Source organism: Enterobacter sp. MEB024, assembly GCF_030209635.1.
GTDB classification, from domain to species: domain Bacteria; phylum Pseudomonadota; class Gammaproteobacteria; order Enterobacterales; family Enterobacteriaceae; genus Enterobacter; species Enterobacter ludwigii.
Genome location: NZ_JARVRQ010000016.1, coordinates 57,672 through 115,342, shown reverse-complemented (window position 1 = coordinate 115,342; position 57,671 = coordinate 57,672). Strand labels below are relative to the sequence as shown.

Annotated in this window: 50 protein-coding genes and 4 pseudogenes (2 of these 54 cut by a window edge); 34 read left to right on the top strand and 20 right to left on the bottom strand. The window is 48.9% G+C overall.

Annotation, left to right across the window (positions count from 1 at the left end):
* Together QRN24_RS22165 and QRN24_RS22160 are read left to right on the top strand one after the other, a co-directional pair.
* On the top strand, positions 1–153 hold the end of the coding sequence (locus QRN24_RS22165) for an integrase (RefSeq protein ID WP_163387522.1). 1,089 nt of this gene lie to the left of the window's left edge; 153 of the gene's 1,242 nt are visible here — the last part of the coding sequence; its start codon lies off the left edge, out of view; its stop codon occupies positions 151–153.
* A 138-nt stretch (positions 154–291) separates the two neighbouring features.
* A complete protein-coding gene (locus QRN24_RS22160) occupies positions 292–3,921 on the top strand; it encodes a DEAD/DEAH box helicase (protein WP_163387524.1) in 3,630 nt (1,209 codons plus the stop codon).
* 594 nt (positions 3,922–4,515) lie between these two features.
* On the opposite strand, the gene QRN24_RS22155 is transcribed toward QRN24_RS22160, so the two are convergent.
* Complete coding sequence (locus QRN24_RS22155; protein WP_163387526.1) at positions 4,516–5,751, bottom strand: MFS transporter; 1,236 nt, start codon at positions 5,749–5,751, stop codon at positions 4,516–4,518.
* Between the two features lie 63 nt (positions 5,752–5,814).
* Complete coding sequence (locus QRN24_RS22150; RefSeq protein WP_163387527.1) at positions 5,815–6,768, bottom strand: sugar phosphate isomerase/epimerase family protein; 954 nt, start codon at positions 6,766–6,768, stop codon at positions 5,815–5,817.
* Positions 6,769–7,084: 316 nt separating this feature from the next.
* On the opposite strand from QRN24_RS22150, the gene QRN24_RS22145 reads away from it, so the two are divergent.
* From QRN24_RS22145 to QRN24_RS22135, 3 genes and pseudogenes are all read left to right on the top strand, one after another.
* Positions 7,085–7,966, top strand: a complete 882-nt coding sequence (locus tag QRN24_RS22145; protein ID WP_163387529.1) for an SIS domain-containing protein — start codon at positions 7,085–7,087, stop codon at positions 7,964–7,966.
* An 11-nt stretch (positions 7,967–7,977) separates the two neighbouring features.
* On the top strand, positions 7,978–8,904 hold the full coding sequence (locus tag QRN24_RS22140) for a ribokinase (RefSeq protein ID WP_163387531.1): 927 nt from the start codon (positions 7,978–7,980) through the stop codon (positions 8,902–8,904).
* Positions 8,905–9,152: 248 nt separating this feature from the next.
* Positions 9,153–9,709: pseudogene (locus QRN24_RS22135) on the top strand (tyrosine-type recombinase/integrase).
* Positions 9,710–9,899: 190 nt separating this feature from the next.
* On the opposite strand, the gene QRN24_RS22130 reads toward QRN24_RS22135, so the two are convergent.
* On the bottom strand, positions 9,900–10,685 hold the full coding sequence (locus QRN24_RS22130) for an IclR family transcriptional regulator (protein WP_020688229.1): 786 nt from the start codon (positions 10,683–10,685) through the stop codon (positions 9,900–9,902).
* 165 nt (positions 10,686–10,850) lie between these two features.
* Here QRN24_RS22130 and QRN24_RS22125 point away from each other — a divergent pair, with 165 nt between their 5' ends.
* Both QRN24_RS22125 and QRN24_RS22120 read left to right on the top strand, forming a co-directional pair.
* Positions 10,851–12,434, top strand: coding sequence for an MFS transporter (locus QRN24_RS22125; RefSeq protein WP_163387551.1), 1,584 nt, complete (start codon positions 10,851–10,853; stop codon positions 12,432–12,434).
* 18 nt (positions 12,435–12,452) lie between these two features.
* Positions 12,453–13,481 (top strand): HlyD family secretion protein, encoded by a 1,029-nt coding sequence (locus QRN24_RS22120; protein ID WP_163387534.1) that lies wholly within the window; start codon positions 12,453–12,455, stop codon positions 13,479–13,481.
* Positions 13,482–13,733: 252 nt separating this feature from the next.
* Here QRN24_RS22120 and pdxR read toward each other — a convergent pair whose 3' ends face one another.
* Positions 13,734–15,113, bottom strand: a complete 1,380-nt coding sequence (pdxR, locus tag QRN24_RS22115; protein WP_047058016.1) for a MocR-like pyridoxine biosynthesis transcription factor PdxR — start codon at positions 15,111–15,113, stop codon at positions 13,734–13,736.
* A 109-nt stretch (positions 15,114–15,222) separates the two neighbouring features.
* On the opposite strand from pdxR, the gene QRN24_RS22110 reads away from it, so the two are divergent.
* From QRN24_RS22110 to QRN24_RS22100, 3 genes are read left to right on the top strand one after another with little or no spacing between them, the layout of a single operon-like run.
* Positions 15,223–15,648, top strand: a complete 426-nt coding sequence (locus QRN24_RS22110) for a GNAT family N-acetyltransferase (RefSeq protein ID WP_020688232.1) — start codon at positions 15,223–15,225, stop codon at positions 15,646–15,648.
* 7 nt (positions 15,649–15,655) lie between these two features.
* The gene (locus QRN24_RS22105) at positions 15,656–16,264 is read left to right on the top strand and encodes an FMN-dependent NADH-azoreductase (RefSeq protein WP_223239658.1); all 609 of its coding nucleotides are present in this window, start codon (positions 15,656–15,658) and stop codon (positions 16,262–16,264) included.
* A 15-nt stretch (positions 16,265–16,279) separates the two neighbouring features.
* Positions 16,280–16,759 carry a carboxymuconolactone decarboxylase family protein gene (locus QRN24_RS22100; protein WP_005131815.1) on the top strand — a complete coding sequence of 160 codons (480 nt, stop codon included), beginning with the start codon at positions 16,280–16,282 and terminating at the stop codon, positions 16,757–16,759.
* A 245-nt stretch (positions 16,760–17,004) separates the two neighbouring features.
* Here QRN24_RS22100 and QRN24_RS22095 read toward each other — a convergent pair whose 3' ends face one another.
* Positions 17,005–17,454: a carboxymuconolactone decarboxylase family protein gene (locus QRN24_RS22095; protein WP_005131814.1), complete on the bottom strand. Its 450-nt coding sequence runs from the start codon at positions 17,452–17,454 to the stop codon at positions 17,005–17,007.
* 508 nt (positions 17,455–17,962) lie between these two features.
* Between QRN24_RS22095 and QRN24_RS22090 the strand changes: the two are divergent.
* Positions 17,963–18,322, top strand: a pseudogene (locus QRN24_RS22090) (site-specific integrase); the annotation flags it as partial.
* Between the two features lie 241 nt (positions 18,323–18,563).
* On the opposite strand, the gene QRN24_RS22085 reads toward QRN24_RS22090, so the two are convergent.
* The 4 genes from QRN24_RS22085 to QRN24_RS22065 form a co-directional block, all read right to left on the bottom strand.
* On the bottom strand, positions 18,564–20,762 hold the full coding sequence (locus QRN24_RS22085) for a DEAD/DEAH box helicase (protein ID WP_163387536.1): 2,199 nt from the start codon (positions 20,760–20,762) through the stop codon (positions 18,564–18,566).
* Positions 20,759–22,075, bottom strand: coding sequence for an ATP-binding protein (locus QRN24_RS22080; RefSeq protein ID WP_163387538.1), 1,317 nt, complete (start codon positions 22,073–22,075; stop codon positions 20,759–20,761). The genes QRN24_RS22085 and QRN24_RS22080 overlap by 4 nt, the downstream gene beginning before the upstream one ends.
* 3 nt (positions 22,076–22,078) lie before the next feature.
* Positions 22,079–24,388: a tellurite resistance TerB family protein gene (locus tag QRN24_RS22075; protein ID WP_163387540.1), complete on the bottom strand. Its 2,310-nt coding sequence runs from the start codon at positions 24,386–24,388 to the stop codon at positions 22,079–22,081.
* A 926-nt stretch (positions 24,389–25,314) separates the two neighbouring features.
* A complete protein-coding gene (locus QRN24_RS22065) occupies positions 25,315–26,076 on the bottom strand; it encodes a hypothetical protein (RefSeq protein WP_163387542.1) in 762 nt (253 codons plus the stop codon).
* Positions 26,077–26,354: 278 nt separating this feature from the next.
* Here QRN24_RS22065 and QRN24_RS22060 point away from each other — a divergent pair, with 278 nt between their 5' ends.
* From QRN24_RS22060 to QRN24_RS22000, 13 genes and pseudogenes are all read left to right on the top strand, one after another.
* The gene (locus QRN24_RS22060; protein ID WP_004136909.1) at positions 26,355–26,564 is read left to right on the top strand and encodes a helix-turn-helix transcriptional regulator; all 210 of its coding nucleotides are present in this window, start codon (positions 26,355–26,357) and stop codon (positions 26,562–26,564) included.
* A gap of 226 nt (positions 26,565–26,790) precedes the next feature.
* Complete coding sequence (locus QRN24_RS22055; RefSeq protein ID WP_163387543.1) at positions 26,791–28,401, top strand: YfjI family protein; 1,611 nt, start codon at positions 26,791–26,793, stop codon at positions 28,399–28,401.
* Between the two features lie 404 nt (positions 28,402–28,805).
* Positions 28,806–29,924 (top strand): hypothetical protein, encoded by a 1,119-nt coding sequence (locus QRN24_RS22050; RefSeq protein ID WP_223239659.1) that lies wholly within the window; start codon positions 28,806–28,808, stop codon positions 29,922–29,924.
* A 277-nt stretch (positions 29,925–30,201) separates the two neighbouring features.
* Positions 30,202–30,666, top strand: a complete 465-nt coding sequence (locus QRN24_RS22045; protein ID WP_163387544.1) for a YfjT/YkfB family phage-associated protein — start codon at positions 30,202–30,204, stop codon at positions 30,664–30,666.
* Between the two features lie 54 nt (positions 30,667–30,720).
* On the top strand, positions 30,721–31,080 hold the full coding sequence (locus QRN24_RS22040) for a hypothetical protein (RefSeq protein WP_004136901.1): 360 nt from the start codon (positions 30,721–30,723) through the stop codon (positions 31,078–31,080).
* 85 nt (positions 31,081–31,165) lie between these two features.
* Positions 31,166–31,378 (top strand): hypothetical protein, encoded by a 213-nt coding sequence (locus tag QRN24_RS22035; protein WP_032755286.1) that lies wholly within the window; start codon positions 31,166–31,168, stop codon positions 31,376–31,378.
* A 106-nt stretch (positions 31,379–31,484) separates the two neighbouring features.
* On the top strand, positions 31,485–32,306 hold the full coding sequence (locus tag QRN24_RS22030; RefSeq protein ID WP_163387545.1) for a DUF932 domain-containing protein: 822 nt from the start codon (positions 31,485–31,487) through the stop codon (positions 32,304–32,306).
* A 78-nt stretch (positions 32,307–32,384) separates the two neighbouring features.
* Positions 32,385–32,864, top strand: coding sequence for an antirestriction protein (locus QRN24_RS22025; protein WP_064351562.1), 480 nt, complete (start codon positions 32,385–32,387; stop codon positions 32,862–32,864).
* A 10-nt stretch (positions 32,865–32,874) separates the two neighbouring features.
* The gene (locus QRN24_RS22020) at positions 32,875–33,108 is read left to right on the top strand and encodes a hypothetical protein (protein WP_163387546.1); all 234 of its coding nucleotides are present in this window, start codon (positions 32,875–32,877) and stop codon (positions 33,106–33,108) included.
* A complete protein-coding gene (radC, locus tag QRN24_RS22015) occupies positions 33,105–33,587 on the top strand; it encodes a RadC family protein (RefSeq protein WP_163387547.1) in 483 nt (160 codons plus the stop codon). Before QRN24_RS22020 ends, radC begins: the two co-directional genes overlap by 4 nt.
* A 13-nt stretch (positions 33,588–33,600) precedes the next feature.
* A pseudogene (locus QRN24_RS22010) lies at positions 33,601–33,823 on the top strand (DUF987 domain-containing protein).
* A gap of 22 nt (positions 33,824–33,845) precedes the next feature.
* Entirely contained in the window at positions 33,846–34,205 is a 360-nt protein-coding gene (locus QRN24_RS22005; protein WP_163387548.1) for a type IV toxin-antitoxin system YeeU family antitoxin, read from the top strand.
* A 49-nt stretch (positions 34,206–34,254) separates the two neighbouring features.
* Complete coding sequence (locus tag QRN24_RS22000; protein ID WP_163387549.1) at positions 34,255–34,629, top strand: TA system toxin CbtA family protein; 375 nt, start codon at positions 34,255–34,257, stop codon at positions 34,627–34,629.
* A gap of 79 nt (positions 34,630–34,708) precedes the next feature.
* Here the strand turns inward: QRN24_RS22000 and QRN24_RS21995 are convergent, their stop codons facing one another.
* The 5 genes from QRN24_RS21995 to QRN24_RS22750 form a co-directional block, all read right to left on the bottom strand.
* On the bottom strand, positions 34,709–35,164 hold the full coding sequence (locus QRN24_RS21995; RefSeq protein WP_224255597.1) for a hypothetical protein: 456 nt from the start codon (positions 35,162–35,164) through the stop codon (positions 34,709–34,711).
* Positions 35,165–35,167: 3 nt separating this feature from the next.
* Complete coding sequence (locus QRN24_RS21990; protein WP_163387550.1) at positions 35,168–36,157, bottom strand: glycosyltransferase; 990 nt, start codon at positions 36,155–36,157, stop codon at positions 35,168–35,170.
* A gap of 772 nt (positions 36,158–36,929) precedes the next feature.
* Entirely contained in the window at positions 36,930–37,838 is a 909-nt protein-coding gene (lpxP, locus tag QRN24_RS21985; protein ID WP_016239703.1) for a kdo(2)-lipid IV(A) palmitoleoyltransferase, read from the bottom strand.
* 202 nt (positions 37,839–38,040) lie between these two features.
* A complete protein-coding gene (locus QRN24_RS21980) occupies positions 38,041–38,313 on the bottom strand; it encodes a hypothetical protein (RefSeq protein WP_016239704.1) in 273 nt (90 codons plus the stop codon).
* 79 nt (positions 38,314–38,392) lie between these two features.
* On the bottom strand, positions 38,393–38,569 hold the full coding sequence (locus tag QRN24_RS22750) for a YnfU family zinc-binding protein (RefSeq protein ID WP_213076229.1): 177 nt from the start codon (positions 38,567–38,569) through the stop codon (positions 38,393–38,395).
* 153 nt (positions 38,570–38,722) lie between these two features.
* Here QRN24_RS22750 and QRN24_RS21975 point away from each other — a divergent pair, with 153 nt between their 5' ends.
* Positions 38,723–38,956 carry a YnaE/YdfK family cold shock protein gene (locus QRN24_RS21975; protein ID WP_032682062.1) on the top strand — a complete coding sequence of 78 codons (234 nt, stop codon included), beginning with the start codon at positions 38,723–38,725 and terminating at the stop codon, positions 38,954–38,956.
* Between the two features lie 19 nt (positions 38,957–38,975).
* Here QRN24_RS21975 and QRN24_RS21970 read toward each other — a convergent pair whose 3' ends face one another.
* From QRN24_RS21970 to cspF, 3 genes are all read right to left on the bottom strand, one after another.
* Entirely contained in the window at positions 38,976–47,558 is an 8,583-nt protein-coding gene (locus QRN24_RS21970) for a GH36-type glycosyl hydrolase domain-containing protein (RefSeq protein WP_032681779.1), read from the bottom strand.
* Between the two features lie 155 nt (positions 47,559–47,713).
* Positions 47,714–47,878: a YnfU family zinc-binding protein gene (locus QRN24_RS21965; protein ID WP_213076230.1), complete on the bottom strand. Its 165-nt coding sequence runs from the start codon at positions 47,876–47,878 to the stop codon at positions 47,714–47,716.
* A gap of 81 nt (positions 47,879–47,959) precedes the next feature.
* A complete protein-coding gene (gene cspF, locus QRN24_RS21960) occupies positions 47,960–48,172 on the bottom strand; it encodes a cold shock-like protein CspF (RefSeq protein WP_071993114.1) in 213 nt (70 codons plus the stop codon).
* Positions 48,173–48,438: 266 nt separating this feature from the next.
* Between cspF and QRN24_RS21955 the strand changes: the two genes are divergently transcribed.
* The 8 genes and pseudogenes from QRN24_RS21955 to QRN24_RS21920 all read left to right on the top strand — a co-directional run bounded on the left by QRN24_RS21955 (position 48,439) and on the right by QRN24_RS21920 (position 53,828).
* On the top strand, positions 48,439–48,657 hold the full coding sequence (locus tag QRN24_RS21955; RefSeq protein ID WP_032681777.1) for a cold shock domain-containing protein: 219 nt from the start codon (positions 48,439–48,441) through the stop codon (positions 48,655–48,657).
* A 268-nt stretch (positions 48,658–48,925) separates the two neighbouring features.
* Entirely contained in the window at positions 48,926–49,153 is a 228-nt protein-coding gene (locus QRN24_RS21950; RefSeq protein WP_032681776.1) for a hypothetical protein, read from the top strand.
* 527 nt (positions 49,154–49,680) lie between these two features.
* Complete coding sequence (locus tag QRN24_RS21945) at positions 49,681–50,085, top strand: H-NS family histone-like protein (protein WP_024195748.1); 405 nt, start codon at positions 49,681–49,683, stop codon at positions 50,083–50,085.
* A 52-nt stretch (positions 50,086–50,137) separates the two neighbouring features.
* Positions 50,138–50,299 (top strand): annotated as a pseudogene (locus QRN24_RS21940) (arsenical resistance protein ArsH); the annotation flags it as partial.
* A 730-nt stretch (positions 50,300–51,029) separates the two neighbouring features.
* Positions 51,030–51,197, top strand: coding sequence for a hypothetical protein (locus QRN24_RS21935; RefSeq protein WP_229216832.1), 168 nt, complete (start codon positions 51,030–51,032; stop codon positions 51,195–51,197).
* Between the two features lie 1,217 nt (positions 51,198–52,414).
* A complete protein-coding gene (locus tag QRN24_RS21930) occupies positions 52,415–52,771 on the top strand; it encodes a KPN_00521 family repetitive protein (protein WP_020883896.1) in 357 nt (118 codons plus the stop codon).
* Positions 52,772–52,858: 87 nt separating this feature from the next.
* A complete protein-coding gene (locus QRN24_RS21925) occupies positions 52,859–53,203 on the top strand; it encodes a cupin domain-containing protein (protein ID WP_032680443.1) in 345 nt (114 codons plus the stop codon).
* A gap of 67 nt (positions 53,204–53,270) precedes the next feature.
* Positions 53,271–53,828 carry a YceI family protein gene (locus QRN24_RS21920; RefSeq protein WP_284943068.1) on the top strand — a complete coding sequence of 186 codons (558 nt, stop codon included), beginning with the start codon at positions 53,271–53,273 and terminating at the stop codon, positions 53,826–53,828.
* Here the strand turns inward: QRN24_RS21920 and QRN24_RS21915 are convergent.
* The 3 genes from QRN24_RS21915 to QRN24_RS21905 are packed head-to-tail and all read right to left on the bottom strand — an operon-like array spanning position 53,820 to position 55,670.
* Positions 53,820–54,608: an anti-sigma factor family protein gene (locus QRN24_RS21915; RefSeq protein ID WP_063156765.1), complete on the bottom strand. Its 789-nt coding sequence runs from the start codon at positions 54,606–54,608 to the stop codon at positions 53,820–53,822. The genes QRN24_RS21920 and QRN24_RS21915 overlap by 9 nt on opposite strands.
* Positions 54,605–55,135, bottom strand: a complete 531-nt coding sequence (locus tag QRN24_RS21910) for a sigma-70 family RNA polymerase sigma factor (RefSeq protein ID WP_284943067.1) — start codon at positions 55,133–55,135, stop codon at positions 54,605–54,607. The genes QRN24_RS21915 and QRN24_RS21910 overlap by 4 nt, the downstream gene beginning before the upstream one ends.
* A gap of 7 nt (positions 55,136–55,142) precedes the next feature.
* Positions 55,143–55,670, bottom strand: a complete 528-nt coding sequence (locus tag QRN24_RS21905; protein WP_032678808.1) for a tetratricopeptide repeat protein — start codon at positions 55,668–55,670, stop codon at positions 55,143–55,145.
* A 768-nt stretch (positions 55,671–56,438) separates the two neighbouring features.
* Here QRN24_RS21905 and QRN24_RS21900 point away from each other — a divergent pair.
* Positions 56,439–57,671: the 5' portion of a BapA/Bap/LapF family large adhesin gene (locus QRN24_RS21900; RefSeq protein WP_284943066.1), read on the top strand. Its footprint extends 9,942 nt past the window's final position; 1,233 of the gene's 11,175 nt are visible here — the first part of the coding sequence; it begins with the start codon at positions 56,439–56,441; its stop codon lies off the right edge, out of view.

The window sequence follows — 57,671 nt, the reverse complement described above, 5'->3', positions numbered from 1 at the left end:
GTAGACAAAAATGAGGTACGTCGCGCTTATAACCGCAGTGATTACCTTGAGCAACGGCGACCGATGATGCAATGGTGGGCTGATTTTGTTATGGCTGCTGATCGCGGAAGTATGATTGAGGGAGGTATGAGGGGAGAGCGTTTAGCGGGATGACGGATAATTAATGACAGTTCCCACTTTAGTAGTGGGCCAGATGAGAATTTATATTTCAAGCGAAAGCTAGTAGTTTTAGAAATAAAGCTAATTAGCATAATATCTCTTAATGGAAGGGATATGGAGCCGCAGAAATAAATGAAGACACGGCAGTATGCGCAAAAATCAATCTTCGATCTGGAAGCAATCTTCGAGCAGTCCCGCAACAATGTTAGCGAACTTGAACAGTTGTTGAGCGAGCTGACCTTTCGCAACACTGCCAAGGCGCGGACGCTGACGGCTAAAATCGAGCAATCTCTATTTGCACTTAGCGGCCACAGCGTGGTCGCCATGTCGGCTTCCAGCCCATCAACACGCCATCCCGATTCGGTGTCCATTCAATCTTCTCGAGTTGTGCCCCACAATTCGCCTGCTGCGGAAGAGCAACTGCAACTGAAGGCCATCCCAGACTCTGCCATACGAGAGCAATTCGACAAAGACCAAATCGACCTTGGTCCGATCCCGTCTTTTTCTCCATCAGGTAAGGCGAATGATGCGCGAGCAATACTGGCAGCATGGACAGCCCTCGAAGCACTGTCGCCTCAAGGTTATAAACGCCCAGAGGATATGGCAACCGGCGACCGCTCTAGGGTTGCTCTATTGGAGCGAGGTGTTCCATGGGGACCAAATGCCCGCAGCAAGCCCAGTTATAAGCTTTATTTCGAGGTCGTCCTCGGCTCCATCGCTCTCGACAAGGCGACGGACGAGCTGGTCAAGGTTTTTGGCGAGGATGAGGAGCGTTCACGCCCGGACGGTAAGAAAGCGGCCATCGGCTCGATCCTGATCGACAAAGAAGGCTATGTGCTTGAGGAAAAAGGCGTTGCCGTGTCAAGTTTTGCCTGGGCACTCAAGCCGGCTCTCGATCTGAAGCTTGGGAGTTTAGGGAATTGGCCGAATGTTGAGCCGCGCATTATCAAGCATCTGGATCGAATGATTCGCCACCACAACAAAGATGGAGAACCCATACCGATCGATCTGAATGTTGTTCATAACGCTTATAAATGGCTTGTATCGCAGTTCAGTGTACCCGAGCATTTGGTTGAGCCACCCACATTCGCGATTAAGGTGTTTCATCATTTCAAGGCTAAGGCGCCGCCTGAACCTTCATTACTGAATTCCTTCTATCTTGAAGATCTCGGTGAAGCAACCAAATTGCTCGAGACGGGCAAAGCCGGAACCGGTTTGCGCCGCTACATGGGAATTGGCAGACCTGACCAGAAAATCGACGTGCTATCGCCCATTTCCGCAGTTGAGCCGTTCGTCGCACCGTCGCTCATGCCGCAGGCTCGTTGGCCTTCGAAAGGCGGCCATCCACTGGTGTTGCTTCAACAGGCTGCCGTGAATGCGGCGCGTGCTGAGCTGAATGATGCTCCAGGTATCATCGGCGTCAATGGGCCTCCGGGAACCGGTAAGACCACTCTTCTCCGGGATATCGTCGTTGGATGCATTCTCGATCGGGCCACGGCGATGTCCGGCTTCAACAAACCGCAGGATGCCTTTTCCACAACAGGCGAGAAGCTGGCATTCGGTTCCAATGCATTCCTGCACTTCTACAAGTTACATGCATCCTTGAGGGGCCATGAGATCGTCGTAGCCTCCTCCAATAACAAAGCGGTCGAAAACGTCAGTAAAGAGCTTCCTCTCAAGGAAGCCAATGGTCGCCATGAACAGATCGCCTACTTCCGGTCCATCAGCGACCTGATTGCGAATCCCAAACGCGCCGGCTATTTCGAAGCCGAGGCCGAGGGGGACATCCCCTCCGACACTGTCGAAACCTGGGGGCTGATCGCCGCTGCTCTCGGCAAGAGCAGCAACCGAGGCGCGTTTCAGCAAGGTTTCTGGTGGAATGAAGACGGTGGTTTCCTTACCTACCTGAAAGCAGCTCGCGGCATAAATGTCATGCGTGAGATCAAGGACGAGCGAACTGGCGAAACCATCGATCGTGTGATGCCCAGCGTGGTTGTCAATGAGCGGCCCAGCACCAACGAAGCGGATGCTGCTGCGGCCTGGCTGAAAGCGCGAACCGCCTTTCTTAAACTTAAGGAGACGGTAGACGCCGAAATCGCCAGCATCGAAGAGATGCGACGGGATATCCAGGCGCTCAAGGGAGCGATCACCGAACTTCAAAGGGCTGAACAGCGTCGACCGAGTCTGAATGAAGCCGTCGAAGAGGCACACAAGACTGCTGAATCCTGCCAACGAGAGCATGAGAAGGCAAAATCGCAGATCGAGCAGGACAAGATCATGCTCGACAGCCATCTTGCTTGCCGTCCAGGTTTCTTCTCCCGTTTGTTTGCGACTGCGGCCTGGAAGTCGTGGAGATCGACACTGCAGAAGCTCTCGACGACCTTGCAGCAATCAGTCATACGGGCGCAGGAGACAGACAGGGCCCTGGAGCTTGCAAGGGCTGAGTGGAGCAATACTGAGTCCCAGTTACAGCAACTCGACCAGGAAATTTCCAGCAAATGTCAGGCTGTCTCGAAATTGAAGGCAACCGAGGCACAGGCACGAAACCGTATGGGAGACAGGGTCGTTGATGAGAGGTTCTTCGAGCGCGAGCACGAGGCTATCCACCTCACTGCGCCATGGCTTCCCGATGAGGTTCATCGCCTGCGGGAGGATCTTTTCGCCGCTGCCCTGACTGTGCATAAAACGTTCATCGATGCTTCGGCCAGCCGCTTGCAACACAATCTTGGGTTATTGATGTCAGGCATGGTAGCTGGTGCCTTCCAGTCTTCCGCTCACCGTGAACTTCTCCCCGACCTTTGGTCAAGCCTTTTCGTGGTTGTGCCGACCGTGTCCACGACATTCGCCTCTGTTCGGACGATGTTCGGGGATCTGCCACCAGAGAGCATTGGTTGGCTTCTGGTAGATGAAGCGGGCCAAGCCGTTCCTCAGGCAGCAGTTGGAGCTATCATGCGGGCAAAGCGCTCCATTGTGGTAGGTGACCCGTTGCAAATCCCACCTGTAGTTTCACTTCCTGAAAAGCTGAACGCCGAAATCTGCAAGTTCTTTGACATTGACCAAGTCGAATGGTCTGCCCCCGCAGCATCTACGCAGACCCTTGCTGATCAGGCATCGCGCTTCAAATCCACCTTCGTCATGGACGTAGGTGATCGAGAAGTCGGGCTGCCATTGCTCGTTCACAGGCGTTGCCAGAACCCAATGTTTGATGTTTCTAACTCCATCGCCTATGCCGGGCAGATGGTCCATGCTGTCGGGCCTAAAAAACCCGGATCTATAGGCTCGGCTTTGGGGAGATCTCACTGGGTGGATATCAATGGCGATGCTGAGACGAAGTGGTGTCCCGACGAGGGCGAAGCGGTTGTGCGAATGCTCAAAGAGCTGGCAGCATCGGGCATTACAAATCCGGACGTATTTATCATCACACCATTCAAGATCGTAGAGCAGAACATGCGTCGGCGTCTCGACAGTGAAACTGATCTGCTGCGAACGTTCGGCGTAAAGCTGGATGAATGGTGCCGTGATCGTGTAGGCACAATCCACACGTTCCAGGGCCGAGAGGCGGACACGGTAATCCTGTTGCTGGGTGCGCCGAAAGCGAGTCAGCAAAGAGCACGTCAGTGGGCGGCAAGCCCACCAAACATAATCAATGTAGCCGTCTCACGCGCCAAGCAAAACCTGTATGTGGTCGGCTCGGCTGCTGCATGGACAGGGGCGGGAACTAGCCTTCAGGTCCTGCATCGGCAATTGGCGAAATCAGCCTAACAATCTCCGAGGTGGCCCTCATTATTGAGGGCTCATCGCGACTCATTTTTGGCTAACTTCAGTAATGGGCTGGCCGCTATGTGTTAAAATCTGACATTGCTCACATAATAATCAAGTAGTCACTTTTCACCGCCCATACAAGCTTGATAATTCTTACCGCTCCCCTTATATCCACACTGAGGAATAACCTCTGACATGGCTAAGGAGTATGATTATGGGGCTTAAACCTGGTCCAAAACCAATCGCAAAATCAACAGGAAAACCCGATCAACGCAGACGTGATAATAAGGATAAACCCGGCAATACCCCAGGACTGAAACCAAGCAAATCAACTGGGAAGTAATCGTTCAAGGGTATGGAGAATTCATCTATACCCTTATCTCATCAAATCAGTCTGCTTTAGCCCGTTTAGTGCCAGGAGCGGACCTTCCGTCTAATCTAATAACTTTAAATTTAGAGTGCCTGGTCAACTTAAAATTATTAATAATCTTAAAGAAGTAATAACGGCTCAAAGGCTGGCTGGATGTCGGTTAAACACGTGGTGATTCACTAAGGCCCGGGATTACCCGGACCTGGTAGTAAAGTTACACCCGATTATGCGACCTTATCTTTCAGTTCAGCGTGCCGATTAAGCTCCTCAGGTGTTTTGAGGAAAGGTGTAAGCACGCCACTGAGGATATATAAACCGGCATAGATGCCTAGAACACCACCTGCGCCAAGTGATGAATAGAACAATGCCGTAATGGCGGGAGCGATAAAGGCTCCTAGTCCTGCACCAAGGTTCAGTACTGACATTGCAGCACCTTTACTGTCCGGGGCAAGCATCGGGAACAATGCAGACAGGGGAACATAACCTGCCATGGTCACACCGCACAGGCAAAGAACGAATGCCATCACATAGAAATTATGACCCAGTACCTGAGGGACCGCCCACACCAGAATGAGAACAGCGGCATAACCAAATCCTCCTACCCACATGATGGTTCTCCGCCAGCCAAATTTGTCACCAAAGAATCCGAAGAATAGATTGGCAAAGATGGCCACCAGGAAGACCGCAGACCACATATGAAGCCACTCTGTTTTACTGTATCCATAGCTTATCAGGTACAGAGGCAGGAAGGTGGCCAGCCCGTACTGCGCGATACCGTTTACAGATTTCACCACCAGGCCCAACGCGATGACCGGCCGCTGCAGTATGGTGATCCCTTTCAGTAATTCACCCGCGCTGAATGGGTGAATTTCTGACGCAGGAACAACATCACGGTTGACCCAGATCCCGAGAACAGACCCGATCAGGACAAACAGTAAGCCGACCCAGAGTACGTGGATCTCACCCAGCACCGGTAACGCCATCGAAGAGAAGAAAGGCCCAAGCACACTCAGCCCTAATGAGAACGTAAACCAGAACCAGCCAACTGCAGTCGCCCTGCGCGCAACTGGTGTGCTGTAGTTAATCCATATCAGGAATGAGTATGCGAACAGAGGATATCCAATCCCGCGTAAAGCGTAGAAAGGAAGCATCCACACCATTTCCATATGTTTAAGGCCAACACTGATAAAACCGATACTGCCAATGATAAAGGTTACCAGACCGTAAAACATGACTTTACGCGGGCCAAGCGTCTGAACCAGAACGCCAGTAACCCAGGCTGCCAGCGTAACAGTGACACCATACGCGGTGATAAGGTAGGAGGCCTGTGCAACAGACAGCCCCTTCTCTACAAGCCAGATTGAGATCCACGCCTGCTCAACACCATCGCCGATCATAAAGATGGTCAGGCCAATATATCCCCATAATAAATTCCTGGGTAAACCTATCTTTTCAAACATATTTCCCTCCAGTGTCAGACACTGACTGGTCGCGGATACGAGGTAAGGTGCTGCTTGTTTTAATTATTCAGCGATCATTTTCAGTAACATACCCTGTACTTTCAGGGCGTCCTGGCTTTGAATCATTTGTTCAATTTCAGGAATGCTGAGACGGTCAATAAAGTCAGACAGTGCTTTGTACATACGGATATTCTGAGCGCACTCCGCTACCGGATCTTCGCGGCTCGGGAAGGTATCGAAATAAATCAGACCACTGAAACCAACGCGTTTTGCGTAGTAGATATATTCCAGGGTCTGTAACAGATGTACGGAGCCCAGCATCAGGCCATCATCGAAATGACCGTAGCCGTCATTAAGATGGAAACCGACGAGGCGGTTTTTACGAGCTGACTGGAACAGGGAGAAGGCCGGGTTTTCCTTTTTCATGATCATATGGCAGAAATCGAGGGTGATACCCAGATTGTCACTGCCAACATCATCAATCAGCATTAAGGTTGAGGAAACATCACCAATATAGGAGAAAGTACGCGGTTCATAAGGTTTGTATTCAAAGCTGAACTGCATATCCCCATGTGCCTGGGTCACGATACGTAAGGCATCAACGAGCAGCTCATACGCGCGGAAGTAATCTTGCTGGAACGGGTAATCATAGCCGTCATATCCAAACCATAAGGTGACGGTATTTCCCCCGAGGAATTTACATATCTCAGCGGCTTCAAGCGTCGTATCAATAGCTTTACGGCGAAGCGCAGAATTCGGATTGGTAAACTCGCCATCAATAAAGTCTTTGTTGTAGCGCAGCGCAATACCACCTACCTGCAGACCATTATCAGCAATACATTTTTTAATCAGTTCTTTGTCCTGGCCAATAAAATGCTCAGGATAGTTAAGTTCGATGTGTGTTAATCCTTCCACACTACCCATACGGGTAATGAGATCACAGGTATCCATTTTGTTCTTCGCGTCGAAAAGCTCAGGTCGTGAACGGAAAGAATTAATACGGGAGGAAAATTTCATTGCAGTCACCTTGTTTGTTTATTTCAGCTGTTTTTATAAGAGTGATTTTTTTCTGAGTAAATAGCCACAAGAAAATATTACTGCAAATAAATAAAAACACACTGCCCAAGCATTAAAATTTTACTTGCAATAAAATAATTCAAAATCAATGATTTAAAAAAAATTTTACTAGGTGTGAAATTTAAAATTGAATAATGAGTTAAGTATTTTACTCACAGTAAAATTAATTAGTAAAACACTTTACAGTCTGTGATCCAGATAACATTTCATATCGTTTTGTCGTGATAATTTCGTTTTCATACTTACAGGAGGAATTATGCACAGCAGGCTGAAGGGTAATGATGTATTTTTACTTGCTAGAACGCTGGCTCCTGAGCTAGGTAAAAAAGAGAGAGCTATCGCCCGCTTCATAGATGATAACCCGCAGTCTCTGGCACGCATGTCAATTACAGAAATTGCTAATTATCTGAAGGTTAGCGTATCGAGCATAACCAAAGTCTCCAAAAAACTGGGATTTACCGGATTTCATGATTTGAAGTTAAGTGTCTCTGGTAACATGAATGTCGTTGAAAATATTGTTGACATTCCGGTTATACACGATTCGGAAAAATACGTTGAAAGTATTCTTGAAAGCACCTTTCTTAATTCGGTTCTTGCCCTGCAAGATTCGTTAAACGTCATTGACTGTGCCGTCATAAAATCGGTTGCATATCTCTTCATTAATAAACCTGAAGAAGCAAGGATTTTTATTGCTGGTTGTGGAGGTTCGGGTACAATCTGTGATGATTTCAATCATAAGCTACTAAAAATTGGTATTTTCTCATCGGTATTCAGTGACAGTCATAAACAACTGATGACAGCATCGCTAATGCGGCGGGGTGATATTCTTCTGGCCGTGTCACACTCTGGGCAAACGTCGGATATTATCCAGATGGTAAATATTGCTAATGAGAACGGCGCAGAAACGATTTGTTTAACCAATTATCCGAACAGCCCGCTTAGCCTTATTGCCCGTCATTCAATCATTTCGGCAGTAAAAAATAATCCGATCACGGGCGAAAATGCTACGACCCGAATAGTACATCTGAATATTCTTGACGCTATCTTTACCATTATCGCCAGTAAAACCAGTGACAAAAGTAAAAATAGCTTACTCAGCACCAGAAATGCGGTGGCGTCCAAGCGTACCGCCAGTTAAAGGTTGAAAAGATGAAAAGTGATGTAGTCGTTATTGGTAGTCTCAACTATGACATTCTTGTCCAGCAGGACCGGCTTCCGGAACTAGGCGAAACATTTACTGGAAATGAGTTGATGCTCATGCCTGGTGGGAAGGGGGCTAATCAGGCGGTGCAGTGTTCCAGACTTGGACTGAACGTCAGCATGGTCGGCTGTGTTGGAAATGACATTTATGGAGACGAGTTAATCAACTCTTTACGTGAAAATAATGTATCGGTAGAGAATGTGAACAAGCGGGGTACCGCCACTGGTATCGGAATCGTCCAGATACTTGAATCAGGTGACTACTGCAGCACCATTATTAAAGGCGCTAATTACCTTATCAGTGAAGATGACATCACTGAGTCACTTTTCAAAGGACAGCCACTGGTTATTCTTCAGTCAGAAATTCCTGCCCCGATTGTTGAGTATATCATCGACGTTGCCAGCGCCCACCGTTGCCGCATTATCCTTAATAACGCCCCGGCACGGGATGTCTCCGCCCACGCTCTGAGCTTGGTAGACTACCTGGTTATTAATGAGACAGAGGCAACCTTCATGAGCGGTGCCAATGTTTCTTCGGTTGATGACGCCCATTCCTGTGCAACCGGACTACATAGACGAGTTAAAGGACAGGTGATAATTACTCTCGGGGAAAAGGGCGCCGTATTGTCCCAAGATAACGCCACTCGACATTTCCCAGCAGTATTCTGTCCTGACGTGGTTGATACTACCGGCGCGGGTGACTCCTTCATCGGGGGCATTGCCTACTGCATTGTTAATGGTTTTTCACTGACGGAAGCGATTCCCTTTGCTGCTGAAATTAGTAGTTGCTCAATACAGAAATATGGCGGGCAAAACTCGTTTCCCATGCTGCCGGACGTTTCTCATGCCCTTAAAAACTCAAGCTTATTAGATTAAGTAAATCCATCCACCGTTATCAATGAAGGGCAATGATATTGCTCACCTGATAAATATTTTCGAATCAATAAGCCATGACCACAGAGATATTTTATCCTTGTGGTCTTTTTCATATCAGCTGATAACCTGCTCCTTTTTGAATAAGATACCTCAATATTCGTCATATAGTTATTGGAATTGCGAACTACTGCTCCTCGCTCATAAGGGAAAACCATACTCAAATCTCCCACATTACAGGAGATTTGAGTATGAGCACGTCACGGTGGAACGAAGACCGTATCATCGGCCAAAAAAGACCATTTCAGATATCTCATATCTGGGGGATACGAATCCGGCTTGAACTGGAAGGTAAAGCGCGCGAATTAGATCTGTTCAATATGGCCCTGAACAGTAAGCTACGGGGCTGTGATCTGGTCAAACTAAAAGTATCTGATATTGCATATGGTATCTCTGTTTCAAGCAAAGTAACGGTGTTGCAACTGAAAACCGGTAACCCGGTGCAATTTGAGTTAACCAAGGGAACAAGAGAAGCTGTTGCTGCATTGATAAAGCTTGGCAATTTGCACAGTAAAGACTTCTTGTTTCGTTCTCGGATCGGAACTAACCAGCACATATCAACCCGGCAATATAACCGAATCTTTCATGGGTGGGTGGTCTCGAAGATACGCTTTACAGCACACACTTCATGAGAAGAACAAAACCTTACCTGATTTATAAGAAAACCAAAAATCTCCGGGTAATTCAACTTCTGTTAGGCCATAAGAAACTGGAAAGCACAGTCCGTTATCTGGGCATTGAAGTCTAAGGTTGTCGGGGCTACAACAGCAGCCCTGTGCCAAAAGCGGAAGTAGCTAACAGTGCTTAGTGTTGAACAACGGGAAGCTGGTCAACTCTTATTACTAACTGATCGTTGTATCTAATGCTGGGGGCAGGTCAGGCCGGATCGTGCAAGCGGCCTAACAAATTTCGTTGAGAACAATTATTGATGTTGTTAGTTATTCTCCTACCGAAATTATTCTTCCAATTTCATTAACTATTGCCTCCTTGCATTGCATGAGTTCTTGCCGATAAAAGGTTTCATGTTTATGGAAACGTGGCGCTGGAACTAATAATGAGATAGAAAAACGACCAAAAAGTGTGTCCAGCGCTACCGCTATCGTGCAGACACCCTCAAGAGTTTCACCCAGATCTATAGCCAGCCCTTTGGCACGAACATCAGCGATCAGCTCCAGAAGCTGTGGAAGAGTTTTAACTGTCATTCCGGTGAGATCTTCATAGGCTTCGCCTACCAGTATGCGGACATCTTCATCACTTTCCATAGCCAGTAACACACGTCCGCCGGAAGTGCTGTAGAGCGGCAAATTAAGTCCAATACGAGGTACAACACGTAATTCCCGTGTTGCTACGACGTAGTGGATGATTGCCAGCTGTGTACCGCTGGCACGTGCCAGGGTCACTGTTTCATTAATATTGGCCGAAAGTTGCTCCAGGAAGGGACGTACAAGATCCACGACATCGCTGTGCACACTGGAAATAAGTTTGAGTAGTGCAGGTCCCAGACGCAGGCCACCGGCCCCGCTGCTACGCACAAGTTGAGCGCTATCTAAAGCCGCGACAATACGCTGCACCGTTGAACGAGGGAGAGCAACCTCCTGCGCAATTTCTCCCAGACTCATGCCGCCAGGGTGTTTTCCCAGCACATTCAAAATTGCAGCTGCGCGGGCGATAACCTGAATCCCGCCGGTTTTTTCATCCTCAAAGCTTGAAACATTTACGGCCATATAGAGCTCCTTATTGTCCGGTCACGGACAGCCTGTTACCTCAGTTCATGTATTAATTATCACATTGCAATGGACGCTATCGCAATGTAAGATGTCACATGTGTATCATAATGTGGTACATCGTATCGATATAATGCATGAGAACTTTGTATGAATGCACAGCGTATGAATGCACAGCGTTCTACTCCACCTTCGCCCCCCTTTACCTGGCGCCTTGCAATGGGATTTGTGGGGATACTCATCGCAGCCTTAACTTCCGGACTTAATGGTCGGGTTATAGATATAGCGCTTGCGGATGTGCGTGCCGGAATTGGCGTGACTTATGATCAAGCCAGTTGGTTCACCTCTGCCTACCAGGCCGCAGAAGTAGTGGCGATGATGATCGCACCATGGTTTGCTGTGACTTTTTCGCTGCGTAAATTCGCGCTTACTTGCGCTGGCGGTTTTATGGTTTGCGGCATACTTTTACCCTTGCTCCCGAATGCGCCGCTGTTTATTCTCTTGCGAACGATACAGGGCCTGTTTAGCGGTGCCCTACCTCCCTTACTCATGACTGTGGCGCTACGTTTTCTGCCACCATCGATAAAACTTTATGGACTTGGCGCTTATGCTCTGACTGCGACTTTTGGTCCAAATGTGGCCCCTTCACTGGCGGCATTCTGGACAGATGATGTGAGCTGGATGTTCATGTTCTGGCAAGTGGTCCCCGCCATTTTGATTTCGATGCTCTTTATTGGCTGGGGTTTGCCGCAGGACCCGATTCACCTCGACCGATTTAAACAGATCGACCTGTTCGGTATGATTACCGGCTGTTCTGGAATGGCGTTTTTGATAATCGCCATCACTCAGGGTGGACGTCTGGACTGGTTTGAATCGCCCTTATTTAATGGCCTGTTATCCAGCGCCTTCGTGTGCCTGACGATTTTCCTGATTAATGAATGGTTTCATCCCCTCCCTTTGTTCAAATTACAGATGCTGGAGAGAAGTAACTTTTCATATGGCCTGATGGCGCTCGCTGTAGTGTTGGTACTGGCACTGGCTGGCTCTGCTTTGCCGTCCAATTTCTTTGGTAAAGTAGAGGGCTTTCGAACAGTGCAGTTTGCCCCGCTGGCTTTGATAATTGGGCTCCCGCAGTTAATTATCACCCCGCTTGTTGCCGCATTGCTTAGTCTGCGCTGGGTTGATTGTCGCTGGCTGATAGCTTTCGGGATTGTTCTGATGATTTCTGCCAGCCTGATGGGTATGCAGATAACCAGCGACTGGGCACGCCAGAATTTCTGGGCAATACAGCTTCTGCAGGCGATTGGATTACCGTCAATTATTTTACCGTTGCTTATGAGCGCAACCAGCGTTGTGGCTCCCCCTGAAGGACATTATGCCTCTGCTATGTTCAATTCCGTACGGGGTTTTTCAAGCATCGCAGCTGGCGTTTTAGTGGAATGGTTTATAAATGACAGAGAGCAATTTCATTCTAATGTTCTGGTCAATAACGTAGCCAACCGCCCATGGTTGATATCGACACCGGTCAGCGAGCAGGCCAGCAGCAGCATTCCTTTATTACACGACGGCAGCATCAGCAACACCGAGAACATCGCTGGATTTATCACCTTATTAAAACATCAGGCAATTGTTCTGAGTCTGGCCGATAGCTATCTCCTGATGACTGGCTTTGCCGTCCTTCTGTTATTACTCACTGTCTGGTTGCCAAAACGTGTCTGGCCGCCCCAGACACTTTTCAACCTGCAATGACAAAATAGAGGTGGTTAAATGAAATTTTCGGTATCGAGAAGAACGACTCTGCTCAGCGCATTATTAATCCTGATGATGACGATGATATTTTTCGTCTGGTCGACAATGCTGAACAATGATACCCGTACCAATGATGCCTATGTGAATGCGGATTACACACTGGTAGCACCAAAAGTATCGGGTTATATCAAAAATATCTATGTTGCGGATAACCAACGTGTTAAAGCAGGGCAAACACTGGCAACGCTGGATGACCGTGACTACAAAATAGCGCTTGAAATGGCGCAAGCTAATTTGCAGCTTAGTGATGCAAAACGCCTGAGCAGCCTTGCACAACTGGAGCAGCAACAATCCATTATTGCTCAGACAAAAGCGACCCTTTTAGCCAGTCAGGCATCGGCGCAGTATGCCAGTCAGAATGCTGAACGTTTTAATAAACTTTATCAAAGAGGTACCGTCGCTGCGGACGATCAACAAAAAGCCCATTCAACACAGCGTTCTGCATCCGCAGTCGTTCGTCAGAACGAAGCTGCTCTGACCTCAGCAGAGAAACAGGTAGGCGTGTTGAGGGCTGCATTACGTCAGGCGGAAGCCGATGTTGCAGTCGCGCAGGCAAAAGTCAGTCAGGCGAGGCTTAACCTTTCTTATACGCATATTGTTGCACCAGTCGATGGGATGGTAGGCCAGCGTTCGGTGCGCCTCGGAGCGTACGTTAACGCAGGGACACGTCTGCTGGCCGTGGTTCCGCTACATCAAACTTACATCACTGCCAATTATCTTGAAACACAGTTGGCAAATGTTCAGCAGGGGCAGAAGGTCTTAATTAAAATTGATGCCATGCCTGGCAAAAAGTTTACTGGACATGTCGATAGTATCGCTCCTGCAACCGGCGCAACGTTTTCAGCCATCCAGCCAGACAATGCAACGGGTAACTTTACTAAAGTCGTCCAGCGTTTACCAGTGAAAATAGTGCTGGATGGTAATCAACCCGATGCAAAATTATTGCGCGTCGGGATGTCAGCCGTTCCTGAAATTGAAATCCGCTAATATTCCAGATATACTCAAAAAACGCTCTATTTTTTAATGTCTGGCTTAGAAACGGCGTTCCAGTTATCTATACATAATTTCCTGTTGGAAATAAAGGGCACTGACACCAGGCTAACTTCATGTTACAAAACGCATGAGCGATCACGATCATATTTAGTCGACCCTCATTTACAGAGAGTGATCGACTAAATTTTTTCAGTCAACAATACTGGTAAATAATAGGTTATTCTTCACGCCTGGCTATCAAAATACTTAATGCTGCATAAGTGCCAGTGTTTTTTCCTTAACACGCTGCAAAATTTTCTGCGCCTCCTCGGTTGAACGAATATTGGTGTATCCAATGACTAATCCATAACGTTTTCGTGTCTGCGCATACCAGCTCGAGAGTGGCCGGACGTAAAGCTCGTGCTGTGTCCATAATGCAGCTAATGCAGTATCTTCAATGCCACGTTGCAGGAAGGCAACAATATGCATACCGCCATCTGTAAGCTCAAATTCAAAAAAACCTGGAAAGGTCGTTTCAATTGCGTCAAGCATCATGCGACGCCGCTGCTGGTAGAGTAAACGCATCTTTTTTATATGCCGGTAGAAGTGCCCTTCACTAAGGAACTGTGCAAGGATTTTTTGCGGTAGTAATGGCAGACCCGTTTCAAGGATTTCACCCAGTTCACTGAAACGGGCTACCGTCTCCTGTGGCACTACCATATATCCGATACGCATAGCTGGCATTATCGTTTTACTAAATGTACCGGTATAAATAACCCGGTCATGCGTATCGAGGCTTTTCAACGCCGGGATTACTTTGCGTGTGTAGTGAAACTCTCCGTCGTAATCATCTTCAATTATCCAGCTATTGTTTTGCTGTGCCCAGGACAGTAACTGATGCTTACGCGGTAATGAAAGGCTAACTGCGAGCGGACTTTGGTGAGTGGGTGTAACGATAGCGAAGCGTGCATCGTTGTGATAGCGCTGAAGATAATCAACATCCATGCCCTGTCTATCAACAGGTATATAGTGCAGTTTGGATGCCATTCGCTTCAATAATTGCTGACCATAAAAGTAGCCAGGATCTTCAAACAGCACTTTATCATCAGGTTGTGCAAGTACCGACAGAATAAACCGTAAATTGGCCCGATAGCCGCTGGTAACGAAGATTTGCTCTGGTCGGCAATTCAGTCCTCTTGAAATAGTGAGATAACTTGCAATGGCCTCACGTAGTGGCTTAAAGCCCACTACCGGGGGCATGAGCATTTCTTCCGGACGCAGACTTCGCGCCGCTTTTCCCGATATCAACAGCCATTTTTTATGGGGGAATTCATCCAGTGCAGGAATGCCGAGTCGGAGATCACCCTTCCTTTCAGTAACCGGCGTGTCAAGTGAACGAGACGATACATAATTGTCTTCTCTGACCGTTGAGGTCAGCCGGAGCTCCGGATTTATATAGGTCCCCTTCGCCCCCAGACTTACGAAATAGCCTTCTCCAGTAAGAATTTCATACGCGGTTTCCACCGTTTTTCGCGCGACCTGCAACTCGCTCGCCAGCGAACGAATTGAGGGAACGCGCTCCCCCGGTTTCAAAAGGCCGTCCTGAATTTGCTGACGATAGCGGGCATAAATCTCTTTGTACCCCATCAAATGCACCTTTAAATGTCCTATCAATTAATTCGAATAATGACCCTTTTTAACAAGACATACAAGATTAAGATATGGCTATTAACTAAGCCACTCACTATGAGGCGTCATGAAGATTGTACATTACGACACCGTCATTGACCTTGCCCGTTGCTTTGCGCTGATGCAGGAGCTACGCAGCAAACTAACGAATGAGAAACAATTTATCGCCCAGGTACAGCGCCAGCAGGCGCAAGGCTATCGGCTTGCAGGACTGGAGCAGGATGGCAAAACAATGGCGCTGGCCGGTTATCGACTGCTCGAAAATTTCATTCACGGGCAATTCTGTTACGTCGACGATCTGGTAACAGTGAACGAGGCTCGCGGTCAGGGGATGGGTGCAACGCTGTTGAATCACTTAGCGGTCATCGCACGTGAATACGGTTGTGGTCAGATGGTCCTTGATACCGCCATTAGTAATTCAGGAGCCCAGGCATTTTATCAGCGTGTCGGATATACCGCCCTCGGCCTGCATTATTATCGCGATCTCACTTGAGGAAAAAATGATGAAACTGCTTCACATTAAAGTCAGCCCGGATTTATCAGGATCGACATCCCGTGTGGCGTCTGAGCGCCTGGTAGAAAAATTACGCGCGCATCATGCCGGGCTTCAAGAATCAGTGCTGGACCTGGCTAAAAGGCCGCTACCACATCTTGATGCATTTACCATTGCTGGTTTTTTTACCCCACCAGACCTACGCAGTGAAGCTCAGCTCACCGCTATTCAGACTTCGGAACAACTGGTAGATCAGCTTTTAGATTGTGACACGCTGGTTATCTCATCACCGATGTGGAACCTCGGCCTGCCTTCTGTGTTAAAGGCCTGGTTCGATCATATAACCCGCGCCGGACGAACTTTCGCCTTTACGCCAGAGGGCAAAAAAATAGGGCTCGTCAGCGGCAAAAAGGTGTATTGCGTTGTCGCCAGCGGCAGTGTATTTGCACACGGTCCATTTGTAGCGGATGACCAGTTTACGCCATATATTCGCGTAGCGCTTGAATATATTGGCATTACCGACGTGCAATTTATTCGGGTAGACGGTACGCATGATCCCGTCGCTCGTACTACAGCGTTACCTCATGCACTGCAAACCATTGATCGTTTATTTTAAAAAGAGGATTACAATATGTCGTCACGTGTGAATCATTTTAAAACCATTCCCGCACTGGCTAAAACACTAGCCGATGCCTCTATGGCATTAGGAAAAGTCTCGCTGGATAAAAAACTTAAGCACTTAGTGGATATCCGAGCCTCACAGATGAATCATTGTGCGTTTTGTCTGGATATGCACGTTAAAGAAGCAAAAATGCATGGGGAGCGTGAACTGCGTCTTTATCACGTTGCAATCTGGCGGGAATCGCCACTGTTCAGCGCCAAAGAGAAAGCTGCTCTGGCACTGACTGAAGCGTTGACACGCATTGGTGATAATGGTGTAAGCGAAGCGCTTTACAGTGAATTGCGCGAACATTTCTCTGAAGTGGAAGTATCAGAGTTAACTTTCACCATTGCTGTAATCAACGCCTGGAATCGTCTCCAGATTTTATCACAGATGTCACCAGGATCGATGGATAGCGCTTACGGTCTGGATCGTGCTGAATTACATTAATAAATGTCCGCCAACAACACTTCTTGTTGGCGGCTTTATTTTTTATTATTAGCTTACATATGCTGTAATAATCACCCACAAATAGTATTCATAGTGTATTTTTAACCTAATATTATATATGCTTATAAGAATATTAAGATCGATTATATTTATCGCTAGCTGTTAAAAAAGTAAAAACCGCCTTTCGGCGGTTTTTACTTTGGAGGAAATGAGTAACCAATCGCGAGAAGAAAACGAATGGTAATTTATGCCTTGGCCAGCGGCTTCATTCGAAAGCTGACGCCCATACGATTAAGTGCATTCATTGTTGCAATAACGATGGTCAGATCGACCAAATCTTTTTCACCAAATACTGAAAGCGCTGCAGAATACGCTTCATCCGAGGCATGTGTCTCACTTACTCGGGTAACTTCTTCAGCCCATGCCAGTGCCGCTTGCTCCAGATCCGAGAATAAATATGTAGCTTCCTCCCATACGGGAATCAGAACTATTTTCTCTACTGACATGCCACACTTCATAAGATCGCGGGTGTGAATATCAATACAATGCGCGCAGCCATTAATCTGAGATACTCTTAAAAAAACCAAATGTATTAACTCTTCCGGGAGATTTGTTCCTGTTGTGGCAAAATGATGCAGCGTTCCCAGTGCTTTTGAACCTTCTGCAGATACCTGGAACCAATTTGGACGTTTCATGTGTTTTCCTTTAGAAAGTGATAGTTGATTGATTTATCTACGGAAATATACCTAACCTTCTTCAGAAGGGTTACTGATGGATACTTCAGTGTTAAGTCATCATAATCAAAATTGACATGTAAAAAAGACACAAAGGAGAGGAAAACGGGTAGGACATGATAAAAATGAAATGCCATGAAATTAGTATGGGTTTAACTTTGATTCAACAATGATGATTGTTTGAATGGCCAGTTTTAGTCTTTATGCAGAAATGGCATCTGAGAATGTGACTTGGTGAAGGCCTTCATCATAATGATAAAAAAGGTGCAGGATACATTGTCGGAACACTCTTTCTTCTGGCTGAACTGACGATTACCAGCAGGCTAAAGCCTGGCCATCCCAAACGACAATCGACGTTCCCCGGGAAGAAATGTTTAATTCATATGTAATGAAATTCGTTCTGTACGTCCACCTCTCGCTCATAAGGGACAATCATACTCGAATCTCCCATATTACAGTAGATTTGAGTGTGAACACTTCATCGTGGAACATAGGCAGTATCGTAGGCCAAAAAAGACCAGTTCAGATATCTCATATCTGGAGGAACCGAATCCGGCTTGAATTGGAAGGTAAAAGGCGCGATCTAGCTCTGTTCAATATGACCTTGGACAGTAAGCTTCGAGATTCTGATCTGGTCAAACGCAAAGTATCTGATGTGGCAGATGGTAGCTTGGTTTCAAGCAGAGCAACGGTATTGCAACAGAAAACCTGTAGTCCTGCGCAATTTGAGACCACCAAAGGAACAAGAGAAATAGTTGCTGCATTGATAAAGCTTGGCAATTTGCACAGTAAAGACTTCTTGTTCCGGTCTCGGGCCAGAACTAATCAGTAAATATCAACTCGAAAATACAACCGAATCTTTAATAGGTGGGTAGAAAAGCTTGGTTGACCTGCTCCCTGTTTATTAACACGCGTCAACAGATGTGGAATAAATTACGAACTTCCGCTGTTCGCTCAAAGCAGACCTTATGACCTCGATTTCTGGCAGATCCGAGCCAAGAGCAAAAATTGATATCATCAATCGGCCTCAAGCTTAAGGGGGAACATCTCCCCCTTTTTATGTAACCAGTTTACTGAAGATGTTCTTTCAGCCAGGTACACGCGCCTTCAATGTCATACGCTTTTTCCCCAAAACCTTTCGCAAGCAGAAACTCTGGTAAATATTCATCATATTTATCTAAGTACTTTTCTGGAACATTTACAGCGAGATCAAACGCTGAGGGCAAGCCTGACAGCAGCAGGTCTTTAAGGGCCTGTTGAACAGAAGTGATACTTGAGCCGTCAATTTCTATAACTCCAGCCAATGAATTAGCTTTAAAGCCACAACGTATGAGCAAGGCTGTAATCGTATTGACAACCTTATCTCCCATCCATGGGAGGATGTAACAGTATTGGCCGCTCGTAAGAAAATACTCATTTTGCAGGTTATAACTCTGGAAGTTACGACTGCCTTCCGCAAATAGGCTTCTGGCGGCAGAATCGGCATAATCTACTCTCTTGCTACCTATTGCTATGCGGTAATCACCTTCCCTATAGATAGCGAGCATTTCCTGACGAACGGCATCATGAACAGACATTCCCCCCCCACTAAATTGTGGTGGCTGACCGCCTTTGGTCGCCTCTACATAGATAACTTTTTTCTCTGTCTCGATCTCTGTCACTTTCCAGCGCCGCCCACCGAAGATGATGTGTTGGTCTGGTAGCAGTGGGGAGTCCACAGGCACTGTTCCAAGGGTTCTGTTTCCGGTGACAATGCGGAACTCTTCTGGAGTATTGAACACAGCATAAAAAGTGTAATGGTTAGTCAGTTTCTCCCCCTCTGCCCCAACAACCATTTCGCCGCTAGCAAGTTGAGTGAGCAGGCCACAGGTTCCCATATGTTTAAGCAGACTTTTGAAATCGTTTAAATCTACATTTCTAAACGGCCCTGTCTGGCATAGTTGTGACCAGAGCTGGTCGGCACGAACTCCGCCCCATTGTGCCGTAATAGCAAGAATCTGGTGCAACAGCGTGGAATAATGCATCTGTCGAGCATCTGCTGGTTCAAACCATTGTTTAGAGATCATCAATCTGATCATTGCCATCGACTGGACCAACTGCAGCCGTAGGTGGTCAACGATACTGCTAGTTACAGTAAGCTCATTTTCTGTAATTAGCATTCTTAGAACTGATGGGGAGTCGCGTCGCCCAGAACGTCCCATACGCTGACGTAGACTGGCAACAGAATGCGGAGGCGTAACTTGGATAACCGACTTAACCTTACCGATATCAATTCCCAACTCAAGCGTCATTGTACAAACAGCAGTTGTGGGCAAATTACCTTTCTGAAGACGAGATTCAAGCGCCTCACGTAATTCCTTGGCAAGGGAACCATGGTGGGGGAAAAATTCATTCGGAACAATTTGTTCCTCACACATGTCGCTCAGCGTTGCCGCAATACTTTCAGTGCGCTTTCGGCTGTTTGCAAAGACCAAATGAGAATCGCCACGGCAAAGTCTAAAAATGTCAGCGCAAACGTCATGTTCAGCTGAACTCTGAAGTTCTTCCTCTTTTTGGATCACTCGCTCCAGGTACCCTTTGACCTGTACCTGAAGAGTGGCCGTGCTATTACTATCTGTAACAGTTACGCAGGGGAGTCGTTTGTCCGGGCGCAACATTTCGGGCACTTTCCCCAGTTCCCCTAGCGTGGCACTCAACGCAACGCGGGGAATTGGATTTACCTGGCGTCCTAGCACATGGTCAATTCTATTGAGTAGAGAAAGCAGCTGTACACCACGCTCTGAGCCAATAAAAGCATGAAACTCATCAATAACGATGTATGCGACTGACGAAAACGCCTGTTTGAGCCAGCCCATTGAGTTTATGAGCAAAGACTCAAGTGACTCAGGTGTAATCAGTAAAATGCCAGCAGGGTTTGTCCGAGCCTTCTTCTTTTTGCTTTGTGGCACATCCCCGTGCCAGGGAGTCACTGGCATTTCCAATGCATCTCCAAGGCTCTCAAGACGACGGTACTGATCGTTAATCAATGCCTTCAACGGACTGATATAGACGATGCCAAATCCATTCGTGAGATCTGCAACTGCCGAACAGGCAGGAAGAAAGAAAGCCTCTGTTTTACCCGCTGCTGTGCCTGCACTGATTAGCACGTCTCGATCACGGGCTAAAATTGCCGGGATAGAACTCTCCTGCAAGGGCCTTAATGTAGACCACCCCTGCTTGTAAACCCACTTACGGACGCGGGGATCGAGACTATCATAGGCACTGCTCATAGTTTGAAGTTCGCCAGTCCGTCATCGTCATCGCTTTCCTCTACAATGGCGTCATCCATATCGCTGGGCCTGTCCTCTTCAATCGCCACACCCTCGATTAGTGTTTGCCAATTCATCGTTCTGTTTTGTTCCAGCACGGCCAGCATGTCCAGGAAACCTTTTATGGTATTACGGGGGGTACGGAAGTAAGCATCTCCAATGGTTTTACTACAGTGATGCAGAAATCCAGTCAGTGCCTCATCTGGAATCAGATAATTCTCTGGATCTCCGCCTGCATAAACATGGCGAAGATTTCTCAGTAAAATATACAGTTCCTCAGGAGTGAGGCTGGCAAGATGCAAAGTAGGAGACGAGTAGTCAATCACTCCTGCTTTTTGCGCGAACCGATTTTCCGCCAGACGTGATTGGAGCGCCTCATAGCTGTAAAGACCTTTGCGCGGATCGAAAAGGAACTCTGGCGTCCCCCCGAGGATAAAACCAATGTTCTCGGCTGAGCCTTGCAGGCAGTCATTCAGGATCCGCAAAATCTGTTCGTAGTTCGCTGTTCTTGCTTGCGTATTATTCAGTTTAAAGAGGTTCACCATTTCGTCGAGGCTGACCAAAAGACCGGCATAGCCAGCCTGGCGGACAAAAAGGCTCATCAGCTTCAAAGAGTCATAGAATGAAGCGTCTGAGATAATAGTCCGAACGTCGAGATCGTTACGGGCATCAGTTTTAGTCGTGTACTCTCCACGCAACCAGCGAATGGCATTGGATTTTAGCGTTTCGTTATCCTGCTCATGCCCCCGCCAGAATGCATCAATGACCTTCGCAAAGTCATATCCACCGACCATATCTGATAGTGCTGCCAGGCGTTTATGAATAACTGATGAAACCTCGGAGCCGTCCGTGTCAGCTTCCTTCCTTGCCTCCGTAACGAACCTTTCAACAACGCTAAGTAACGCATTACCATCCGGCTTGTTTCTGGTGGACATGTTTTTCATGAGCTCAGAATAAAGATTACGAGCCTGACCTCCCGATGAGTGAATACGTCTGTCAGGAGAAAGGTCAGCACTGACTGACACCAACTTCTTCTCCAGCGCAATAGAGCGCACAACACTCATAAAGAACGTTTTACCAGAACCATATTCACCGATGATAAGTCTGAAGCTTGCACCACCGTCAGCAATCCTCTCAATATCCTGATGGAGAGCGGAGATCTCATTCACGCGGCCAACCTGGATATGCTGAATGCCTATCCTTGGCGTTACACCTGACTTAAGTGACTGAATAATAGCGTCGCGTTCTTTCACTCTTATACGTGTTACAGACATTCACTATCCCTCTAATTCTTTGGCAATTTCCAGGTCAACCCAGATATCATCATCGGTATCGTCCAGTACCGGAGCATCAACCACCGCATAGGACCAGTCATTGATCACCTCAAGCGCACCGCCGAGCATCAAGTTCAAATTTCCGCACAATTCTGTCGCCTCTTTCCGGGACCACTGTTCTTTCTCCAGCAAACTGCGATAAAGCTGGCTATGTGCGGAATCAAGGCCCCCCGCCTCCGTTAATGAGGCAGGTGCGCTTTCTGGCTCTTCCGGTTCTTCTTCGGTGAAAATTGTGTTCAGTAATTTACGAACATCATCCGTGGCAGATTCGTGTCGGGCAAGTACATTAGCATCCAGTGTGAACCCTGCCGTTGGCTGATCAGTTGGTACAGACGAGACGAGATCATGTTCAGTTGCAGAATGCTGATGGATATTGCTCGAGACAGATGAGGGATCCAGACCCAAACTTGAATAAATCTTCTCAAGCTGTTTAATTTCGGCAGGCGCTATTGTTCCATCTGAGCAGGCAACACTAACGATAACTTTACCCACAGCAGCCTTTTCCGCAGCCCCCATCAACTCAACCCTGCTTTTCATTCCCGTCATATTGGCTGGGGTATGAAGCTGCCACGTTAAGTACGCATGTAGAGAGCGCTTTTCATCATCGGTGAAGACAGGATTGTTGTTGATGGCATTCTCAAGCACTTTCTGTTCAGCTTGATCAAGGGAATCGTCAATCAAGGCGACCATCGCCCCTAATCTGAGCGTCATTACTGCTGAGATAAATTCAGGAGAAGGTGAGAAGCGTCCACCTTCGGCGGCAGGGAATAGAACAAGTGTCCCATCAACATCCGCCTTCACATGGTGATAATACGGGTCAGGTGCCAGACCGTAACCCATCTTCAGAGCAAAGGCCTGCATCAAGTCGGCCTCTTTTTTATTGATTTTAGTTGGACAGCTGGCATTCATATGTGCCCAAAAGTCAGCAACTGATACTCGCCCCTCTTTTTCGAGGATCGCCTCATCAGCCCAGCGTTTGAATGAGCTTAATATTTTTTCTGCGCTTTCATTAACGATCTCTGAAGGGAGCAACATAATTGCAGCCGTATCATTGACTGACGTACCTTTCCGGCCAAGGTAGCGACTGTAAGCATCAAGTTCATCTGTACATATGTCAGCAAGGGCCATGATTTTTTGGACAGGTCCCTTCAATGCACTTGGATCAGGCAGGTCAGTAACAGGAAGTCGGACACCTCGCAAACTAGGACTTGCTGGTGTGTAATCTAACCTTAGGCGCGTTTTATTCGCCTTAACGACCATCCCTTCACCATATTTGAGGGTGTAACGCCGTTTGAAAAGCGCAGCAAACTCTTTAGCACAGCGGCGAGCCGGGGTACGCAGCGAATACTCTGTATGGTTTATTACCCAGTTCAATGCCAGTTCAGCTGATACAGGAACGCCTTCATGTACAGTTTTTGCCAGAGCCAGCTTAAATTGCATGCCGTTGCTGAAACCAGAATCGCTATCGAGCACAGTGGTTAAACCCAAGTCCGGACGCAGAATAGACATGGCTTCGAGCAATTGGGTCGAATATACACGGAAGGAGCGGTTCTCAATGAATACCGATCTTAACCGAGCGACTTCATTGAACAGGCTGCTGAACTCAGCATCAGGGAATTTTTGGTAAGTAGAATCTACAAGCGCTTTTCTTTCCAGACCGTAGAGGTATATAAAAACATAGCCTATAGGACACGATGGGTCGGACCTATCGCTGGCAAGCCAACTAACATACGCACCGCGTGCTTCAGGGGAAAGAGAGGAAAAACTGGGCCAGTATCCTAATGAACTGTCTTCGTAAAGATACGAATTGGGTTGTATCTTACATGTATCATCAATTAATGATGCCTCACTTCCATCGTCATAATAGCCGCCTGACTCCTGACTAGAGGGCTTCATACGTTGTCCCACGTAAATATGGCCACCGCTAATTGTTACACCAGCTACAGTTATCATTTCACCCGGAAGTACCCAGCGAGCTAATGCACCTGCTGACTTTGAGGTGCTCTGGTAACGATTGGTTGTCACCCGAAGTTCAACACCCCGGCCACCGCTCAATGTAAAAGTTGCAAGGTTATCGTCTTCACTATCATCGTTTCGCACAACCGCCTCTTTTTTCTTGATGTCAGCGAGCCATTCTTTTGGCGGTGCTTTCACGGGGCTTGAAGCATAAGACTTTGGAGATTTACGTTTTTTCTTTCTAAAAAACAACAAGTAAATTACTAAAATCGCCGCCAGAAACTTCAATAACTCCATGATATATAACCTTAAAATCATTCTCCATTCACATTTGAAATGTGGCAGGGAATGCATGGCAAGTGGATTAATCTCAAAATAATACGTCTAAATCGCTAGGGTTAAAAGCAAATCGCAATTAAAATTAACCAATTGATTTAAATAACAAAAATCATTGAATAATTTACTCAACCAGAAGTGAATTTTTAAGGAGTAAAAAGCCTGCTGGGCCATTCGCCTAAGAATGATGTTGTACTAATGCTAGGTTAACATACGAGCAAATATACTGCGGATGCAGAACTGACCGCTGTATGATGACATTTACCTAGTCGTTGAGAATTTCGGTAACTATTGGAAAGCCGTTAGAGACTGTACATTCTCGGATTTTAAGAGTAGTTGGTTTAGTTTTGTGTAATAGCTGCGTCAGGTCAAACCTGATCTATGAGCAGATATAACGAGGGGCCCCACGCTGATTTTTATCAACTAATTAAGCTATGAGCTGAGTTGTGCCGAAGTTAAGATATCCTCATCACCTACGTTGATGAGCTGAAGAGCATCTCTGACGCCATTAATGCAGTTTATCCGGAGAGCGGATTAAGTTCTGTATCATTCACATGGTGCGTAATAGCCTGCGGCTCGTATCTTAGAAGGACTACAAAGCATTAACCCATGACCTGGGGTACCAGCGGCAGAGGCGGTTTTACACGACGAATACCATTGCCAGATTGGACAGTGTGATCCGGCATACCATTAAAAAGTGCAAGGTACTCCCGACAGATTACTCATTAAAAAGTTGTATCGCTATCAACCCTGTCAGTATCGCTAAAAAGACGATGATGTTCAGGGGAGCTCGTATCGTCTTATTATCAGTTCTATGCTCTTCTGCACAGCCACATCTGAGAAAAAGCAGTCACATTGAATCACGTACGCGCTCTCAAGGTACCGGGCTATCGATTTTGCGACACCCCGATACGTTTTTGTACTGCCTTCGCGAACGCCGCCTTCACTCTTTTGTCTTTGACTGACCATTCAGCCAACAACTTGCTCTGGCTTGCCTCCACCATTGCCGCGTCCCGTGAGTCGTTTTTATCCTGTGCGGAAGGCCATCCATGCTCCTCAATATAGGGCCTTAACGCTTTAATAATTGCGTTGATGGCATCGGTTTTAGTTTCCCAGCCCTCAGGTTGCGCTTCCAGGTGTTTTATCACTTCGTCTTTAACGCCATCAAAACGTGTCGCTTTGACCTTTCCGCCATAAGCAGAATTGAGTTTATGCCGTTCCTTGATTCTTTTACCTGCTGCGGATTCACTGCGTTTCAGACCGCGATCCAACAACGCGATAGCCTTCAGCATTAATTGCACCGCATGATCTGGATCAGATTCGAGAGCCGATGTTCCCTGCTCCCAGTATTGTTCAGCCTCAGACATATCGTTCCTGATCCTCTTTATCATCCATTCTGAAAGACTGAAAATTTTCAGATAACGCCGCCATTTTTTCTCTCCGTGCTCATCAGCAAGTCGCCGCGCTAAATCTTCATCCTTCGTTTGTCTCCCTGTTTGTAGCACGATAACAATTTCAGTATCTTTATTCAGCCATTGCCTGGCGATATGTTTCTGTCTGACCCCGAGATGAAAACGTAACGCTTTCCTCTTTTTACGAAATACGATGAGTAACTCATCAGGGGTAAAATCCCTGTCTAAATCAGCCATGAAGTCCCTCTTTTCGAATGACAATTTCTATACTCCAGTAAATTTCCTTGCCTGACACCAGGAACGACTCATTCTTGCCCTTAGCCAGACGCTTCCGACACCATTCTCGAAAAAAAACATTCTTTCACCAACAAAAAACGGGAAAAAAACCTAAAAAAAATCTCCTATCTCATTGTTATAAAATGCCTTTTTTGCCACAGCCACCAGGCGGGTGCCATTACCTGTTCCGGCACCATACAATTGCGTCCATATCGAAAGAACAGGGGGAATTAACAGATATGTCTGTACAAGGTATCAGGATACTGCGCATACGCGCCGTTGTTAACAAAACGGGCATCGCCCGCTCAACCATCTATGACTGGATCAACCCGAAGTCACCGCGTTACGACCCGACCTTCCCGAAACAGCGCAGGCTGGGTATGCAGTCCGTCGGCTGGCTTGAGTCAGAGCTGGATGCATGGCTGCTGGAACGCCAGCAGGCATCATAAGCGATGAGATAGTATTGGTAAAAATTAAAGGAGGATTCGCAGGTTATATAACAACGTCTCTGATTTAAATATGTGCTCGCTGCGACATATTTTTGCCAGTTGCAAGGAAACTGAATACGATTATTTATTGGGTAAGATTATTACTTTAAATAAATTTTGACGCTTGGCTATTTTATTATATTCACAACTACCCGTTACTGAAAACAGTAACCAAGGAGAATATTACATGCAGAATATACTGCCACACACTGTCATTCCGAAAATGCCGGAGCCTTATATTCCCGTACAAAACAGAACCCCGGAGGGTTACCCTGTCTGCGCGTTCCCGCCGGTGATGCGGGATGTCATTGATGCTCTTTATAACGAGACGGGTATCCCGGCGGAACTGATAGCGGGGGCCGTACTGGCAGCCTCTTCCCTCGCCTGTCAGGCTCATATTGAGGTGGTACCACCACACTCATCGGATCCGATGCACTGTGCACTGTATTTACTGACGTTGGCGGTCTCCGGTGAAGGTAAGACCAGTATCAGCAAAAAAGTGATGAAGCCTTTTTACCGGTTCGCTGAGCAAATGAAGCAGCAGCACGACGGTCTGATGAAGGCACACCTGCGTGCTGACAATATCTGGAAAATACACCAGAAAGCATTGACCAGTAATCTGTACACTGCCATCAAAAGCGGTTCTGAGGGGACGGAGGAAGAACGGCTGTTAAATGAACATGCAGAAACCCGGCAGCAGCCTCCGACCCGCCTGGCGATGCTTTATGACGACACCACCGCAAAGGCGCTCCTGGAAGGTTTGAGCCGGTATTCTGAAGCCGGGGTGCTCTCAGATGAGGCAATTACCTTTTTTAAAGGGTATCTGAAAAACAACCTCGGTTTACTGAATAAAGCCTGGGACGGGGAGACCTATGAATACCACCGCCCGGGCGGTGAGGAGTACGATATCAACGCCTGCCTGACCCTGGCATTAATGGTTCAGCCCCCGGTCTTTGAAAATTACCGCCGTAACCACGGTGAACTCAGCAAGGGAAGTGGTTTTCTGTCGCGGTTTCTTTATATCAATACCATCAGCACGCTGGGACGTCGCCGCACAAATACGGACCATGCTCATTCTGATGAAGCATTAAATGTGTTCCACAGTAAAATTAACCAGTTACTTGATAAGCAAAAGGCGCGTTTTTATAGTCACGATACGCAGAAACAAACGCTCAGATTATCTGATGATGCGACCACTTACTGGGCAGATAAACAGTCAGAGCTCAGCCGTAAAACAGCCCCCGGACAGCAGATGGAGCATATCAGTGAAATTGCAGCCAAAGCGGGGGCGAATGCCCTCAGGGTTGCGGCCATTCTGACATATATGTATTCACCTGAGAGTTTATGTATTTCGCGGGGGGTCATCCAGGCCGCCTTCAAAATTGTGGAATGGCATCTTGAAGAAGCGGAAAGGCTGTTTTTCCCTTCTTCTGAACGGAATGCATTTATGGAGGACGTTTACGAGATGTTCAGGTGGCTTAAGGAGAAATTTCTCGATAATGAGGGATATCCACTCAGGAAAAATGAGGTAAACCGGAACGGCCCGAACCGGCTGCGTGACGCCAGTAAATCACAATCTGTTCTTGAGCAGTTAATCGCACTAGGTCTGATTTGTTTTATTCGTCCCGGCCGTCATTCTGCGGTGTATATTGCCATGCCCTCCCTGGAATGTCGCCACTCATGGTGTATTCCACCGGCATTCCTGGAGAACGGACATAATCCGATTATTGCATCGCCAGAGAATGTCACTGGCAGGTATGGTTTTGAATACTTTGACTTTAACAGGCTGGAATATTAATCGGGACACCTCACTACAGAGACCCGAATGGCCAGAGCGTAAACCGGTTAAATGTCTTCGAAAAACAGCCACAGAGGCAAAAACCCCGCGCCAGTCGCGACTGGTCGCAATCCGCGCGGGGTTTTCTCAGAATACAGTGCTAAAAAACAGATAATGACGACTGGTGGAAAGCTCTGGGGATATGAACCATTAACAGCCATCAAAACATGTAATTTAACACAATGTGTTTTGCTAGTGTATTTCTTACTCATTTGAGACAAATACATTAACATTTAATTGATGTTGATTAATAAATATATTTAATGGCGTATAAAAATAGCATCATTACTATTAACAATAAAAGCAAAGATATTATCATATTAAATAAGAGTTTAATTATGGCCATATGTAAAAGAAATAACTGCATGGCACAGATCGGCCATTCACCCGCCGAACGGATATTACGGCTATGCCCGGCACATTATCAGGGCAGACAGTTAAATGCAGCCAGACGAACGGAAAGAGCAGCATTAATATGCCGGTATCCCGCCTGTGGTATCAGTATATCTGAAACCCGCAATCAGTTTTATTGTTGTAAGGAACATCGGGATAAAGCCCGGAGGTTAATCGATGACGATGCTATTATAAGACTGGTTAAGCACTCTTACTGGCTCAATGTGGAAGCTATGCTAAAAAATAATTCCCTTGGACTGGGGAGTATCACCGGTCCGACGGATATTGCAGACCTCATTCGGTTATATCAGCGCAAAGCTGTCCACCAAAAAACGTATAATATGCTGAACGGGCACAGAGTTGCTGATACGACAAAAAGGTTAATCCCCTGGCTGGATCTTGAGCTATGCCACATTTACCCTAACTCTAAGGGCGGTGCAAATATCGCCAGAAACATTATCATCGCACCTGCTGCTATAAACCGGATGATGAAGGATTTTATCCCCTGCTGTCAGTCAGGAGTGCTGAGTGGCATAAAAGCAATGGAAACACCTCAACCGGTTAAATCGACCTTACTGAAAGCGTTAACGGATAAATACGGTTCAGATGCTGTACAGGAAGCATTATACGGAGTTAAGCATCTTGCCTTTGCTGATTTAAGTCTGTCACGCAGGCTATTTGACACTGATATTTACGCATTCCCTCCACTAACCCGTCTGTTAAAAGAGGAAGCCTTACGCCTGAATTTGATGTCACTATGGGAAACGCTGGTTTGTACCGAAGTCAGCGTCTGGCTTAATGCCGGGCCTGCGAATGAATTATTTGCCGTTGCCGCGTTTCATGCGTTGCTGAACGGCGACGGCGACCGCCTGCTGGAGCAATGTTATCGTTTAGTCGATGAAATCAGGGTGAAGCACAAGCGCGGGTCTCAACAAATCTACGACGAATTTCAGCATATACTCAGCCAGTACATGGCAAAATATTTTCACATTGACACCAGCGACCACAGAGCCTGTAATCTCTTCTATAACCGCTTTTTTAGTGTTCCTCCTGTCACAGAGGACGGTGTCTGCGCCATACCGCCTCAGTGATGCATTTCCTCAGCCTGTGTTCAATAAAATCTCAGATATATATCACCCTTCTGAAGTGAAACCGGACCATCGATAAACTCGGGCGAGGTTTACGGTAAATATATTTACTGAACCACGATCAATTTTGTCGATCGGTTCGATCGAATTTCATCGTTATCCCCTTCTTTTTTGCAGCTATAAAATCCCAACGGGATGCTTATGACTGTCTGTCTTCTACTAAAAAACATGCAGATACCCTTTCCGGGTAGCGTTTTACGAAAACCAGAGGTGCACAAAAATGAACAGAAAAATGATTCACCCTTTACTACTGACCTGTGCGCTGGTACCGGCAGTGGCAATGGCCTTCGGTAATCAAACCACCTGGACCCAGGGCTGGGGCCAGGGAGTATCAGAGTTTGTTATCAATGGGGAAAGTCAATCGCAACTGTCTCTGACCTGTGAGGATTACGGCTCGCAACCGGCCACGGTCATATTCACTGACGCCAGCGGGCATCAGGTCAGTATGGATGAAGATAAAAACCTTCAGGTCAGTATCGACGGTGGAGCCCCCATCGACATCAGCGAATCTGGCAGTCGAGTGGGCGGTAATAACCTGGCGCTGGCCTGGGCTCAGCTACGTAATGGCAAACAGGTCTCAGTAACCGGAGACGGTGTTAAGGATGCCACATTCACGCTGGCTGGGGCAGCAAGGGTATTGCCAGTATTCGGGACCCACGGCTGCGTGGGTAAAGATGCACTCTAGCCTGCATCTGAATTTAATACCTGTTGATTACGTTATTTTTAAAAGGAACAGTTTATGAAATTTAAACACATGCTGGTGCCCGCACTGTTTGCACTGTCAGCCCTGGCGCTGGCAGAGCCAACGCCATCCATCAAAGTGGAGACCAGTAATCAGGTTCACCCTGCCGGAACACGCTACGTCACGGTCGTGGTCACTGCACTGGATAACACCGTGAAAGTCGAAAATATTGACGTGAACCGGGGAAACTGTCGCATTGCCAACCAGAAATATCTGTACTCCAGCAATAAAGAAACTATTTTGCCTGCTACCCTGCGTTACGGGCAGTCCGTCAGCGTGAGTTTTTATAATAACTGCGTGGCTTCAGAAGTCGTCGTCACTACTGATAAGGGGGGATGGCGTTACACTTACCACTGAGTCCCCCGCCCCTGATTAACGTTTCCCAACCTAAAAAATGCCACATGACCAACGGGCTGCCGCTGCGCAGTCCAGAGTAAATCCTATGACCTTTCTGAAAATGCTGGTGACCGCCCTGAGCCAGGCGCTGACCTGGTGCGGCGGACATCATGCCCGGCAGTATATTGAAATCCGCTTTCGTCAGGCCGGTTACGATGACGACTGCATTGATACAGCCCGGGAAGCGGTCACGTTGCTGGTCACTGCACTTATCACCGCCCTGATGGCGCAGATACTGAAGATTCTGGATACGCTGTAATCCCGCCCTATCCGTTCATTGAGAACAACACATCCATCCCCTGCCTCCTCACGGAGCAGGGGCTTTTGCTTTTATGCCTTCAGATTAATCAGATGAGGAATCAACCATGCGATTAGCCAGCCGTTTTGGTCGGGTGAACCAGATTCGCCGCGACCGTCCCTTAACCCGCGAAGAACTGATGCAGCATGTCCCCAGCGTCTTCGGGGAAGACAAGCACGACTCCAGAAGCGAAAAGTACACCTACATACCCACAATCACCCTGCTGGAGAACCTTAAACGCGAAGGGTTCCAGCCATTCTTTGCCTGTCAGTCACGAGTGCGAGACCAGAGCCGACGGGAACATACAAAGCATATGCTGCGCCTGCGTCGTACCGGTCAGATAAACGGTCAGCAGGTGCCGGAAATTATCATTCTGAATTCTCACGATGGCGCATCGAGTTTTCAGTTGCTGCCAGGGATATTCAGAAGCGTCTGCACCAATTCGCTCGTCTGCGGACAGTCGTTTGGCGAGATCCGCGTGCCGCACAGGGGCGATGTTGTCGGGAAGGTGATTGAGGGGGCCTATGAGGTTCTCAGCGTCTTTGACCGGGTGGAAGAGAAACGCGACGCCATGCAGTCCCTGCAACTCCCGTCACCCGCGCAGCATGCACTGGCTAAAGCGGCGCTGACATACCGTTTTGGGGAAGAGTATCAGCCTGTGACTGAATCGCAAATTCTTGCACCCCGCCGCTGGCAGGACAAGAGAGATGACCTGTGGACCACCTACCAGCGCATTCAGGAAAACCTGCTGAAAGGCGGACTAAGTGGCCGTACCGCTCAGGGTAAACACACCCATACACGCGCAGTAAACGGGATTGATGGCGACGTTAAATTAAACCGCGCGCTCTGGGTGATGGCGGAGAACATGCTGAACCTGTTGGACCGGTAATCACCCGCGCCCCGCCACAGAAATCAATCCCCGGCCCAAGACCTTCATTCGACATCTCCATGCATAAGGAAAATTAACATGACCGACATAATTAATATTAACGATAACAATCAGCGACCTCTGCAGGCTGGCGATGACGGTTCTGCACCGGCACTGACAGCCATGTCCGTAGCGGACGAACAGCGTGTGGAATTCTGGCCGCAGCACTTTGGCAACATCCCGCAGTGGATAACCCTTGAACCGCAGGTCTTTGCGTGGATGGACCGGTTCTGCGCTGACTACAGCGGCGGTATCTGGAGTTTTTATTCTCTCAGCAACGGCGGAGCCTTCATGGCTCCGGAAACGGACAGCGATGCCTTCTGGTCGCTGTTTAACGCCATGAATGGCAATGCCGCAGACATGAGCGCCGAAGCTGCAGGGATTGCGGTCTGTCTTATCGCTTACAGTCATCACGCATGCCGCACAGAATGCGATGCCATGACGGAACATTACTGGCGTCTGCGTGACTATGCGCTCAATCACCCGGAATGCAACGCCATCATGTGCATTACCGACTGAGCGTCCCGCTATGCCGTATGAACTGTCTCATCTTAATGCCCTGAGGGATGCGCTGGGGAAAACAACGGTCAGGGATGAGGACGGAGAGGTTGTGACCGACGAACCCTTCCTGCATTTCCCGGCAGGTACCCCTCTCTTCCATATCTGGGCATGGTTCGAATCCCTGCACAACGAGTTCGTCGTTGCCGTGAAACTGTACAACACATCCGTCCCGGATACGTCAACAGACAGGAAAAGCAAATGAATACCACCACGTGTCCCCCTGACCGCGGGGGAATATCTCCCGTCGCACAGCGCACTATCAGACGCGCACTGACCCTGCTGGAACGCCAGTTACGCGAACCCGGCGAGGCATTCACCTCCAGTCAGGCGGTCCGCGACTGGCTCCGTCTGCAGCTCACCACGCTTGAGCGTGAAGTCTTCATGGCACGCTTCCTCGATAACCAGCATCGTCTTATTGCCCATGAAACGCTCTTCACCGGCACCATCAACCATACGCAGGTACATCCCCGTGAAGTGATAAAGGCCGCACTGAAATACAACGCGGCTGCCATCGTGCTTTCACATAATCATCCGTCAGGTTATGCGGAACCTGGCCATGCCGACCGGCTGCTCACTGACCATCTGAAACAGGCACTTAAACTCGTGGATATCTGCCTGCTGGACCACCTGGTCGTGGGAGGCATGGACATCGTCTCGTTTGCCGAGCGTGGCTGGCTTTAGGGAGAGAATAATGATGAGAATCATCAGTAAACGTCAGGCAATGGCGATATACCGCCAGCATTCTGAGTCCCGGCTGTTTCGCTTCTGTACCGGGAAATATAAGTGGTTCGGAAGTATCTGCCATTACTACGGCAGGGAAGTGCAGGATATCCGGGGGGGTATTGGCCGTGTTTGCTGAACGCCGACAGGACCGCAACGGTCCGTATGTGATCCTGCGCAGCGTTACCCTGAATTAACTCACCGTTAAGGAGTACTTACATGCAGAAAGCAACCTGCGTAATCAACCATAACATCGCGGAACATTGGTGGGGCCTCAGACGCAACGTCACGCCATGTTTTGGTGCCCGGCTGGTACAGGAGGGTAACCGCCTGCATTACCTTGCTGACCGCGCCAGCATCACTGGGACATTTAATGACGCAGATTTACGCCATCTGGACCAGGCATTTCCGTTACTGATGAAGCAGATGGAGCTCATGCTGACCAGCAACGAACTCACGCCCCACATTCAGCGCTGCATCACGCTCCACGCAAAAGGGCTGATATGTGAGGCCGATACGCTCGGCTCCTGTGGCTATCTGTACATCGTAATTTATCCGACATCTGCAACAACCGCATAAACCCCGGACGCTTTTCCTTCGTCAAACCAGCCAACAAAGAGCGCAAACCATGCAAATACAATCCCTGCCCCCTCAAAGGGCGGCATCATCACGTCTGTCAACAGTCGAAATCTGGCAAGAATTACTGAAGTATCTGCTGGAGCAACATTACGGACTCACGCTTAACGACACACCGTTTGGCAACGACAGAGTGATCCAGAAGCACATTGATGCGGGCATCTCACTGTGTGACGCGGTGAGTTTTATCGTGGAAAAGTACGACCTAGTACGTACTGACCGTCACGGTTTCAGCGTGAAAGAACAGTCTCCGTTCATCGGCAGCATCGATATGCTCCGCGCCCGGAAGGGTACCGGGCTGATGACCCGTAAGGGATATAAAACCGTTACTGACATCACAGGTGGCAGATTCAGCGGAGGGAAATAATGACGTTAGCCCTGATCGTTGACGCCAACACCGTCAGCGTTCAGCCCCTCAGGTACCAGTACAAAGACTGGCGCTTTTATCAGATCTCCATCAACTGATACAGATGTTCGCTCAGACAGCGCGTATGGCGGTAACACCTTAACGGAGATATCCGTCTGAGGTAGAAGAGGGTGTGGCAGGACGCCGCCAGAACATCAGGGGCCGTATCGTCTGTCAGGATGGGGCTTAATTCCGGGGCGTTCAGTAAAATGAAACATTTCTCCGGTAGCATGCCGTCGGCATTTCCTTTCGGAAAATAACCGCCCAGATACAGTAACACGGTCAGCAGGCGAAACTGTCGGGTGAGTACCGTTTCAGTGTCCCGGTAATGTGCGGCTATCCACAGGCATTCCCGCAGCATAAACCGTCGGGTCCGTCGGGTGAGGTCACCGCCTTTATCATACCAGTGTTCGACGATATCCCTTGCGGAGCTAATGGAGTCATCACCCGTTGTCGCAGTTTGCCACGACCGAGCCAGAAGCGTTGCGATATCCATGGATTAACGCCGCACCTGCGAAACGGCTGCGGGAGTATTGCGGACACCAGGCAGATAAATATTGCGGACCAGCTTCAGGAGGAAAAAGACATCGCTCAGGTTGCTCACGCCGGGTACCAGATGGCGAAAGGCTATCCGCGCACGAAAACGCGCCCGGACCGCCAACCGGTCATTCACCCTGCGCCGGTACAGGCCCAGAAAATGGCGGCTTTCCACCAGCGCATGCCTGACCAGCGCTCGTCTGACAGATCGGTACTGCGTCTGTGTACTGAGTGTCAGAATATCTGCAATCACGTCGCAATAGCTGAACGCGCGGATATCATAATAATCCGGGCGGTGGGTAATTGACGCCGGGTTATTCACCCACAGGTAATCCTGTCTGTCAGAGAAATAAAATCGGCCATCTGCGGCGGCAAGCTGTATCGTCCAGAGAATGTCCTTGTGGCTTTTCCCTTCCTGGAATCGCAGGTCATGCTCGCGAATATACGCTGAACGGATTATCTGCAGCCACAGATAATGCGGCCATTCCCTCTGACTGACGCAATGGCGTATCCACTGCTGACCCGTCAGCGTATGACCGTAAGGCTGTCTGCAGTGAACGGTATGCCGCAGATGTCCGGCGCTGTCTGTATGCCGGGCATTGAAAAGGACGACATCGGCCTGCGCTTCGCGGGCTGTGCGCAGCCGCTCCTGCAGAAAATCTGCCGCAACCCGGTCATCCGCATCCAGGAACACCACCCATTCACCACGGTGAATCGCCAGTGCAGCATTACGGGCAGCATACACGCCCTGATTTTCCTGACGAATGAGAATAAGCCGTTCATCTGTAATGGCGCTGAGTAGCGTCCATGTTTCGTCGGTTGAACCGTCATCCACTACAATGATTTCAGTGCTGAGCGTTGTTTCGCCAAGCAGTGTCTGGACCAGAACCCCGATACTGTCAGCCGCATTGAAGGCAGGAATGATGACGCTGATATCGATGTTGATTTTCATTGCACTAAGGGAATGTAAACAGAGGGAAGGTTCAGAGTTGTCACCCCATCATGGGCAATAACCTGCCGGGTACGAAACATTATCAGGAAGAGCATCCCGGTGATTTTCGTGCTGGTGTTGATGCCACTCGTTTTTCTCTGATTTCCTGGTTAACCACCATCAGACAGTCATCGCAGAATTCTTTATCCAGCCCGAAAATCCGGTCCAGAACGCCTCTTTTCTTGTTACATCTGGCACATCTTTTCATTCCATCACCTGCTGTCGCATTCCCATGCCGTGTCCGCAGGACAAAAGAAGGGCGCCCACCAGAAGACAGGAAATAAATTAATAAACAATACGTTAAATGAATTGTTGGGAATTTAGCACAGGCACTAGCGGGCAGGATAATTCATTTTGCAGATCAATTTTATAAAATCGATCGGTTTAATCGATCATCTTTTTCACTCTGCTTTACACGCCATCCGTGTTCCTGCTCTCTTTATCGGTACGACCAGTTTGTTGAACTGGAAAGAATGCACTACCTGTTGGATAGTCAAGCCATTCCCGATAACCGACATTATGTGGAATAGAAAATCTACAAAAATTATTAACGCTTTGAATGGCTGCTATGAGCGAAAAACGGACCTTCAAATCCGAACCGGTTCAATTGATTAACCTTGGTTGTCAGTTAAGCCATCGTTAACATGAATCCGATCGGAAATTCCTTATCGAATTTTTTACAAATACGCAGTGGCAAGAAAGATAGATTCTGGCTCATGACAAGCAGAGTGGTTCATTTGTATAAAGAGACTTCGCCTTCAGGACGCGTTTTGAACCTGCGATGCATCCACAGGTATTGCTCAGGGGCACGGAGAATTTCACGCTCGATGATCTTGTTCATATAAGCTGCTGCGGCGACCTTGTCTTCCCCTGGATAGCCTGACAACGGATTGCTGATATACATGTGATAACCTTTTTTATCGCTACGTCGAATCATGCTAAGTGTGATCAAGTGTGCACCAGCTAGTTTTGACAGAGCATACGTTCCGTTCGTCGTGGCTGCTTTTTTTACCGAGAAAAAAGGTGCAAAAACGCTTCCTTTAGACCCATAATCCTGGTCTGGTGCAAACCAAACGGCTTCACCTGCTTTTAGCGCATGAACAAAACCTGATAAATTACGTCGATTAATCATAGCCTTATTTGAACGCATACGCCCTTTTGTCTGTACCCATTCCATTAATGGATCATTGTGTGGGCGATACGTTGCCATCATAGGATGGCATAACCCCATTACTCTTCCACACAACTCAAGGGACATAAAATGAATCCCGACAACCATTACTCCTCTTGTCGCACCGGTCAGGTTTTCAAGCCCTTCGACATCAAACCATTTTTTGACTCTCGCATCGCTCCAGAACCAAGCCATTCCTGTTTCCATCAGTCCCAGCCCGAGAGAAACAAAGTTTTTATTGACCATCTGACTCCGGGCAAACGGTGTCATCTCGGGAAAGCACAGTTCGATATTTCTAATCGTAATTCCTTCCCGACGTTTCAGAAAGGGTCTGGATATTTTTCCAAGGCCAGAACCCAGAATATGTAAAACCGGGTAAGGAAGTTGAACGAGAAGCCACAGCAGACCCAAACCAGACCAGGTAAGCCAGTGGCGAGGATGAAGTAAATTATGAGTAAAAGTCTGTGCCATAAATTTCCTTAATGCTAATGAAGGTTATAACGCAAAAGGAAAACAATGAGGCAATTCGTCTTTGGCGATACATTTTGTTTGAGGCAATTTAAATTCATCTAAATTCAGAAAAAATAATTTTGCAATGACTGGTAAAGAATTTAAAGAGTCAGGAATGAATTGTAAGCCAGCAAAGTTATTCTATTATAAATCCATGATTTTATCATTGATACTCAAGAAATTGTCTTCTTGATTCATCATCATCAAGGTACTCAAAAGAAAGAAGGCGAATTTTGGTAAGTTTATAAAACCACTCACAATCGTTTCGTTGAATAATTTCGCCTGGTTTGAAACATATCCCGGATGCCACCCGGATAATCGCATATTTACCATTACTAAACCTGACCCGGTGAATACAGAAAGGTTGACCGGCCTGCCCGTGACAGCTGTTTGACAGGATATGTCCTTCAATAAAAACAGATTTTTTAGATTTCATTATCATACCCTCGACAACTGCAGTACAGGAGGAACGTTGTCATTTTCCGACATCACTGACGTTAAGTGGCAGAAGCTGATCAGCCGCCGATACACCAGCATTCTGAAGGTCTGAACAACAGTCCGCAGGCAGGGCACTCAAGAACCGCATCTTTTCTTAGTTTACCTGCTTTCTGATCGGCTCTGTGCGCGCATACCGGGCAGGCAACATGAACCGGTCTTTCTTTAAAATACCTGAGCCCATTTGTATAAGACATAAATAATTCTCTGAGGAATATAGTAGTTATTATACGCTTTAATATAAAAATAGCTGGCATGAGTTATGTTAAGTTGTGTCTGAATCAGGATATCAGATATTGAAAATTGAACGTCTCATTTATGGTATACTACCCTTCCGTGAGAAATTTAAGATGAAATCAGAAGACACCCTTGACTGGTATCCGGCACAACTACCGCCTGTGAAAATTATTCTTGGCGAAGCCGTGCTGGCTGTGGGTAAACAGGGCCGACCGATTAATACCCGCACCTTGCTGGAATACCTTCAGGTCATGCAGGACAAACAAAAAAGGCGGGATGACAAAATCGCCATGCAGACTGCGATTAATGTTCTCAGGGATAATCAGCGCATTAACGGCAGACGTTAACGCACCTCCGGGATCAGTGTCAGTTCTGAATGATCTCAACCGTGTGGTTTTGTCCATCATCCTTCAGCGGTATTCTGTCATCAGGGAGGAGAACACCATCCAGCGTCACGCAATATTCTGCATCGCCGCGTGAAACACTAATCTGATAATGGCTTTCACCATATTGATATGCCATAGAAAAAGACGACCACTCATCCGGTAACCTGGCATGAACACTAAAGTCAGTGCCGGAACGTTTTATCCCCAGTAATTCCTCGGTAAGTAAACGCCAGGCCCAGCCTGCGGAACCGGTATACCAGCTCCACCCTGCACGTCCGATATGGGGAGCGACGCTGTAGACATCAGCACTCATGACATAAGGCTCAGCTTTATAAATCCCGACAGAGTCCGCATTCAGGGTATGATTTATAGGGCTGAGCATTGACCAGAGTTGCCAGGCGCGTTCGGCATTCCCCATTCGGGCAAAGGCCATCACTGCCCAGATGGCGCCATGCGTATACTGCCCTCCGTTTTCCCGCACGCCGGGCAGGTACCCCTGTATGTAGCCCGGATTTGGACCGTGTCCGTCGAAAGGAGGCGTTAACAGTTTGATCAGCCCTCCTTCGTTATCCACAAGGTGCTTATCCAGCGCCTGCATGGCCTTTGCGCACCGTCCCGGGCTCGCGGCGCCGGACAATACAGACCAGCTCTGCGCAATCGCATCAATCCGGCAGTCCTGTGAGGTTTTCGATCCCAGGGGAGTACCATCGTCAAAATACCCGCGGCGGTACCATTCCCCATCCCAGGCGTGGGCTTCGAGATTACTTTGCAGGCGCAGAGCCTGTGAACGGCACATCGCGGCGACGCTTTCATCCAGCCTGCGCTCCGCCAGCGCTGCAAACCGCTGCAAAATGTCGTACAGGAAGAAGCCCAGCCAGACGCTTTCACCTTTGCCTTCGATACCCACCCGGTTCATCCCGTCATTCCAGTCACCAGCCCCCATCAGCGGCAGGCCATGCTCCCCGAAGCGAAGTCCATAGTGAATAGCTTTGACGCAGTGTAACCAGAGTGTCTCTTCGGTGCCGCTGATGACCGGCGTGTCATAGACAGACTCTTCACCAGGCTGAAGCGAGCGTCCCTCCAGATAAGGAATGCGTATTTCCAGTGCATCCATATCCCCCGTCGTTTCAACATAGTGGCAAACAGCAAGCGGCAGCCAAAGATAGTCATCGGAACAGCGGGTACGCACACCGTTGCCGTGTGGCGGGTGCCACCAGTGCTGCACATCTCCCTCGATAAACTGCCGTGATGCACAGAGTATTATCTGTTCACGCATCCGGTTCGGAGCAGCGTGGCTCAGAGCCAGCGTATCCTGCAGCTGATCGCGAAAACCAAATGCACCGCCAGACTGATAGTAGCCACTCCGGGCCATAAGACGGCAGGCGACCGTCTGATACAACAGCCAGCCATTAACCAGTAAATTTACGGACGTGTCGGGGGTGTTAACTACGATTTTATCGAGCACATTGTGCCAGTGATTATGAATCCGGTTCAGCTCCTGGCGGACCGTATCCTCGTTCATGTAGCGGGCCAGCGTCTCCTGAGCACAAACATCATTCTCCTCTGCGCCGAGGATAAAAATAAACGTCCTCTGGTCCCCGTCAATTAATGTAACCGCCGATTGCACCGCTCCGCAGGGATCCAGACCGGCCCCCGTCTTACCAGAAAGCTTTTGCAGTTTCATGGCCGAAGGGGCGTGAAGGGAACCATTACGGCCAATAAACTCCCGGCGGTCCCCTGTCAGAGAACAGTCATTACCGCTGACGGCAAAAAATGCAGTTCGGCCGCCACCATTATCACCATAAAAGTTATTCGCAAGCACCCCGCAGCCGGCGGGCGTTCTGGCCACATGTGTCACAATGTGAGGGGCTGAGCGCGTTCGTGTTTCTCCGAGCGTCCACTCTACATAGCCTGTGACGGAAAGTTGACGTGTCCGTCCCGAAGAGTTACTGAGCGTCAGGAGCACCAGTTTAACCGGATCTTCTTCAGCAACCAGGACCGTCAACTCGCTGTCTATACCACTCTCACGATGGGCAAAAACGCTGTAGCCAAAACCATGGCGGGTCAGGTAATCACCGTGTCCGCGAACAGGTAAAGCCGTCGGCGACCAGCACTCCCCGCTCTCTTCATCGCGCAGGTAAAATGCCTCGCCGCTGCGATCGCTCACCGGATCGTTCTCCCACGGCGTCAACCGGTATTCATGGGCATTCTCATACCAGGTATAGGCCTGCCCTGCCTCTGAGATCACGCTGCCAAAACGGGAATTTGCCAGTATGTTCGACCAGGGAGCCGGTGTAAGCGCATTTTCCCGAAGGACGATCTGATACTCCCGCCCATCCTGAGAAAATCCACCGTACCCATTGAAATGGCATAACTGACTGGTATCAGGGCTCCAGTCCGTATGTTGATTACGCTCGCGCACAGCACGCGGAATGAATGCCCTTGCCGGCGATTTCAGGGTATGAATACGCTGGTTAAGCTGCTCAATAATACCCCCTGCGCGGTCATCAAGATAAAGACAGGCCACGCTCATCAAAAGCAACTTATCCTCAGCGGAGAGATGCTCACCGTTGCGGACAAAAAGCCCGCCCTTTTTATCCAGCAGACTGGCTTCAGACCCGGCATAAATTAACTCCATAATCTGATTTTGTAATCCCTGCTGGTAGCCGCCGGGGCTGTTATTCAGGATAACCAAATCAACATTCAACCCTTTCTGTCTCCAGTAACGATGTGCCTGAATCAGTGTGGTCACTGAGGTGATACTTTCCTCGCTGGTTATACTCAGCAGCACTATCGGCAGATCCCCTGAAATTGCCCAGCCCCACAGTCCGGACTGGCCACGCCGGTTGCGGCCGATCGCCTGTCCTTCGGCGCGCAGCTCCTGGACAGGGTAAAGCACAGCGCTGGCGAGACAATTGAACAACGTGGCATCATCTTCACTGGCGTTCATCTGGCGCAATACCACCAGACTGTGAGACCAGGCCAGTTCAAAGACGCGATCGGCGATAGGGTAATCGCGATATTTCTCCAGCAACGCCAGGCTCTGCTGACGGGTCTCGCTGATGCCATAAATGATATCAATCGTAACCGGCTGCCCCGGCTGCAGAATGATGGCGTTGCGAATTGCCAGTATCGGATCCAGCACCGAGCCCGACGTGTTGCTTAGCATCCCTCCCGTCTCTATTGCCTGGGCATTCTCAGGGTTTCTGCCACGTCCAATAAACCTTGCCCTGTCCGTTTCAAACGACACGTTATGTCGGTTATCGCCATGCACCACCATCATGTGAAACAGGCAAGGGCCCGGTTCATCCGGTGAGCGCGGGCGCCGGTGGCAAAGAATAGCGTCACGCTCAGGAGCCAGCTCAGTCTGAATAAACAAATTGCTGAATGCCGGGTGTGCCAGATCGCTGGCATCAGGTGCCAGTACCACTTCAGCATAGGTTGTCAGCTCCAGAGAGCGAGGCTTGCGACCACGATGAATCAGTGTGAGCCGTCGCAATTCAACATCATCCTCCGGAGAGATCACCACCTGAGTTTTGACGCTGAGTCCCCCGAAGCTGCATCTGAATTCTGCCCCCGCATCGGTGAACAACACTTCCTCGTCTTGTCCGCTGGTGTAGCCTGTCGGTTGCCAGGTATTGCTCCACACATCTCCCGTCTGGGTATCGCGGATGTAGCAGAATGCTCCCCAGTTATCACGGGTGGTATCACTGCGCCAGCGCGTTAGTGCAATATCCTTCCAGCGACTGTAACCACCGCCCCCCGCAGTCAACATCAGATGATAATGGCCGTTGGACAGCAGTTGAATATCCGGGGCGGGAGTATCCACGCTATAGAAAATACGGGGTTCATAGCGGACGGGTTTGACCCTGCCCTCATGAGATTCAAAATGACGGCGCGGACTGTACAGATCGACCGCATCCGGCACGCGCTCCTGTAACAGCAGACTCGCTGACCGGAATACCGTGCTGGACATAAAGCGTTCAGTCATGGGGGCGTCAAGCAGCACATGAGCCAGCGCCTGAAATGCCATACCCTGGTGATGCGCCATCCAGGACTGTACCACCGCATAGAGCTGACCGGTTGCAAGACGTGAGGGGGTATAGTCCAGCGCTTCATAAAAACCGTATTCTCCGCGTGCACCATTTTTTTGCAGCCTGAACAGGTTCTCACAGGCTCTCTGTGGGGAAACCATCAGGGCCAGCAGCGTGGCGTAAGGAGCAACAACCATGTCATCGGCAAGTCCCCTGCGCAGACCGAGCCCCGGTACGCCAAATGCCTGATACTGATAATTATGCTGAACATCAAAAGCATGATAGCCAGACTCTGAAACACCCCATGGTACCCCGCGTTCTTTCCCCCAGTGAATCTGGCGCATAACCGCCGACTGACTCATTTCATCGAGCAAGCTGCCGGGCCAGGTGGGCATCACTAGATTCGGCATCAGATATTCAAACATGGATCCGCTCCATGACATCAGGGCAGTTTCATTATCAATCGTGGTAAACAATCGACCCAGCGCGTACCAGCTTTTAAGAGGCAGCTGATTAGTCGCAATGGCAAGAAAACTGGTCAGGCGGATTTCAGACGGCAGGAGATCGTAGTGGCTCTTGTCAGGCATATTGGTGTCACAGTTATAACCGACGCTGAGCAGACTGGTTGCTTCACTGTACAGAAAGGCGAAATCCATCCGGGCATGCTCATCCAGCCGCTGTTCCAGCTCGGTGATAATATTGAGTCGCATTCGGGCCTGCTCCGCCACTGACGCCGGAGCCATTCCTGTACCGGTTAATGTCGGACGGGCAAGCTCGCTCAGCGTCGGCAGCGTCTGTTCATTCCAGGATGCAGGCAACCAGCCAAGCAACAGAGACCACTCATGGCAAAGCTGAACCAGTTGATGCTCCAGATGTCCAGCCCAGCGCATCTGAAGAGGAGATCCCTGATGACATGCGCTGGTCAGATGGTTGCACTGGGTGCGCATGCTTTTCAGTTCGCTGAAAAGCGCCTGCGGAGAGAGCGACACCGCGTTCAGGCAATGCTTGCGCAGCAGTCTCAGGCTGTCAGGTGGGTTCTTACCCCACTGTTTTTCCAGAATATCCAGCGTATCGTTCAGTCCTGCCAGTATCTGTTGGTTGCTTAAAACAGGCTGATGACGCATGGCGGACAGACCTGCACGCAGGGTCAATAAATGCCCGGCCATATTGCCGCTGTCGACGCTGGAGATATAGCGTGGACTTAGGGGGACCAGCGTACGGGTGTCATACCAGTTGTAGAGATGGCCCCGGTAGTGCTCCATTTTATCCATCGTGTCGAGCGTGAGCGACACGCGCCGGAGCACCTCTCCGCCAGGCAGGTAGCCAAAGTCCCATGCCGTCAGGTTAGCCATAAGTGAAAGACCAATATTGGTAGGAGAAGTTCGGTGTGCCACCGTCGGTTGTGGTATTTCCTGATAATTATCAGGCGGAAGCCAGTTCTCTTTTGCTGTGGCAAATGTTTCAAAAAAAGCCCAGATTTCACGGCTTGTCTGGCGTAACAGCTGTTTTTGTTCCTGGTTAGGCGAAAAAACCTTACGCACGGGCTGGCGACTCAGCCAGCTCATCAGCAGTGGTGCCACACACCATACCAAACCGATCGGTAACGCAATCCCCAGCAGCTGTGGGGCAAATTGTCCGGTCAGTATTGTCAGCGCCACGCCACCGGCAACGTTCAGCCACATCGCCTGATAAAAACGTGCAACAGTGGGTCTGGCCTGACTGCTGTCCTGGCTGTGGCTGACCCACTGGCTGAGGTGACGCCTGTTTATCCCCAGTCGCCATAGCGTCACGGCGATCGCTTTCAGCGAATATCCGGCTTCGTGCGGCAGTATCGCAAAATTAAGGCTGATACCTGACAGACGCTTTAGCGCGCCCGCCCCCACCAGTAACAGATGCGGCTTCACGCGGCGACGCAGAGGTTTATGCAGAAGGTCGTGGCTAATGCAGAGGATGGTTGGCAACAGCCATATCAGCAACAGTATGCCCAGCCAGTAAACCGGATTGGGTACCCAAAGCAGAGTGAAGAACAGCAATACCAGTAAGGAGGGGGCGACCAGACTGCGACGTAGATTATCGAGTAATTTCCAGTAAGAAAGCGCGGTCAGCGGATTCCTGCCCCGGGTTCCATCGGCTTTTCTGACGCGTGGTTTCAGCCAGTTAAGTAGTTGCCAGTCACCCCGGATCCAGCGTGAACGTCGTGCAACATCCGACAGATAATTATTAGGATACTGTTCGTACAGTAATACCTCGCTCAGCAGACCCGAACGTGCATAGCATCCTTCAAGCAGATCGTGGCTGAGTACCAGATTTTCTGGGCAGATGTTGGTAGTGGCCTGCATAAAAATATCAACATCGTAAATCCCTTTGCCCACAAACGAGCCTTCCCCAAAGAGATCCTGATAGATATCCGAAGACATCATCGAATAAGGGTTATTGCCCGGTACGCTGCTGCGCAGGGCTGCGTAACGCCCCTGACCGTTGCGTGGTATCTCCTCCGCAAGACCGGGCTGTAAAATACCGAATCCTTTGACAACCCTCTGGCGTACCGGATCATACTCAGGCGTATTCAGCGGATGCGCCATCGTCGCGACGAGTTTGTGTGCCGTATCGCGCGGGAGCACCGTATCGCTGTCCAGGGTAATGACGTATTTTATGTGACCCGGTAAAAGGTGGGCAGGCATCTCTGCAACGCTGACGAATTGCGTTCCGGGATGGCGCAACCAGCTGTTCAGTAACGCCAGTTTTCCCCGCTTGCGTTCATAGCCCATCCACGCTCCTTCCGAGGGGTTCCATTCAGGCTGGCGATGTAACAGATAAAAACGTGGTCGGCCGGAGGGGTAGCGGCGATTAAGCGCCTGCGTATCGGCGATAGCCTGTCTGAGCAGCGCGTGACTTTCCGGCGAGGGTTCATTTTCAGAATCAGCAAAATCAGTGAGCAGCGCGAACCTGAGATTTTCGTTTTCATTCCCTAACCAGCAGACTTCAAGACTGGTGAGGAGCTGGCTGAAACTTTCGTGGCTGGTCAACATGCAGGGAATGACTAACATGGTGGCACTGTCAGCGGGAATCCCGGCTGAAAAATCCATCCCCGGCAAGGGTCGAGGAACGCGAAAACGGGTGGTTGCATCACTGAGTAAATCGCTCATTAACTGAGTCAAAGCGATAATCAGAGGCAATATCACCGCGATCAACAGCCAGTCTGTGCCCTGCATGGCGGTTTCGTGCAATATTGCTGCGGTCGCTGCGGTTGTCAGCAGCGTCAGGCTTCCAATCCATGACAGCAGGGTTATTCTGTTGAAACTGTGCCGCAAGCGTAGGAGCCTTGAGGCGTCTGCCAGGAGATGAATATCCAGCGCCTGTCGACCTTCGCCCGCAAGATAATAACCAACATGATGTTCCGGTGTATCGGGCGCTTTTTCCTCTGAAAACGCCAGCACTTTCTCTGCAACCTCAGGCTCGCTGAGACCGCTGTCTCTGGCCAGAACCTCCACTACGTGCCGGTAATGATCCCGGGTATTGAAGTGCATCCGGGGATAGATGCCGGCAGGATCATTGCGTAATGTCTGTTCGACAACGCTTATCGTTTCGGCGAAATCAGCCCAGTCCGTTTCACTCAATAATCGCAGGCCCGCAATGCTGTTACTTACGGACAGCTGGCTGGCGGCAAGCTGCTGATTGAAACTATGTATGAGAACGTCAGTGGTGATCCCCTGTTCCCGAAGGCACTGATCAACCCAGGTCAGAGGTAACGACAGCGCGTTGCCATGCCCCTGCAGGCGCCGCACCAGCTCTGCGACAAACGCACTGGTTAACGGAGGCCGGGAGCGCGCCATATCGGCAACCACCATGATTAAATCACCAGGCGCACTCTCTGCGCATTCGACAATCCTTGTTATCCACGTATCGGCAAGGTTTCTGTCTTGCTGCGCTTTTATCACTTCCATACTGATACGACGAAGATTTTCAATCAGCGCCAGGCGCAGCATTCCCGGTAACGCCCAGACTTCACCCAGCGTCAGCGGCGTCACCTGTTGATAGGCAGTGAGATAGCTGGTCAGGCTGGCGGCATCCCAGCGGCCATCGCCGTGAGCAATAGCCTCTGATGCAATATGATAAATTCGTGGGCAATTCAGCGGCGATACCAGCGACGGAAGACCTTTGCCAAAGCTTTTCGGCAGATGCTGGCGGACAGTGCGGATTTGTTCCTCAATCAGATAATAATTGTCCAGCAGCCATTCACCAGCGGGCATGATACTAGTCTTTTTACCCGCGTTAAGCTCATAGCAGTTTTGGGTAATGACGGCCTCATTGTCGCCAAGCCGTTTCAGAAGATAATAAGGATGCTTATCCGGTGATACTTTATGAGTCCGCGCCAGCTTCTGGCCGTAGCGTTCCATCTGGACGGTCGAAAAGAGTTCTGACCGCGGCGAGCTTTCACCGGCAGGATCGTTCGCCGAAAACGTTATGTTTTCGGCAGCATTCATCAGTATACGGGAGCGGTTAAACCACGCTCTGGGGATCATTTTCATAGCATTGCTCTGATGCGACGTTAGCGCGCAGGAGCAGTTGCGAAATCAGTTCAGAAACGTTCTCTCAGGATGGGCGTCAGGCATCAGGGATTTAACAGCTGCCGGAATCTAACATAAGTATAGGACATGAGCTCTGTTCTGCGGTTTTGGTCGAGCTAGCGTCGGGAGATAAACAGAGCCTTACATCCGGGGCAAAGCATGGTCTGGTTGAGCCGGATTTTTGACAACGGTTGTACTGATTTTAAGCCACAAACAGGACAGGCAGCTGTGGCAGTAGACGCACTGCTGAAGAATTTCATTGCGTAATTGATAACAGACATAACCATTAACCTTTCAATGAATGAGCTTCACCGTACCACATGTGGTTAAGTTTTAATCTATCTATTTTGACACACTGAAAATCAGGAAAGATAAATGTTCGCAGCCACAGGCCCCCTGAGACCGTTTATCCGGCAAAATTCTATGCGCCTTCCACGGATGAGTAATTCTGATTCGCGGGAGTTAACGGATGAAATGTGAAGCAGAACGTCTTTTCTTCCATCAGATGGGATGATGAGGCCTTTACCACTAAGAATGTCAAAGCTTTTGACAATTCCTGTCATTTTATGGGACAAGTCAATTCCTTATTAAAAACTCGTAAAGACTATACATTGAAAATGGCATTCAGCCATTTTTATTTTCCCAACAGGACCTCTGGACGGCTAAAATATAATTTTCTTATAACGATTCCTTGTGCCTTAATGAATCCCATCAGTTCGATGCACTAATGAAAGTTAGATATTTTCCGGGCAGTTCTCATTACCAGGCGCTATCGTTGATATCCCCTCTTTTTGAGTCCATACGTTTACTATCAATACAATGATGCATAACTGGAGTCAGTATGACCTATAGAATTACAGGCCTGGTAAAATGGTTTAACGAAGACAAAGGTTTTGGCTTCATCTCTCCTCTTGATGGCAGCAAAGATATCGTTGTCCATTTTCCTAAGCTTAATGTCGACAACTTTAAAACTTTATTTGAAGGACAGAAAGTTGAATTCGCCATTCAGATCGGAGACAAAGGTCCTGCTGCTGCAAACGTAATACTTTGCGATAAATAAATCAATGTGGGTTTGCGATAACGATGAAGGATTATCCCTGAGTAGACAGACCCATAACTTAAATCAGTGGAAAATCGTTTATTCTTAATATCTGATCAGCATACTTTTCACAATTATGAGTGCGCTGACCGATGTTATGAAGTGCAGGACTAATGCATAAAAATTTTAAAAGCACAAGCTAACCGCAAGTTAAATAAGAAGTGCGTAATGGCTTTGACCTTAATGGCATCTGCCAGTTAACACCCACAAGAGAACAGGGTAATAGAATATGATTAAAGTCCTTGTTTTCTTTAATGCTGAATCCTGTAAAGTCATGACCGTTCTGGAAGGTATATCCTCTATCAGGCAGGAATATCCAAACGGTGAAGATACACATCTTCGGATTATGTCTGCAGGTTTTCCTTCCTTAACTGGCGATCATGGCATTGTTTACGTGGCTACTGACAGGGAGTTAACGTCACAGGAGATATTTGATGCGGCCAGGAAATATTTATAGCATTTTTGTTATGCTCTCTGATTCACGTTTAATTGCATGCTTACCCTATTTATCAGAATCGAACAAAAAATGAGTTAAAAAAATTTATGGCCTGCTAACAGCAGGCTTTTTTTTTACATTTGAAAAAAATACAGGTGTCTATCCCCTGTGTGCCATCTTGCCATTTGTGAAAAAACTTACTAAGCGGCGGCGCTAATTCACTAAATGTCTCTCCTGATTTAAAACTCATCAGGTATGACTGAAGCAATAAGTTATGAGGGTATAAAAAGGCTCTTCGGATGACTCCTGGCATCATCGTTTTAAGTACCTTTAAAAATGCATGGACATTTCGTAGGGGTTAGAATTTAGTTCTTGCACATTCTTCTTGATTTTGTCTTGCGATAAGAGATTTATATCAGTAGTCTAAACCTCGTTAATAACAATATGTACCAATCGGATTAAAATGCTCAGTAAGAGAAATCGGGTTGATGAGCAACCGTCGATATTGGTATTTGCTGAACAACGAAAAAATTTTTAAAGGTCTCTTTATGTCAGATGCTCTTACACAGTTAAACAATATCCGTACCTTACGCTCTCAGACTCGTGAAATGTCATTAGATGTGCTGGAAGATATTCTGGAAAAGTTTAAAATTATTCTTATAGAACGACGAGAAGAAGAGACATTACGTCTTGCAAATGAAAGTCAGCGCCGCGATAAACTGGAAACACTTCGTCAGATGATGCTTGATGAGGGTATCGACCCCTCCGAACTTATGGCTGCTATTGGCTCTCCGGGTAAGTCTAAAAGGACGCGCTCCCCCCGCCCGGCGAAGTATCGATATACTGACGAAACTGGAGAGTCAAAAACATGGTCAGGTCAGGGGCGAATGCCGAAGCGGATCTCAAATCTGATTGCTGAAGGTGGGGAATTAAAAGATTTTGAAATCAGCTAAAAAAAGCCGGGTATAACCCGGCTCTTTTTTGTATAGGCCGCAAGTTGCCTTAGAGAATAGTCGAGAAACATTTAGTTCCGTCGATGTAGCCGAGGCGCTGTTTAAAATCACAGTGCTGCTTAAGGGACAAACCGGTTATCTTGCAGATCGTTACAGCGAGCGAAAAGAGAGCCATCAGGAGCTTTCATTCCGAGTCAATCAGGACAAAAAATAACGTATGTTCTTCGTGAATCCATACTGCATGAGCTTAACAACGTCCGTTATTGGCACATAGCGGCCAGAGTTGAGGTGGGTTGGTCCGCTCTAAGCGAGGAGAAGAAATCACAGTCGTTGTCACAACAGTTGAGGGTCAACTTAAGTTGTTCTCTGTTACTCAACGGTGAGCAGGTCAAGTCTGTTTTTCAGTGTGACGACCCAACTAGATATCATCACGCACAGTCACTATCTCGTCTCATTTTTCTCATCAAAGGGAGAAAAAACTTTTAGGCACCCAAATAGGCACCAGCAAAAAGTTGAACTAGTAGTTACCAAAGTAAATTCAATGGATTAAAAAACCAATTCAGACTCCGCCAGCCCACCAAAATTCTCCATCGGTGATTACCAGAGTCATCCGATGAAGTCCTGAGAGCCCGCACGGCGCAAGCCCTGCGGGCTTTTTTGTGTCTGTCGTTGTCCGAGGGCAACCAGCTTAATCCAGAAAAATTGATGTAGCTCTCGCGTTTAGGAAAAGGGCTCGTCGTGCCCTCGATTGCAATTTCTGTTTACGAAATTTATACCGCTGAGAATAAGGTCTCAGAATCGGGGCGGCAAATAGCGATTAACGCCGCAGACTGCGTAATGGCGGGATTGATGTGTGGGCCAGATGCACCTGTTTGTGTACTTATTGGTGGTTTTGTCAGCGGTGCTCTTGCAGTATGGGAGATGGGTAGTGTGTGGAATTGATTATGCAACAGGTTAATTCAATATCTCTGGTAAAGGGTCAGGAAGCGACAGATTTATCCCAGGCGCAGCCTAACGTAGTGATCAATGGCAATAGCACAGACATTATTGCACCAGGGCAAATACTGGTAGCAGCTGTTCAGGTTAATGATCATCGCTATATCTTTTTTTAACGGATGACATTATTTTCGAGGAGTCACTGACAATTGCTCTTATCGATGTTAAGGATGGCGTTAAAGAAATCGTCCGTTTGGGTAATGAGTATTCTACGGGAAGTTTTGAGGTATTATCCGTTACAGTAGATAGTATCAATTTCAGATTCATTGGTAATTTTCTCTGGACAGTCAATACCGTCGACTCCCCGTGCTTAAGGCTTCCTTTTAGTTCAGACCCCAAGGGGGTAAAACGAGAGGCTTGCCTAAAAATACATAATGATTTCAGCCACTCCTGCGCCAGAGAAAGTTCGTTGATGCGACTTTCTGCAAAGCGCAACGTCTGTACGTTAACATTGTAAAGGCACCGACAAGACCTCTTATTATGTAGCTCGTAAAGCTACATTCTCCTGGAGGTGCCAGTGTCTATTCACACGCTCAATTTATCCAGGCATAAGTCTGGAAAAACTCAGTAAATCAACATCCTTAACAGAATCTATAGTTCCGGAATTACACCACCCGCGTATACTGCATTCACGCCACCGAAAAACACCTCAACGCAAAAGGATTCGCACCCATGACAGCGTCCTCAAACCGCATCGCAAGCCAGGCTATCGTGGCTCTCACGTTATTGCTCAGCGGCTGCGTTTACCATGATTATCCCTCCCCTCGTATTGAGGGCACATTGAATAACGCAGGAAAACCGCTGCCCCGGGTAACCGTTTCGTTAGTGGAATTCGACCGACACATTGCCACGACACAAACGGATAATAACGGGTATTTTTCTTTCGTACCGCAGGGAGACTGGCATGTTTTTATACCCATCGGACCGCAAGATCGCCTGAGTAGCTGGACACTGACAACAATCGACCCTCAGGGACAAAAACGCGATATTTACACCTCCCGACGCTTTGGCGGGCCTTTTTCAGGCTATTCCAGGAACGACAGCGTGAAACTGTTCTGCGAACTCTCCCCAACAAGCGGGGAGAGTCAAAATATATTTTGCGAAGCTCAGTGAGTTAATTAACTTTACTCATGGCCAAAAGCCACCAGTAATAGGGATATGCATGCCCCTGGTACACGGCATTGAACCTGAAAATAATTAATTCCTCTGCGTAACTAAATACGCTTCACGGTATAACGCCAAAATAACATTACAGTTTTTTCCTAAAGCCACGCCGCTTCGTCTGTGCCATGCTGAATCACGCTCATAACCGATAACGTTAAATGAGGATATTATGAAAAAAACAATTATCGCATTATCTGCCGTTCTGCTGGCTTCCCCAGTATTTGCTGCGACCACACATGCAACTGACGATACCGTCGCTGCGGCGAAGGCAAACGCCAACGACGCGAAGCAAAAACTGCACGAAGAGCAGAATAAAGGCGAAGAGCTGAAGCTGAAACAGAAGCATGCTGCAGAGGGTAAAACCGAAAACTTAAGCAGCAAGGTCAGCGAAGATTCCCAGAAAGCCTGGCATAAAACCAAAGAAGGTACCGAGAAAGGGTGGGATGCCACCAAAGAAGGTGCTGAGAAAGGCTGGAATAAAACCAAAGAAGGTGCCAGCGAGCTGGAAAAGAAAGTCACTGAGTAATCCCTTCGAGAGGCCGCAGACGCGGCCTTTTTTATTCCCTCCTGCCCTGCTCCCTGCAGACTAAACTTGACTCAGGGGGACTCCATCATGAACAGCGAACACACCGCACCTGAAACCCAGGGCGTTACCGTTGAATTACTCTCCGTCGTCGATCTGGGTCCGGAAATAGCGGGCATGGCCGGGCGCCAGCTTCGCATGCGCAGAGTCACTCTCGCTCCCGGCGCGGTCTTTGGTCCGGTGCATAATCATATCGACAGACCCGGCACCGTATTTATCCTTGAAGGAACCATCACCGATCATCGTCACGGTATTGCGACTGATTACGGTCCCGGTGTCGGCTGGCCGGAAGATCACAACACGGTCCATTGGCTGGAAAACCGGGGTCCGGTAACCGCCGTCGAGATCTCGGTGGATATTATTAAGACGTCCTGACGCCTAAAGCCGAATAGATCCCCGGGGTTGCGCGTTAACGCCTTGCCACCCCTAAAGAGATCCTGAGATGTTGCGACGCCTGGTTATTCTGTTCGTGTTGCTCTGTCCGCTGGCGCAGACCGCCCCGCAGAGCTATACCATTGATACTGAAAACACCGCCATACGGTTATCCTGGCACGCCTTCGGGGGGATCCTCTCCTGGGCCAGATTCAGTGGCGTCACGGGTTCCGTAACGCTTAACCCGGAGAAGGATATCGATGACCATATTCATGTCACCCTTCCCGTGGCCACCCTGGTTGCCTCAAACAGCCTGCTCACCTGGCAACTGAAAAGCGACATGTTTTTTGAATCTGAACGTTATCCTGTTATCGAATTTATCAGCTCACGCGTGGTCGCTCAGGGTTCAGGAACGTTCAGGGTGTTCGGAACATTGACCGTACGCGACATTGCCCGCCCGGTCATTCTGGACGCCGTCGTGAAAGATCCGCACGCGCCGGTCCTCACGCTGGATGCGACAACGACCATTTCGCGCGCGGCCTACGGCATGGATAAATTTGCGCTGGTCGTTGATGACAGGATTGCCATCACCATTGCGATTCAGGCTAACGGTATCCCGTCATCCTGAAATCAGGCTTTGCAGCTGCTCTGCACTGCCCCGCAACTGTGGGAGCGGGTTGCGGCCGATCAGCACAAACTGATATCCCGCTTTCTGCCACCACACCAGGTTCATGTCGTGCCGCTGTTCCTGTTGAGCGGCTGTCGTTGTCTGCTCTGTCGGGGAGATGCACAGCGCCATCGGGCCATAGTCGGCATTTATCCAGGCTATTTGCGCGATAGAGGTGGTTTCATAGCGCAGTATGCGGACCATTTTAAGTTCTGCTCCATGCAGGATAAGCTGTGACGCCTGAAGTTGCAGGCCGATATCCTGCGCTGCCCGTTCCAGCCCACGCTGCAGAACATGCGGCGCGCTGTCCATATCCAGCAATGTCTCTACGCTGTAAAGCGACATGTATTGCGCCTCGAGGTCACGAATATGGGCGTTTTCATCAGTAGGTGCGAAAGCGGGTCGCAACCCATATCCCACGCCGGAACCGACCACCAGGAAACTGACCGACGCGGCAATGAGTGCGCGCCGGCTTACGCCAGCCGGGGTAGCGGGCTTCGGATCGGGCAGTTCCGCCAGCCGGGCCTGCATTTTCTCCAGAGGAGCATCATCCAGCATAGCGGCAAACGCGCCGGGGTAATCCGCATTGCTTTTCATTAACTCGGCGGTCCGCCCGGAGAGGCGCTCGTCACGTCTCAACTGTTCTTCAAATTTTTGCGCGTCGGCATGACACATCTCGCCATCTATCCATGCCACGATAGCCTCATCGTTATAGGGCGCTGTAAAACGGTGCGCGTTCAAGAGCGTTTCTCCTTAACCGGGGGCAAGGCATCGGCAGACGCTGCCAGCGTTGCCCGTGCCGTCGCCAGTCGGCTCATTACGGTACCGATCGGCACCGCCAGGGTGTTCGCGGCTTCCTGATAGGTAAAACCTTCGACATACACCAAAAAAACCGTGTTGCGCTGGGCTTCCGGAAGTATGTTGACACGCTGCATCACCTTCAGGTAATGCAGGTGCGTCTCATCCTGTTCACGGGTATCCGGCGCCAGAAGCTCGTCGCTGGCGACAAACCCCTGCCCCTGACGAACATGGCGTGCCCGAAGCTCAGAGATCCAGATGGAGTGCAATATCGCAAACAGCCACCTGTCGATACGCGTACCGGGCATGTACTGACTGCTTTTTTCAAGCGCGCGGACGCAGGTGGACTGAACCAGCTCTTCGGCGACATCCCTGTTTCGCGACAACACCAGCCCATAACGCCAGAGACGTGAGAGGTGTGCGGCTAACTGTTGGCGAACCTCACGGGTAGCGATGTGTTTTCCCTCCACGAGAAAATCAGGATTCCGGATGTCCGTTAATGGCAGCCTGCAGGTCACGGTACTCTTCACAGGACTGGCCGCAAATACCGGCAATCACTTTCAGTTGCTCTTTGGCCAGATCCGGACGTCCCTTGACCATCCACGCCTCGCCCAGGTATTCACGGGCTTTGGCATAATCCGGGGCGATAGCCAGCGCACGCTGGTAGTAACCGATACCTTCATCCGTACGACCCAGTTTGCGGGTGGCATACCCGCGATAGTTCCATGCTTCAGCCGTGTTGTTATTTTTTAGCGAATCAAGAAGGTTCAGCGCCGCCTGGTACTCGCCTTTTTTAGCAAGGTGATAGGCATAGTTGGTTTTGTCCTGATCGCTAAGGCTGCTGCTCTTATCGGGCACACATTTCTGAGTTGCACTGTCATACACCTGTCCGGACGGACAGTCGGGAGTTTTACTCTCGGTACTATTATCGCCCATCGCCAGCGCGAGAGGAGACAACAGGGAAAAAATCAGCACCGGGATCAAACGCACAGAGGTCGTGTTCATAAAAGGCTCCAGGGTGAATGGGAATGACGTCAGTAAACGCGTGAGCGATGCATTTTATTCATTCCCGGGCCCCTCTTTTTATCTCAGAATCATGTTGACGTCGTATCCCCATTAAATGTTGAGCGGGATATTTTATCTTTACTCCCTGTTAGTTATTATTTTTCTCTCAGTAGCAGAATCCCGGCACCGCACAAGAATATATTTTTAATTAATTACCAACATAATATATGTTATATCAAAAACGTTACCCTAACTTAAACGCACATTAAGCCGGCATAAACAATAGCGTTTAACGCCATCCTATAAAAAGTCCCCTGCTAAATATTTATTCATGGCAAATGATAAAACACCGCAATTTACAAACAACTAAAAATACAATAAATACAACAAGTTATATTTTTTTAAATTATAATAACCAGCTATGAATTAATGCCCCCTTCAACGCTTCACACAGTGTTTACAGATGCTTAATTTGCACATTCAGACTTTTCTGGCTATATCATTTTTATATCGTCAAAACCAATACCTCTATTAATTACAGGGTTTTATACAACACAAAAATACAAATAAACGACATTCTCTCTCATGAGTAATTAGATTCGCTCTGATGTTGCCACTCTGGATTATGGCGGGCATCGTTCGCTCTAAAAAAAATAACGGTGAGTGCTGCGTAAATAACAGCAACTCCGCCGGGGGCGTGCTTTACCTTCCGCAGAGATGGCGCATCTTGCACGCCGTTCACGACAACTCTGCTGGAGTAATACCTAAATGAGCCAAATCTCTGTTATATCGAAACTTACTGGCGTGGAAACTACCACGGAAGGCACACAGGTTACGCTGAGCCATTCCTCTATCGTTGAGCTTCATGTAGAGCGAGCCGATGTCTCCCACTTCGCCCGCAGTGGTAACGATCTGGTGGTCACGCTGCACTCTGGCGAGGTCATTACCCTGAAGAATTTCTACGTCACCGACGCGGAGGGGGTGAGTCAGCTGGTCCTGGAAGAGAGTGACGGTGCGCTGTGGTGGATTGAAGATCCTACCGGGGCTGCCACCTACGAATCTATCGCCTCCACGGACGTATTACTGGCGGCCTCAGGCGGTGATACCGGTGGCGCAGCCATCTGGCCATGGGTACTCGGTGGTCTTGCTGTCGCAGGCGGGATCGCTGTCGCGGCAAGCAGCGGCGGCGGAGGGGGTGGCGACGATGATGATGACAATACGAACCCCGGCACGCCGGGCAATCCTTCCGATCCGGATACCACACCGCCAAATGCACCTTCCAACCTTCAATTCTCCTCAGATGGTAAAACTGTCACAGGTACTGCTGAACCCGGCAGTACGATTACGCTGAAAGACGCGGACGGCAATCTGGTCGGCACGGGTAAAACCGGTAGCGACGGCAAATTCACCATTGTTCTGGGCACACCGCTGACGAATGGCGAGCAACTTACCGCCACAGCAACCGACTCATCAGGCAATACCAGCCAGGCCGGCCATGTTACAGCACCGGATACCACCGCACCCGATGCGCCCGATATAGCAATAGTGAATGACGACGTTGGCGGAGAAACCGGACCGCTGACTAACGGTCAGCGTACCGATGATGCCCGCCCCACCTTCAGCGGCATCGGCGAAGCAGGCAGTACCATCACCCTGTACGATAATGGTCAGCCGATTGGCACGACCAAGGTTGATGCCAGCGGAAACTGGACCTTTACCCCGGGTACAAATCTCGCTAACGGAAGCCATTCCATTACCACCACCGCGACCGACGCGGCAGGTAACACCAGCCCAGCCTCCGGCGCCGTGACCTTTGTGGTGGATACCGTCGCCCCCACAGCGCCGGCCATCACGCTCGTGTCAGACGATACCAATCCGGTCACCGGCTCGGTCAGTAACGGTGGTAGCACCAACGATCAGCGACCACAGCTTACCGGCACCGCGGAAGCCGGATCTACGGTCACCATTTATGATGGCGGGATCGCGATTGGCACCGCTGTC

Excerpts from the sequence above, each read along its gene's own strand:
- QRN24_RS22160 (WP_163387524.1), top strand. The coding sequence starts at position 292 with ATGAAGACACGGCAGTATGCGCAAAAATCAATCTTCGATCTGGAAGCA.
- QRN24_RS22155 (WP_163387526.1), bottom strand. The coding sequence starts at position 5,751 with ATGTTTGAAAAGATAGGTTTACCCAGGAATTTATTATGGGGATATATT.
- QRN24_RS22150 (WP_163387527.1), bottom strand. The coding sequence starts at position 6,768 with ATGAAATTTTCCTCCCGTATTAATTCTTTCCGTTCACGACCTGAGCTT.
- QRN24_RS22145 (WP_163387529.1), top strand. The coding sequence starts at position 7,085 with ATGCACAGCAGGCTGAAGGGTAATGATGTATTTTTACTTGCTAGAACG.
- QRN24_RS22140 (WP_163387531.1), top strand. The coding sequence starts at position 7,978 with ATGAAAAGTGATGTAGTCGTTATTGGTAGTCTCAACTATGACATTCTT.
- QRN24_RS22130 (WP_020688229.1), bottom strand. The coding sequence starts at position 10,685 with ATGGCCGTAAATGTTTCAAGCTTTGAGGATGAAAAAACCGGCGGGATT.
- QRN24_RS22125 (WP_163387551.1), top strand. The coding sequence starts at position 10,851 with ATGAATGCACAGCGTTCTACTCCACCTTCGCCCCCCTTTACCTGGCGC.
- QRN24_RS22120 (WP_163387534.1), top strand. The coding sequence starts at position 12,453 with ATGAAATTTTCGGTATCGAGAAGAACGACTCTGCTCAGCGCATTATTA.
- pdxR (WP_047058016.1), bottom strand. The coding sequence starts at position 15,113 with ATGGGGTACAAAGAGATTTATGCCCGCTATCGTCAGCAAATTCAGGAC.
- QRN24_RS22110 (WP_020688232.1), top strand. The coding sequence starts at position 15,223 with ATGAAGATTGTACATTACGACACCGTCATTGACCTTGCCCGTTGCTTT.
- QRN24_RS22105 (WP_223239658.1), top strand. The coding sequence starts at position 15,656 with ATGATGAAACTGCTTCACATTAAAGTCAGCCCGGATTTATCAGGATCG.
- QRN24_RS22100 (WP_005131815.1), top strand. The coding sequence starts at position 16,280 with ATGTCGTCACGTGTGAATCATTTTAAAACCATTCCCGCACTGGCTAAA.
- QRN24_RS22095 (WP_005131814.1), bottom strand. The coding sequence starts at position 17,454 with ATGAAACGTCCAAATTGGTTCCAGGTATCTGCAGAAGGTTCAAAAGCA.
- QRN24_RS22085 (WP_163387536.1), bottom strand. The coding sequence starts at position 20,762 with ATGAGCAGTGCCTATGATAGTCTCGATCCCCGCGTCCGTAAGTGGGTT.
- QRN24_RS22080 (WP_163387538.1), bottom strand. The coding sequence starts at position 22,075 with ATGTCTGTAACACGTATAAGAGTGAAAGAACGCGACGCTATTATTCAG.
- QRN24_RS22075 (WP_163387540.1), bottom strand. The coding sequence starts at position 24,388 with ATGGAGTTATTGAAGTTTCTGGCGGCGATTTTAGTAATTTACTTGTTG.
- QRN24_RS22065 (WP_163387542.1), bottom strand. The coding sequence starts at position 26,076 with ATGGCTGATTTAGACAGGGATTTTACCCCTGATGAGTTACTCATCGTA.
- QRN24_RS22060 (WP_004136909.1), top strand. The coding sequence starts at position 26,355 with ATGTCTGTACAAGGTATCAGGATACTGCGCATACGCGCCGTTGTTAAC.
- QRN24_RS22055 (WP_163387543.1), top strand. The coding sequence starts at position 26,791 with ATGCAGAATATACTGCCACACACTGTCATTCCGAAAATGCCGGAGCCT.
- QRN24_RS22050 (WP_223239659.1), top strand. The coding sequence starts at position 28,806 with ATGGCACAGATCGGCCATTCACCCGCCGAACGGATATTACGGCTATGC.
- QRN24_RS22045 (WP_163387544.1), top strand. The coding sequence starts at position 30,202 with ATGAACAGAAAAATGATTCACCCTTTACTACTGACCTGTGCGCTGGTA.
- QRN24_RS22040 (WP_004136901.1), top strand. The coding sequence starts at position 30,721 with ATGAAATTTAAACACATGCTGGTGCCCGCACTGTTTGCACTGTCAGCC.
- QRN24_RS22035 (WP_032755286.1), top strand. The coding sequence starts at position 31,166 with ATGACCTTTCTGAAAATGCTGGTGACCGCCCTGAGCCAGGCGCTGACC.
- QRN24_RS22030 (WP_163387545.1), top strand. The coding sequence starts at position 31,485 with ATGCGATTAGCCAGCCGTTTTGGTCGGGTGAACCAGATTCGCCGCGAC.
- QRN24_RS22025 (WP_064351562.1), top strand. The coding sequence starts at position 32,385 with ATGACCGACATAATTAATATTAACGATAACAATCAGCGACCTCTGCAG.
- QRN24_RS22020 (WP_163387546.1), top strand. The coding sequence starts at position 32,875 with ATGCCGTATGAACTGTCTCATCTTAATGCCCTGAGGGATGCGCTGGGG.
- radC (WP_163387547.1), top strand. The coding sequence starts at position 33,105 with ATGAATACCACCACGTGTCCCCCTGACCGCGGGGGAATATCTCCCGTC.
- QRN24_RS22005 (WP_163387548.1), top strand. The coding sequence starts at position 33,846 with ATGCAGAAAGCAACCTGCGTAATCAACCATAACATCGCGGAACATTGG.
- QRN24_RS22000 (WP_163387549.1), top strand. The coding sequence starts at position 34,255 with ATGCAAATACAATCCCTGCCCCCTCAAAGGGCGGCATCATCACGTCTG.
- QRN24_RS21995 (WP_224255597.1), bottom strand. The coding sequence starts at position 35,164 with ATGGATATCGCAACGCTTCTGGCTCGGTCGTGGCAAACTGCGACAACG.
- QRN24_RS21990 (WP_163387550.1), bottom strand. The coding sequence starts at position 36,157 with ATGAAAATCAACATCGATATCAGCGTCATCATTCCTGCCTTCAATGCG.
- lpxP (WP_016239703.1), bottom strand. The coding sequence starts at position 37,838 with ATGGCACAGACTTTTACTCATAATTTACTTCATCCTCGCCACTGGCTT.
- QRN24_RS21980 (WP_016239704.1), bottom strand. The coding sequence starts at position 38,313 with ATGAAATCTAAAAAATCTGTTTTTATTGAAGGACATATCCTGTCAAAC.
- QRN24_RS22750 (WP_213076229.1), bottom strand. The coding sequence starts at position 38,569 with ATGTCTTATACAAATGGGCTCAGGTATTTTAAAGAAAGACCGGTTCAT.
- QRN24_RS21975 (WP_032682062.1), top strand. The coding sequence starts at position 38,723 with ATGAAATCAGAAGACACCCTTGACTGGTATCCGGCACAACTACCGCCT.
- QRN24_RS21970 (WP_032681779.1), bottom strand. The coding sequence starts at position 47,558 with ATGAAAATGATCCCCAGAGCGTGGTTTAACCGCTCCCGTATACTGATG.
- QRN24_RS21965 (WP_213076230.1), bottom strand. The coding sequence starts at position 47,878 with ATGTCTGTTATCAATTACGCAATGAAATTCTTCAGCAGTGCGTCTACT.
- QRN24_RS21955 (WP_032681777.1), top strand. The coding sequence starts at position 48,439 with ATGACCTATAGAATTACAGGCCTGGTAAAATGGTTTAACGAAGACAAA.
- QRN24_RS21950 (WP_032681776.1), top strand. The coding sequence starts at position 48,926 with ATGATTAAAGTCCTTGTTTTCTTTAATGCTGAATCCTGTAAAGTCATG.
- QRN24_RS21945 (WP_024195748.1), top strand. The coding sequence starts at position 49,681 with ATGTCAGATGCTCTTACACAGTTAAACAATATCCGTACCTTACGCTCT.
- QRN24_RS21935 (WP_229216832.1), top strand. The coding sequence starts at position 51,030 with ATGCAACAGGTTAATTCAATATCTCTGGTAAAGGGTCAGGAAGCGACA.
- QRN24_RS21930 (WP_020883896.1), top strand. The coding sequence starts at position 52,415 with ATGAAAAAAACAATTATCGCATTATCTGCCGTTCTGCTGGCTTCCCCA.
- QRN24_RS21925 (WP_032680443.1), top strand. The coding sequence starts at position 52,859 with ATGAACAGCGAACACACCGCACCTGAAACCCAGGGCGTTACCGTTGAA.
- QRN24_RS21920 (WP_284943068.1), top strand. The coding sequence starts at position 53,271 with ATGTTGCGACGCCTGGTTATTCTGTTCGTGTTGCTCTGTCCGCTGGCG.
- QRN24_RS21905 (WP_032678808.1), bottom strand. The coding sequence starts at position 55,670 with ATGAACACGACCTCTGTGCGTTTGATCCCGGTGCTGATTTTTTCCCTG.